We start from the raw sequence: 57671 nt of genomic DNA on the forward strand, positions 1-57671 counted from the left end.
GATATCGCGCGCATCGAGCGGTGAGGCGAGAAGGTGTTGGGCCAGCTGGATGGGATCGGTCACTGCTTGTTCTCCTGATTGCTTTCCTGCTTGTCGTCTTGTGTATCGCTCTGTTGCTGATCGGCTGAATCGGTTTGCTTGTCATCCTCCTGATCGGCTTCTTTGAAGGAGTATGACAGTTCGCTGTACCACGGCAGCTGTTTCGATTGGGTTGAAGACCCCGAGCTGCTCTCCTGCTGTTCCGCTTCCTCGCCAGTGACGGCTTGCGGGTTGAGCACATGCACGGACTGCTCGCCGGGGAACACGAAACCGAGACGGTCGCGGGCCTGCGCTGCCACATAAGACGTATCGTCCCAACGGGAGATGTCGTTCTCCAGCTCCTGTTTCTGGGCGATCAGAGCGGCTTCCTGGCGCTTGAGACTATTGAGATGAGACAAATCGGCCGCATAGACGTTGAGCGTGGAAACAAGCTGAATGACGCCGACTGCAACGATGAACAGGGATACGAAAAACGCGATCGGCCCCGAATTAATGGAACGCTTGGGTGGAGTCTTCTCCTCTCCGCGAGTTGCTTTGCGATCCCGTGTGCTCATGCTCACCAAACTACCCGTCACGTTCGACGGACTCACGCAGCAAAGCAACGTAAAGCAACATAAAGCAAAGGGTGAAGGAACCCCGAAGAGTCCTTCACCCTTATCGTCATGACTGTCACGCGCTTTCAAGCGCGGGATATCACTTGGCCATGTACTTCTTGCAGGCCTTGAACGCGCTGTAGCCGGCATACTGAGCGGTGGAGCCAAGCTCCTCCTCGATCTCCAGCAGGCGGTTGTACTTGGCGACGCGCTCGCCACGAGCCGGGGCACCGGTCTTGATCTGGCCGGTGTTCTTGGCGACGGCCAAGTCGGAGATGGTGGTGTCGGGCGTCTCACCGGAACGGTGGGACACCATGGAGGTGAAGCCGTTCTTGGTGGCCAGCTCGATGGCGTCGAGGGTCTCGGTGACGGTGCCGATCTGGTTGAGCTTGACGAGCAGGGAGTTCGCGGCACCCAGCTCGATGCCCTTGGCCAGACGCTTCGGGTTGGTGACCAGCAGGTCGTCGCCGACGAACTGCAGACGGTCGCCGAGCTTGGCGGTGATGGCCGCCCAGTCGTCCCAGCCTTCTTCCTGGAACGGATCCTCGATGGAGACGATCGGGTATTCGTTGACGAGGTTCTCATAGAAGTCGAGCATGTAGCTGGCGTCGCGGTCGTCGCCCTCGAAGTGATACTTGCCGGTTTCCTTGTTGTAGAACTCGGAGGAGGCCACGTCCAGGGAGATGCCGATCTGCTTGCCCGGCTCGTAGCCGGCGGCGGAGATGGCGTCCATGATGTAGTTCAGGGAGTCCTTGTTGGACTTCATCTTCGGGGCGAAGCCGCCCTCGTCGCCGAGGCCGGTGGCCAGGCCTTCCTTCTTCAGGACGTTCTTCAGGGTGTGGTACACCTCGACGCCGGCACGCAGGGCCTCGGAGTAGGTCTCGAAGCCGTACGGGGAAATCATGTATTCCTGGATGTCGGTGGCGAAATCAGCGTGCGCGCCACCGTTCATGATGTTCATGTTCGGCACCGGCAGGATGTGGCCGTTGGTGCCGCCGATGTAACGATACAGCGGCATTTCGGCGGATTCGGCCGAAGCGTACAGAGCGGCGAGGGACACACCGAGGATGGCGTTGGCGCCCAGACGGCCCTTGTTCGGGGTGCCGTCGAGCTCGATCATCAGATCGTCGAGGGCACGCTGATCAGCGGCGTCCATGCCGATGATCTTCGGGGCGATCTCCTCGTTGACGGCCTTGACGGCATCGAGCACGCCCTTGCCCATGTACACGGACTTGTCGCCGTCGCGACGCTCCCAAGCCTCGGCTTCGCCGGTGGAGGCGCCGGAGGGAACCAAGCCCTTGCCCAGAGCGCCGTCTTCGGTCTGCAGATAGACTTCAACGGTCGGGTTGCCACGGGAATCGAGAATCTGACGCGCGTACACGCTTTCAATTGCTGCCACAACTACTCCTTAAACACGTTAGGTTGTGATGTCATTGCCAAGAATAGTGGTATTGATGGACGGTTGGGTGCTTCGTGTTGTTAGCGCTCACAGCACGTTTTTATCGCTGAGCTGCCGGCTTCCACGCAAGGTCATCAAGCAACTGACTGACCCACAACACCACCTGATCGCCGCTCATGGGCTCGCCGCCAAGCGAGCCGGCGAACGGCGCGGGCACGATCAGCTGATGCGTCACCGGGCGATATTGCGCACCCTTGTAGATTCTCGACATGCGCATTTGCACCGATTCGGGCGGATCGATGCGACCAATGCGCACGCGGTTCGACTGGCACAGAATCTCACTGACACCCACCTTGCGCGCCTTGAACTTCAGCCGCGCCACATCGAACAGCGCCTCGAATTGCTTGGGCGGCTCGCCATAGCGATCCTTCAACTCGTCACGCAACTCGCTTAAATCCTCTTCGCAGCGCGCGGCGGCGAGCTTGCGATAAGCCTCAAGACGCAACTTGTCGGAATCGATGTAATCGACCGGAATACAGGCTTCAATGGGCAAATCCACCGATACGGCCACGGGTTCGGCCGGCTTGCCTGGCTCCTTGTAAGCCTCGACCGCCTCGGACACCATGCGCACATACAGGTCGAAACCAACACCCTCGATATGGCCGGACTGCTCGTCACCCAGCAGGTTGCCGGTGCCGCGCAGCTCCAAGTCCTTCATCGCCACGTCGAAGCCGGAGCCGAGCGCGGTGTTTTGCGCGATGGTGGCGAGCCTGTCGTGCGACTGCTGGGTCATCGGTTTGGATGGGTCGTAGAGGAAATAGGCGTAAGCGCGCTCACGGCCGCGGCCGACGCGCCCACGCAACTGGTGCAGCTGACTCAAGCCGAATCGATCCGCATGGTCGACGATCAGCGTGTTCGCGTTCGAAATATCCAAGCCCGTCTCAATGATGGTGGTGCACACCAGCACATCGATGTCACGATGCCAGAAATCGCGAATGACCTGATCGAGCTGCCTCTCGGCCATCTTGCCGTGCGCGATGCCGACATGTGCTTCGGGAACCAGCGTGTGGATGTTCTCGGCGATACGCGAGATATCCTCGACGCGGTTGTGCACATAGAACACCTGCCCGCCGCGCAACAGCTCGCGGCGCACGGCGGCGGCCACTTGCGCGTCCTCGTAGGCACCCACATACGTGAGCACGGGCAGGCGATCCTCGGGCGGGGTGGCGAGCGTGGACATCTCGCGAATGCCGGTGACCGCCATCTCCAGCGTGCGCGGGATGGGCGTGGCCGACAGGCTCAGCACGTCAACGTTGGTGCGCAGGGCTTTGAGCGTCTCCTTATGCTCGACACCGAAACGCTGCTCCTCGTCGATAATCACCAGCCCCAGATCCTTGAACTTAATCTTCGGATTGAGCAGCTTGTGCGTGCCAATCACAATGTCGACCTCGCCGGAGGCAAGGGAGGCGATGGTTCCTTCGATTTCCTTGGGTTTCTGGAAGCGGCTCATCGCGGCCACATTGACAGGGAAGCCCTCATAGCGCTCGGTGAACGTCTCGAAATGCTGCTGGACGAGCAGCGTGGTGGGCACGAGCACGGCCACCTGTTTGCCGTCCTGCACCGCTTTAAACGCGGCGCGCACGGCGATCTCCGTTTTGCCGAAGCCCACATCGCCGCAGATCAGGCGATCCATCGGGCGCGGCTGTTGCATATCAGCCTTCACCTCGTCGATGGTGGTGAGCTGGTCGGCGGTTTCCTGATATGGGAAGGCGTCCTCAAGCTCCTTCTGCCACGGGGTGTCGGGGCTGAAGGCGAAGCCGGGCGTGCGCTGGCGGGCCGAATACAGTTTGACCAAGTCGTCGGCGATTTCACGCACATGCTTGCGCGCCTTGGCTTTGGTGGCGGCCCAGTCGGAGCCGCCGAGCTTGTTGAGTTTGGGGGCTTCGGTGCCGATGTATTTGCTCACCTGGTCGAGCTGGTCGGTGGGGATGAACAGTTTGTCGGTCGGAGCGCCGCGCTTGGAGGGGGCATATTCGATGACAAGGTATTCGCGCGTGGTTTTGTTCGCTCCGGTACCGATGGCGCGTTGGCGCATTTCGACGAAGCGGCCAATGCCATGCTGCTCATGCACGACGTAATCGCCGGATTTCAGTTCCATCAGATCGATGGCTTTGCGGCGGCGTTTCGGCGTTTTGGCCTGATCTGCGGCACTGGCGCGCCCGGTGATGTCGCGCTCGGTGAGCAATGCGATTTTCGCGGGGGCATCGACGAAGCCATCGAGGCTGCGCGAGCAAATGGCCGTGAAACGCGTGATGCCGGTTTCGTTGATTACGCGCTTCAAGCGGGCGAGCGTGCCTTGCGCGGGTGCGGTGACGGTCAGCTCATAGCCTTCGGCGATAAGGCCTTCGATGCCCGCCGCAGCTTTGGTTTCATCGCCGCGGAACGCAGCCGGGGCCTGTGCCGCGATGCGCACGCGACCGGGGCGGCTGTCGTCCACACCGAAATCGGTAAGCGACATCACCTCACGATGGGAATATCCCAACGCACTCACCGTCTCGTCGAAATCAAAGAAGCTGGCCTGATCGAAACTAATCGGCGCGCCACCGTGGCCTGAGGCCGCGACATGCCAGCTGGCGGCAAGGAACTCGTTCGCCGTTTTCGCCAAATCCGCGGCGGCACGGCGCAGTTTCTCCGGGTCGCACAGCATCACGGTCGCGTTGTCCGGCAACATGCCGGCCACCGGTTCCATATCGCTCACCAGCGCGGGCATCAGCGATTCCATGCCTTCGACGGGGATGGCGTTGGCAATGGATTCGAGCATGTCTTCGGCGTTCGGAATCGAACCGATGAGGCCTTTGGCACGCTCGCGCACCGCGGGTGTCAGTTGCAGTTCACGGCAGGGCGTGGCCCAAATGGTTGCGATGGCGTCGCCGTATGTGCGCTGGTCGGAAGCGTGGAACTCCTTGATGGCGTCTATTTCGTCACCGAAGAACTCGATGCGCACTGGGTGCGGCGCGGTGGGAGGGAACACGTCGAGGATGCCGCCGCGCACCGCGAATTCGCCGCGGTTCATCACCAGTTCGACGCGGGTGTATGCGTGCTCGACCAGACGCGACACCGCCTTGTCGAGCGGCAACTCCTGCCCCGACGTGAACACCAGCGGTTCGACGTCGGCAAGGCCGGCGACGACCGGCTGGATGAGCGAGCGCACCGGCATGACGAGGAGGCGAATGGGGCCGAACATCGGATTGCCGGCGTTGGGGTGCTTGAGTCGGCGGAACACGGCCATACGGCTGGCAACTGTGTCGGCTCGGGGGCTCAAACGCTCGTGCGGCAAGGTCTCCCATGCCTCGAGTTGCGCGATGTCATTTGGATCGCCGTTGTACCACGAACGCAATGCGCCCACGGTTTCCTCGGCTTCGCGGCTCGACGCGACGACCATCACCACCGGTTTGCCGGAGCCTGCAATGGCTGCGGCCAAGGCCGGACGGATGCCGGGCGGAGCGCCGACAACCAGCGAGGCGTTCACATCTTCGGGCGGCGTGACCTCGCCGGCAGCCACCGCATGGAACGCGGGGTCGGCGCGCAGGGATTCGATCAGCCCGGCAAGACTGCCGTCACCGGCACTCGTCACGGCGCGCACGTCAGCGGCCATTGAACTTCTCCTGGGTTTTGGCAAGACCGGCGAACATGATGTCTTCGGTGGCATCGGCACCGTCCGCCAGAAAGTCCGGCAGTTGCTTGCGCTGATCCGGGCCGAACCCGCCCAGCACCCAGTTGATCGTGTTGTCATGGCCGCGTTGGGCGTGCCCCACTCCCATGCGCACGCGAGCGTATTTCGGGGTGTTCAGTGACCTGTCGATGGATTTGATGCCGTTGTGACCGCCGGCCGAGCCACCGGCTTTGACCTTGATGCGGCCGAAATCGAGATCCATGTCGTCATGAATGACGATGACATGATCGGGTTCGATTTGATAATATGCGCAAATCGAGGCGACGGCGTTGCCGGAATCGTTCATATAGGTCAGCGGTTTGGCCAGAAAGAACTTCTGGGTACGCCCCTCAAGGCTCATCATGCCTTTGCCCAACAGGGCAAGGCCTTTGTGGTCGGAAAAATTGACTTGCCATCGTTGCGCCAGCACGTCCGCCGTCATAAAGCCCATATTGTGCCGAGTGCCCTCGTATTTGCTCCCCGGATTGCCCAAGCCGGCGATCAGCCAGAATTCCGATGCCATACCGTTTAACCTCTAATAGCGACGCTGTTCCAACCGGCTTATTGTACAGCAACGCCCGCCGCGCGAGTTTGGTGCGCGGCGGGCGTTGGGACTTGCCGCAGTATTGGCGCGGCAAGTCCACTTGCTGGTTTAATTACCTGTCATGTCGGCGTCGGAGCACTGCCAAGGTGCCCGCGACGGACAGCAGGAGCACCAACGCCGCAGTCGGTGCGGCCACGGCAAGGCCGGTGTCGGCCAGCGGCGCTCTCGCGGCTGGCTTAGTCGGCTTGGCAGGCTTGGTCGGCTCGGTCGGCTTGGCAGGCTTAGTCGGCTTGACATCCATCTTGACCGGCTTCCACTCCGGGCTGATGGTCAGGGGCGACGTAATCCTGTCCTTGACCGGGTCGAACTTGCTGCCGTCCGCCTTCGTCCAACCAATCGGCGCCTGACCGTCCCGAGTGATGGTAATCAACGCCAACACATCCAACAGACCGCCATTTGGCACTTCGAGTGTCATATACACCTTCGAGCCATCGCGCTCCGCAACCGTCACCTTGTGCTTGTCGGGCGCGGCCAGTGTCACCGACGCCATGCCCTTTGCCGACATGTTCGTCCTCGGATCCATCACCGTCACCTCGACCGTGTAGTCACCCGGCTCGCCGGTTCGATGGCTCTTGCCCGTCGCACCCTTGATCGGCTTGCCGCCCTTGAGCCACTGGTATGTGAACACCGCACCGTCCACCTGCGAAGTCGCCTGCGCAGTGAGTGTGGACTTGTCACCCACCGATGTGAGCTTCGTCGGCTCCGCCGTCGCCGTCACCATCGGCGCGATCATCTTGTACTGCGGATACAAAGTCAGATTGCCAAGCACCTCGGCGTCGAACGGCCACTGTGAGCCATCGGTCTTGGTGTATCCGACAACCATATAGCCCTTTTGAGCGGCCCTCATATCCAAATTATTCTTGCTCAGCTTGTCGCCGTTGGTCACCGGGAACTGCTGCTTGAGCGACGAGAACCCGCCTTTGCCTTGCAGCGTGACCGTATGCTGACGAGGCCCGAGCACCTTGACCGACGTTTCCGCCTGAGACGTAAGACCAGTGGCCGGATCCGTGGCCGTGACACGAACCAGATACGTGCCCGGTTCTCTCACCGCCAACACACCATTGGCGCCATCGTTAAGCTGCTCACCATCTTTGCTCCACTGGTACGTGAACGTCGCGTTCGGCACCATATCCACCTGCGATGAAGCGTGCAACATCACAGTCGCATTGGCTCGTTCCAAACGCGGAGATATCGGCAAAACCGACACCACAGGCGGGTAGAGTTCCCAAATCGGCCTCAACACCAAGTCTTTGGTCACGGGTGTGGAGAAGTCCCACTTAGCTCCATCGGTCATCTCATAGCCGACAAGCTTGTAGCCGCCCTTGACCCCGACTCTATTGTCCAACAAGGTCACATCCAATATTCCGCCATACTCCACCTGCAAACGCACCAGCGTCTCGGAAGTCCACCTCTCTTGAAGATCCACGAACCGCTTCGCGTACGCCGTGATTACCACATCTCCGTCCACATTCCCGGCGGGAATTCGCAAGTGGCCGTTCCCGCCATTGAATGTGAATCTCTCCGAGTCTTCACCCCCGCGCTTTAGTGACTTGCCGCCTACTGTCACCTTCAGCGACGCGGCATCGAGTTGACGGCCATCGTTCGGTTTCAGCGTCGTCTCATAAGTCGATCCATGCAACACTCTGGACTGCATATTGGTGCTCGTCACATCAAGCAGATTAAACCGCACGGCCGCGGTTTTGGTTGTTCCCGTGACACGTTTGACGCCGGATCCAAGCTGATCGAACTCAACATAATAGCCTTTGACGTTAAGCTGATGAGCCGTATTCCCCAAAGCGTTCCATGCGCCGGATTCGCTGGTTAATCCATACTGGACATAACATGCCTCAGAAGTGGGCGGCTTATTCCAATTGGTGTACATGCCCGCACCAGAACCGCGAGACCAGAACTTCTTGCCTTGGCTCTCACCAGTCACCCAGTACCAGTCTTCACCACCGCATGTGGGAGCAGTATTGCCATTCGTAGGAGCAGCAGTTCTCATACCGCCAATCCAGCCGCCATCTCCATCAAGCAGTTTATGAACAGCCGTGTCCTCGCTTTGCGACTCAATCGTCATGAGGCGACCATTCACATTATCAAAAGAGACATCCCCTGCCTCCATATAGGCTTTTTCGAAAGTTGCGTCTGGATCACGCTCCGTAATAAAGGTGTAGGCATGTCCATTAACCAGAACCGCCTTTTTTGCGCTCGTGTGTTTTTCCCCATTTGTTTTCATCACGTCCAGTCGCGTGCCCACCGTGCTCACCGACACCGTCTGCGATCCGCCGTTTTCCATATGGAACGTCAAGGCGCGCAGAAAATCTTGAAGAGATTGTGCTGAGATGGAATCGCCCCCATTGGTCGATCCGAACGAAACATAGCGATACCTTTGCCCCGATTCCACCGTAACCGCAAAGTCACCATTCGTGTTCAACGAATTGATTTCTCTCAGGCTCTGCAACCCCGTGGGCAACCCGTTAGATGTGAACCAGCCATTATCCACTTCAACCACCGCATATATGCCTGGACCACCCGTCACCGTCGCATTGCCCAGCTTGTATGAGGTGTCATTGACATCAGTTTTCTGATTAAAGTTCAGATTTACCGTAAGATTAGAGCCGCTCGCCTCCGCCCAAGCATCACTCCCCCATACGCTTGGCACAGCAAGCGCAACCATCACAGCCAACAACGATGCCACGCAACGTGCACCGAGCGTCACCCCAATTCTGTCAATACGCACCATTAAGCCTCATTTCAACTCAAATAGGCAGGCGCTCCATGCCCTGCCGCCGCCGAGGCTATCAAGATTCACCCTCTGCAACCCACCCCCTATAGCGGCATCGGATGCAATGGGCTCAGCCAGTCGTCACCCCGCGACATTGCAGGAAAAACAGACAGCGCAGCCACATATAGAACAAAACAGATGGGGGCATGGATGGGGGCATCATAGCCGGCGCCCACACCCCCTCAATGCCTACAGGTCGAGATACCAGTAAGTCATATCATGCATGGTGCCGGTGGAATCGGTGGCGGCGGCCGGCATAAGGCCGAATTGGGTGAAACCGAAGCGGCGCATCAAGGCGATGGAACCGGCGTTATCGGCGAAGATAACGCCGCACACCTTGCGCATGTGGCGCGTCCGTGCCTCGTCAAGCAGACGTTCCAGCGCGAAAGTGCCCGCTGACCTGCCCTGCCACTCAGGTGCGATGTAATAGGCCAAACTGGCCACGCCGTCGTAGCCTGCGCGATCATAGAACACCGACAGCGCGGCGAAACCAATGATTTCGCGGCTTGGATCCGGCGTTTCAATGATGAATACGCCATAGGGGAATCGGTGCGATTCAACCCACTCGCGGCGCTGATCGAAGGTGCGCGCGGTGAGATCGGCGGACGAACCTCCGGCGATCACCGCGGCATTGTAGATGTCGGTAATCGCCTGGATGTCTTCGTTATTGCCCGGGCTGGCTTCGCGGAAAATGTAATCCAACGCCATTATTCGCCGAGCTCGACGGCCTTGTTCAGGGCTTCCTCAAGGCGCTTCTGCGCTTCGCCATAGGCCGACCAATCGCCGTTCTTCATGGCGGTTTGGCCGTCCTTCATGGCCGTGGATGCGTCGGAAAGCGCCTTCTGCAACTCGGCGCTGCGCGTGGTTGTCTCGGATTTCTCGCCGCTGGTATCGGACGAATCCCCGGACTGACTCGCGTCGGTGCTTGTCGAATCACCCGAAACGCTCTGCTTCGTGTCGGTGCTCGTGGCGTTGCCCGTGGTGCCACCCGAGACATTGTCCGCGTCGCCCGCCTTGGCGCCGGAATCGCCTCCGAACACCTGATCGAGCGCCTCATCCAACGTGTCGGCAAAACCCACCTGATCGCCGAAAGCAACCAGCACTTTCTTCAACAGCGGGAACGACGTGCTGCCCGAGGACTTCACATACACCGGCTGCACATACACCAGCCCGCCGCCCAGCGGCAACGTCAGCAGATTGCCGCGCACCACGTTGGTCGAGCCGGATTGCAGCAGGTTCAGCTCCTTGGACACGTCGGCGTCCGCGTTGAAGTTGTTCTGCGCCTGGCCGGGGCCGGGCACGTTCGAGTCCTTCGGCAGTTCCTGCAATCGGATGGTGCCGTAATTCGGGCCGATCTCACCCTTGGTGGACCCCGCGTCGGAATCCACCGACAGGAAGCCCGTCAGAATCTCGCGCGTGGAATTGCCGGCGGGAATGTATGAGGAAGTCAGCGAGAACACCGGCTGCTTCGTGCCGCCCGTCTGCAAGGTCAGGTAGTAGGGCGGCTGCATAATCTCCTCGGACTGCGCCTGCTGGGATTCGGTGGGGTCGACCGGCGTCTGCCAGAAATCCTCGCCCGAATAATACTGACTGGCGGAAGTCACATGGTATTTCGCCAACAGCTCGCGTTGCACCTTGAACAGGTTCTCCGGATAGCGCATGTGGCTCATCAGATCGCCGGAAATATCGGACAGCTGATGGTATTGCCCCGGGAAAATCTGCTCCCACGCCTTGATCACAGGGTCGGACTTGTCCCACACATACAAATCCACCGAGCCGTCGTAGGCATCCACGGTGGCCTTGACCGAGTTGCGGATGTAATTAGCCTTCTGGCTGCCCAAGCCCTTGACCGTGCTGGACGAGACGGTGGTGGAGTCCTCGGTGGCCTCACCCAAGTCGGTCATCTGCGAGTAGGGATAGGCATCGGAGGTGGTGTAGCCATCCACAATCCACTTGACGCGCCCGTCCACCACAGCCGGGTAGACACGCCCATCCAGCGTGAGATATGGAGCGACTTTGGCCACGCGCTCGCGCGGCGAACGGTCATAGAGAATCTGCGAAGCGGAGGTGACGCGATCGGAGAACAGAATCTGATCGGAACCGAAACGAATCGCATAGAGCAGGCGGGAGAACAGATTGCCCACCGAAGGCCCACCGTTGCCATTAAAGGTGTTGGTCGCGCCTTGCGAGCCGGTCGGATAGTCGAACTCCCACGCTTGGGTGCCTTCGGGAGAGCCGACGATGGAATATTCGCTCATATTGGGCGAGAAATAGATGCGCGGCTCGTAATGTTGGCTGTCCGTGAGCTTGCCCTGCGTGGGGATGCCGGATTCGAAGAAGCGCGGCTGGCCATCGGAGGTGACCTGGCTGCCATAGGCGGCGACGACGCCATAGCCGTGCGTGTACACCGTGTGGTCGTTAACCCAGTTGCGGTTGTCGTTGCCGGCGAGGTTCAGCTCACGGGCTGCAATCACGGTGTCCTGGCTCTCGCCGTCGATGTCGTATTTGTCGACGGCAAGCGTGTCGGCGAAAGTGTAATACTGCTTCGATTGCTGCAGCTGCTTGAACGTGGGCGAAACGACCTGCGGATCAAGCAGACGGATCTGCGCGGTGCTTTCACCTTCCGCGCTCAGTGCGCCCTGTTCGCCCTTGGTGGTGGCTTGGTATTGCTCGGTCTTGAGATTCTCCAAACCATACGCGGCGCGCGTGGCGTCGATATTGCGCTGAATGTAGGTCGACTCCATCTCCTGCGCGTTCGGATTGACGCGGAAGCGTTGCAACAGCGCCGGCCACACCATCGTGAGCACTATCGAGACAACCACCGTCACGGCGATGGCCGTGACCGGCGTGCGCCAAGCCTTGAGCGCCACCGACGCCCGCACACTGATCGGGGCGCTGCCCTCCAGCGCGTGCGAACGCATCAGCCACACGCCCAGCACCACGCCCAATGCGGCGACCAGCGCGGCCATGATGAACGTGACGGGAATGGTGGCGTTGACCGTGGTGTAGGTCGCGCCGGTGATGCTGCGGCTGCCCTGCTCCGTCAGGTGCGAGAACACACTGAGCACCATCTGCGCGGCCAGTCCAAACATATTGAGCATCAGCCAGATGGCCACCTGACGCCGGGCGCGCTTGGTGATGTTGAACAGGCCGCGACCATTCACCGGCATCGTCACGCGAATACCGCTCATCATCACGTGAGTGACGATGGAGAACACCAGCCCCACCGCCAGCAGCGTCGACACCGCGGACATGATGAGCTTCAAACCGGGAAGCACAAAGACATAGAAACCGTTGTCAATGCCGAATTGCGGATCTTTGACGCCGAAAGACTGCGCATTGAACATCAACAGCACTTCGGACCAGTTGGCGTTGAACCTCCAGCCAAACACCACGCCAACCAGCGCGGAAACCGCCACGGCGATGCGGCGCGCCGTCTTGGAGCTGACCCGCTGGCCGATTTCCACCACGTTACCATTCACGCGAACCGTGGAGCCGTCCGCACTATCCGGCCGGGCACGAATCGCCAGCCACGCCGAGACGAACCCGACCACCGCCGTCAACAGCGCATAAGCCACCCACAGCACGACTTTGACGCCGAACTGCGTCCACACCACCGACTGGAAACCGAGCTGGTCATACCACATCAGATCAGTGATGAACCGCGCCAAGCTGAACACCAAGCCGATCAACACCGCGAGTGTGACGGCCACTCCGATCAGAATCTTCGTGCCGCGGCCGGTGCCATGCGATTTGCCGCGCTCCGACGTGATGCGCGCGGAGTTCGGCTGCTCGGGCTGCTTGGGCTGCTTGGGAGGCTTGGGTGGACTGGACGGCCCGCCATTCGAGGCATCATTGCCTTCGTTGGTTTCGATATCGACGATGATCGGCTCGTCGTCATCCGTCTGCTTGCGGTTGGCATTCGCCTTGCGCGGATCGAGATTGGGGTCGAACATGCCGAGAAAATCAAAAAAGGACATGCTTTACAGAGTACAGATAGGTGCGGAATGGCTGCTGCGCCGAAGAGGGGTATTTACGTGAGGGCGTGCGGGTATCGTCAGTAGCGAACGAGAAGGAGCGCCCATGTCCATTACACCCAGCGAGCGGGAACGCCGCACGACGCGAGTTTTGCGCATCGTGGCTTTTATGATGGTGACGGCTCTTGTGGTCACGATGGCTCTGCTGGGCTTGATTTGGCAGCATAATCGGCAACAGTCCGCGCCAATCGACGAGAAGTCTTCTGCCGCGTCTGCCACGCCTGCCGCACCTGTCACGCTGGAAAGAAGCGCCGCTCCACAACCGGACACGTCTCCCGAAGGCAAAGCGCGACGTGCCGTGGCGGCGATGAGCGTTGAAGAGCGCGTGGGACAGCTCGTCATGGCACCGCTGTTCGCGGGGAGTGACCCATCAACCCTGGCTGATTTCATCAGCAGCCGCCACGTCGGCTCGGTGCTCATCATCGGTAATTGGACGGACGGCACAGCGAGTGTGCGCACGGCCACGGACGCCCTGCAATCCTATGCGTCCGAAAATAACAAACTCATCATGGCCACCGATCAGGAAGGCGGTTTGGTGCAGCACCTCACGGGGCCGGGATTCGACACCATGCCCAGTGCCATCGAACAGGGAAGCATGACAACCGACCAATTGCGCCAGTCGGCCGCCGTATGGGGCGGGCAACTGAACCAAGCCGGCATCAACGTCGATTTGGCACCCGTGATGGGCACTGTCACAGTCGATCGTGCGTCGAATGCGCCGATTGGCGCGCTGTCACGCGACTTCGGATTGGATGCGAACGGCACGAGCGAGCACGGCGCGGCGTTCGTGCAGGGCATGCGCGACGCGGGGGTGGGTGCCGCCGTCAAGCACTACCCCGGTCTCGGCGCGGTGACAGGCAACACAGACTTCACCGCCGATGGCATCACGGACACGACCACCACGCTCGACGGCGCGGAAATCGGCGCGTTCCACCGGGTGATCGCCGACGCGCAACCCGCGATGGTGATGATGTCGCTGGCCACCTATCAGGCCATCGATGGCTCGGTTCCCGCCGCGTTCTCTTCGGCGATTATCGATGGCGAATTGCGCGGCAAGCAGGGGTATCAAGGCGTGGTCATCTCGGATTCACTGTCCGCCGCGGCGGTGAGCGGCACGCCTGCGGATCAGTTGGGGGTGCGGCTGGTCGAAGCAGGAGGGGATTTAGCGTGCATCGGCGCAAACGACTACGTCGCGCCCATCCTCGACGGACTCAACGCCAGGGCCGCCGCCGATCCGGCATTCGCCGCCAAAGTCACCCGCTCCGCAACCCGCGTCATGACCCTCAAATACCAGCCGGGCCTCGCTAAATAAGCTTTATGCTTTCTGGAGCTTTTATATTCGTCTTTCCTAGGTTCGTTATCGCATGGGAACTGCCTTTAGTAGGTGCGTTACCAGGTGAGAGCTGTTTTAGTTGGGCGCGTTATCGTGTGGGAGATGCTTTTTAGTAAGTGCGTTGCCGCAGGGGGCTGGCGGCTTGCTATTTCCTACCGCTCCGGGCCGCTCTGGCCAAGTCTTACGTACGTAAACAGCAAGCCGCCAGCCCCCTGCTCACCCGCGTAAACATGTTGCGTTTGGTGCAACTCACCTTGCGTCCAATCCAACGTTTCCCAAGCTGAACCCAACGCATGCTGACGCTGGAAGGGAGTGTGGGGTCGGGATGTTCCATTTTCGTACGTAAGACTTGGCCAGAGCGGCCCGGAGCGTTAGAACATGGAACATCCCGACCCCACACGGCAACGCACCTACTCAAAACCAACCCAATAACACTTAGCGAAACACAGCGAAAACACGAAGAGACGAAAAGACGAGCGCCGATGCAGCGCCAGGGAGGGAAGGGAAAAGGGGTTAGCGGCGATAGAGGCCGTGTTTGGTGATGTATTGCACTACGCCGTCGGGGACGAGGTACCAGACTGGTTCGCTGCGGCGCGCGCGACGGCGCACGTCGGTGGAGCTGATGGCCAAGGCGGGAATCTCCAGGGTGTCGACTTTGCCTTCGGGCAGTTTCACGCCTTCGGGCGACGAATAGCCGGGGCGCGTGACGGCGACGAAGTGAGCAAGTTCCCACATGCGCTCGGCGTCCTTCCACTGCATGATTTCAGCAACGGCGTCGGCGCCGGTGATGAAGAACAGTTCCGCGTCGGGGTGCTGGGCGTGCAGATCCTTCAACGTGTCGATGGTGTAGGTGATGCCGGGGCGGTCGATGTCAACGCGCGAAACCGTGAACTTGGGGTTGGAGGCAGTGGCGATCACCGTCATCAGGTAGCGGTCTTCAGCGTTGGTGACCTCTTTGTCGAGTTTGAAGATGGGGCGGCCGGTGGGCACGAAAACCACTTCGTCAAGGTCGTACACCCAAGCCACTTCCGAAGCGGCCACCAAGTGCCCGTTGTGAATCGGGTCAAAGGTGCCGCCCATAATGCCGATGCGCGGGCGCTCATGCCAGTTGCCGCGAGCTGAACGACGCGCAGCGACGGGGGCATTTTGCTCAACCGATTCACCCGACAAATCGGACATACGGCGCTCGTCAGGTGTGGCTTTCATGCACCCTGCTCCTCAAGCCCCTCACGATCTTCGTTCTCACGCGCCTGCTTGATGTCCTGCGCGGTGGGGCTGTCGTCCTTGGGATCGATTTTGCCCATATCCTCGTCCCATTCGTCCTGCACGACGCGACGGATCTCGGCGAACGTGGGCAACGGAAAGCCGGGCTGATAGAGGCGGCGCACTTCGGCGACGCGCTCGGTGATGCGAATCAGCGTATCCGTCATGGCTTCCACGTCACCTTCGCGCTCAAGCGCGGCGAACTTGGAGATGTAATCCTCCATAAGCCCCATGTGACTGCGCACGGAGTTGAGTTGCTCGGCATCCAAATCAACGACTTCGGGGGAAGTCTCTTCCGGCCAGCCGATCAGCACCGCATCTGCGTATTCAAGCGAGGCGCGCTGCGCAGCGGAAGGAATACCGTCCTCGATTTGCACAAGAAACACGTAGCGCACAATGCTCAGGCGCTCGGCGGCGATTTTCAAGCCGCAGCGCGGATCGGTCAGGTTGAGATCCGTGCGCAACTCGGTGATGTCGACGCTCATGGCGTTGCCGGCACCATTGGTTCCGCTGATTTCGTTGGTTTCGCTCATGCGCGCACCTGCCCGGTTCCGTAGCCAATCCATTTCGTCGTGGTCATTTCGCTCAATCCCATCGGACCGCGCGCGTGCATTTTCTGCGTGGAGATGCCCAGTTCGGCGCCGAACCCGAATACGCCGCCATCGGTGAAGCGGGTGGAGGCGTTGACCATCACCACGGCCGAATCAATGCGCCCGGTAAACTCCTCGATGGCGCTGTAGTCTTCGGTGATGATCGACTCGGTGTGACCGGTGGAGTGCGCGTTGATGTGGTCGATGGCTTCGTCCAGCGAGTCCACGACTTTCACGCCAATGGTCAAGGCGAGGTATTCAGTGTCCCAATCTTCCGGCGTGGCGTGAACGAGTTTGGCTTCTTGAGCGTGCGCGGACTGTTCGATGAGCGCGTAGGCGCGTTCGTCCGCGTGAATCTCGACGCCGGCTTCAAACAGCGCGGCCGCAACCTGAGGCAGAAACTCTCCTGCCACGTCCTTATGCACCAGTAGCTTTTCGGCGGCGTTGCACACGCCCACACGCTGGGTTTTGGCGTTGAGAATAATCGGGATGGCTTTGTTCGCGTCGCCGGAACAGTCCATATAGATATGCACGTTGCCGGCACCCGTTTCGATCACCGGCACTTTCGAGTTGGTCACCACAGCCTGAATCAGCCCTTTGCCGCCGCGTGGCACCAGCAGATCGATGTGGCCGCGCGCCTCCATCATGGCGGTGGCACCGTCGCGACCGAAATCGTCGACGGATTGAACCAGCGTGCTGTCAAACCTTCGCGATTGCAAGGCCTGACCGATGACGGCAAGCGTGGCAGCGTTGGTGCGCTCAGCCGCATGTCCCCCGCGCAACATCGCCGCGTTGCCGGACTTCAGGCACAGGCTGGCCACGTCCACGGTGACATTCGGACGGGCTTCGTAAATCATGCCGATCACACCGATGGGCACGCGCGTTTGCGTGAGTCTCATGCCGTTGGGCAGGGTGTAGCCACGCACGACTTCGCCCACCGGGTCAGGCAGAGAAGCGACGTGACGCACTCCCCCTGCGGCCGCCTTGACGCGCGCCTCATCGAACTTGAGACGGTCGAGTTTGCCGGCATCCATGCCGCTTTCTTTGGCTTCAAGCATATCTGCGGCATTGGCTTTGGCGATATCAGCCGCGTGGCTGTCGAGCGCATCGGCGACGGCGAGCAGCGCGGCGTTTTTTACTTCGGTGGTGGCTCTCGCGAGCGCTGACTGCGCTTGGGCCGCTTCGTCGGCACGGGCGCACACACGCTCGAAAATCTCTCGGAACTCCATAGCGTCCCAGATTACTCCAAACCTTGCCTTATCTCATGAAGGCTTATATGCGTGATTCGGAAGGCTTTCGACACGATAGACGACCAAACAGTGAGCGAATCGCACAAAGAACCACCGTCGATGCCCACGGCTGACGCTAAACTGGCGGCTGTATCCCCTCGACATATACGGATTACATAAGGATTATCGTGACCACGTTCCATTCCACGCGCAGCACCACCGATTCGCTCACCTCCAAGCAAGCCATTCGCAAGGGCATCGCCGACGACGGCGGCTTGTTCGTCTCCGACCAGTTGGGCGAGACGAAGGTTGACATCGCGGACTTGGCGGGCATGTCGTATCAGGCAATGGCTCAGCGCGTGCTCGGCGCGTTGTTGCCTGATTTCACCGAGGAGGAACTGGCCCAGTGTATCGCGGCAGCCTACGGCGACCAGTGGGCGGATGAGCGCATCACGCCGGTCAAGCCATTGGGCGACGACTTTGTGATGGAGCTGTTCAACGGCCCGACTTCGGCGTTCAAGGACGTGGCGTTGCAGATTCTGCCGCGTTTCATGGCACGCACCACGCCTGCGGACGGAGGCGCGAACGAGAAGATTATGATTCTGACGGCCACTTCCGGTGATACCGGCAAGGCGGCGCTGGCTGGTTTTGCCGATGCGCCCGGCACCGCCATCACCGTGTTCTATCCCCAGGGCAAGGTCAGCCAGGTGCAGGAACTGCAGATGACCACGCAGACCGGCTCCAACGTGAACGTGTGCGCGGTCGAGGGCAATTTCGATGACGCGCAGTCCGCAGTCAAGCGCATTTTCGGCGACCGGGAGCTGGCCGCGCGTTTGGCGGGCGATTCACATGTGGTGCTGTCTTCCGCCAATTCGATTAACGTGGGTCGCTTGGTGCCGCAGGTGGTGTATTATTTCTCCGCTTACGCGCAACTGCTGGAACGGCAGATCATCAACGTGGGTGACGAGGTGGAGTTCGTGGTGCCCACAGGCAATTTCGGCGACATTCTCGCCGGCTATTACGCCAAACTGCTCGGCTTGCCCGTCAAGCATCTGGTGGTGGCCTCCGACAAGAACAACGTGCTGTTCGACTTCCTGACCACCGGCACCTACAACCGCAACCGGGAGTTCTTCCAGACCATCTCCCCTTCGATGGATATTCTTATTTCCTCGAATCTGGAGCGCATGCTGTATTATCTGTCCGGCAAGGACACGCGTCTGATTGCCATGCTGATGAACGATCTCAAGCAGTGGGGTGCCTACGAGGTGCCCGACGATCTGCTCGCGCGTATCCGCGCCATTTTCGGTGCCGGCTGGGCCGATGAGAACCAGGTGCGCGATATGATTGCCGACTGCTGGAACGAGCATCATTACGTGATCGACCCGCACACCGCGTGTGGCTATTTCGTCATGAAGCAGATGCCGCGCGACCCGCTGACCCCGCGCGTGTTGCTCGCCACCGCCAGCCCCTATAAGTTCCCGCGCGTGGTCAACGAATCGCTGGGACTGGATGCTTCCGGCACTGATTTCGAGTGCATGGACGCGCTGGCCGCCGCCACCGGCACCGTGGCTCCGTCCGCGTTGCGCGGGCTGGAAACCGCCGCCGTGCGGTTCAAAGACGTCGTGACCATCGACGGCATGGAACATTTCGTCCAATCCGCCGCCGAGTCGCTGTAATCATTCCCCAACGGCTCCCCCTGTAATGGGCATCCTCCCTAGCGATGCCCTCCCCTAACAGCACCCCAAACCAGCCCAGCATACAAAACCACCCTGCCCCGTTACCAATCGGACAGTAAAACGTCCGATTCGTAACGAAAGCTGTCTCATTACGAATCAGTCACTCTACTGTCCAATTCGTCACGAAAGCTGTCTCATTACGAATCAGTCACTCTACTGTCCGATTCGTCACGGAAGTTTCATTACCGATCAGACAGCAAAACGTCCGATTCGTCACGAGAAACCTCCCCATTACCATTTGGACGCCAAAATGTCCGGTTGGTAATGGAACCTACCTCGTGACGAATCAGACAATAGGATGTCCGATTCGTCACGAAGAACCTACCCCGTTACCAATCGGACATAGAAACGTCCGATTCGTAACGGAGAAACCCATTACCAATCAGTCACTCTACTGTCCAATTCGTAACGGAAGCTGCCTCGTTACCGATCAGACACCATACTGTCCGATTCGTAATGGAAGTCTCATTACCAACCAGTCACCCTACTGTCCGATTCGTCACGGAGGCACCTCCAATACCAATCGGACGGTAGAGTGTCCGATTCGTCACGGGAGCTGCCTCGTTACCGATCAGACATTGCACTGTCCGGTTGGTAATGGGAACTGCTGCCTCGTTACAGATCGGACGGTGGGGTGTCCGGTTAGTAATGGGAGCTGTTTCGTTACTGATCAGACACTGCAGTGTCCGATTCGTAATGGGTTGGGGTAAGGGGATTCGTGGGAAACGGAAGGATCCATGGACAGCAGAAGAAGCCGTGAATAACAGAAAAGCCGTAGACAACGAGAGAGTCAGCGGACAGCAGAAGAAGCCGTGGAAAACGGAAGAACCCCTCGGGGGTTCCGAGGGGTTCTTGCTTAAAACGCTAGTTCAAGCGTGTCGATTCTCAGCCGAGAATCTTGGTGACACGACCCGAGCCGACGGTGTGGCCGCCTTCACGCACAGCGAAGGTCAGGCCTTCCTCCATAGCGATGGGCTGAATCAGCTCAACGGTGAAGGTGGCGTGGTCGCCCGGCTGCACCATCTCGACGCCGTCCGGCAGCTCGATGACGCCGGTCACGTCGGTGGTACGGAAGTAGAACTGCGGACGGTAGTTGGAGAAGAACGGCGAGTGACGGCCGCCTTCGTCCTTGGTCAGCACGTAGACTTCGCCCTCGAACTTGGTGTGCGGGGTGACGGAGCCCGGAGCGGCCACGACCTGGCCACGCTCCACGTCGGTACGATTGATGCCGCGCAGCAGCAGACCGGTGTTGTCGCCAGCCTCGCACTCGTCCATCTGCTTGTGGAAGGTCTCGATGGAGGTGACGGTGGTGGTCTGAGTGTCGCGGATGCCGACGATCTCCACGTTGGTGTTGATCGGCAGCTTGCCACGCTCGACGCGACCGGTCACCACGGTGCCACGGCCGGAGATGGTGAACACGTCCTCGATCGGCATCAGGAACGGCTTGTCGAGGTCGTGCATCGGGGTCGGGATGTACTCGTCGACGGCCTTCATGAGTTCCTTGACGGACTCAACCCACTTGTCGTGATCCGCAGCGTCGTCGTGCAGAGCGCCGTAGGCGGAGGTGTGAATCACCGGGCAATCGCGGTCGAAACCGTTCTCGTCCAGAAGGTCACGAACCTCTTCCTCAACGAGCTCGATGAGCTCCTCGTCCTCGACCATATCGCACTTGTTCAGGGCGACCAGGATCTTCGGCACGCCGACCTGACGGGCGAGCAGCACGTGCTCGCGGGTCTGGGCCATCGGGCCGTCGGTGGCGGCGACCACGAGGATGGCGCCATCCATCTGGGCGGCACCGGTGATCATGTTCTTCACGAAGTCGGCGTGGCCCGGGCAGTCGACGTGAGCGTAGTGACGCGCGTCGGTCTGATACTCGATGTGGGCGATGTTGATGGTGATGCCGCGCTGCTGCTCTTCGGGGGCGGCGTCAATCTGGCTGAAATCATATTCCGGGTTGACATCCGGGTACTCTTCGTGCAGCACCTTGGAAATGGCCGCGGTCAGGGTGGTCTTACCGTGATCGACGTGGCCGATGGTGCCGATGTTAACGTGCGGCTTAGTACGCTCGTACTTTTCCTTTGCCATTACTTTGTCCTCCTGGACGTTTCGTAGGTTTACTGGGTTTCTGGGTTTGTGCCACATTGATGAGCCAGAACCCAGTCAGCGGTACACGATAGTACCGCTAACTGGAGACTGACGCCAATTCACGTGTGGCGGCGTGTGTCACTCTCCGCGCTGGGCCTTGATGATCTCATCGGAGACGCTCTTGGGCACCTCCGCGTAGGAATCCATCTGCATGGTGAACATGGCGCGACCCTGGGTCTTGGAGCGCAAGTCGCCGATGTAACCGAACATTTCGGACAGCGGCACCTTGGCGTCGATGACCTTGACGCCGGTGGCATCGGTCATCTGCGTGATGCTGCCGCGGCGCTGGTTCAGATCGCCGATGACGTCGCCCATGTAGTCTTCGGGCGTACGCACTTCGACGGCCATGATCGGCTCGAGGATGACCGGCTTGGCCTTGGGGGCGGCTTCCTTGAAGCACATGGAACCCGCCAGCTTGAAGGCCATTTCGGAGGAATCGACCGGGTGCATCTGACCGTCGGTGACGGTGGCCTTGACGCCCACGACCGGGAAGCCGGCGAGGATGCCGCTTTCCATGGCCTCCTTGACGCCCGCCTCGATGGAGGGAATGAACTCCTGCGAGATGTGGCCGCCGGTGACGGCGTTGTCGAACTCGAAGGTCTGGCCCTCGGTGGTGTCCAGAGGCTCGAAGTTCATCAGCACCTTCGCGAACTGGCCGGAACCGCCAGTCTGCTTCTTGTGCGTGTAGCCCTGATCCATGACGGCCTTGCGGATGGTCTCGCGGTAGGCGACCTGGGGCTTGCCCTGGTTGCATTCCACCTTGAACTCGCGGCGCATGCGGTCGACGATGATGTCGAGCTGCAGCTCGCCCATGCCGGCGATCAGCGTCTGACCGGACTCTTCGTCGGTGCTCACCTGGAAGGTCGGGTCCTCTTCCGAAAGCTTCGCCAGCGCGATGCCCATCTTCTCCTGGTCGGCCTTGGTCTTCGGCTCCACGGCCACTTGGATCACCGGATCCGGGAAGGTCATGGAATCCAAAGAAACCGGAGCGTCCATGGCGCACAGGGTGTCGCCGGTGGTGACGTTCTTCAGGCCAACGAAGGTGTAGATGTTGCCGGCCGAAGCCTCGTCAACCGGGTTCTCCTTGTCGGCGTGCATCTGGAAGATCTTGCCGACGCGCTCCTTCTTGCCACGGGTGGAGTCGAGCACGGAATCGCCCTGCTTGACGGCACCGGAATAGACGCGCACGAACACGAGCTTGCCGTAGAACGGGTGCGTGGAGATCTTGAAGACCAGCGCCGAGAACGGATCGGACTTGACCGGCTTGCGGTCAATTTCAATGGACTCGTCGGAAGGATCGTAACCCTTGATGGCGGGCACGTCCTCCGGGCTGGGCAGATAATCCACCACGCCGTCGAGCATGGGCTGCACGCCCTTGTCCTTGAAGGCGGAACCGCAGAAGACAGGGAAGGCCTCCTTGTTGATGGTGAGCTTGCGCACCGCGGCGCGAACCTCGTCCTTGGAGATCTCCTCGCCACCGAAGAACTTCTCCATCAGCGAGTCGTCGGTTTCGGCGACGGCCTCGATGAGGGCGTTGTGGTATTCCTCGGCCTTGTCTTTCAGGTCGGCCGGGATGTCGGTGGTGTCGTACTTGGCGCCGAGCTCTTCGGTGCCGTTCCACACATAGGCCTTCATCTCAACGAGATCCACCACACCGGTGAAGTCGTTCTCGGAGCCGATCGGCAGCTGCATCACGAGCGGGGTGGCACCCAGCTTGTCCTTGATGGTGTCGACGGAATAGTAGAAGTTCGCGCCGAGCTTGTCCATCTTGTTGATGAAGCAGATACGCGGCACGCCGTACTTGTCGGCCTGACGCCACACCGTCTCGGACTGCGGCTCCACGCCTTCCTTGCCGTCGAAAACGGCCACGGCGCCATCGAGCACGCGCAGGGAGCGCTCCACCTCGGCCGTGAAGTCCACGTGGCCGGGGGTGTCGATGATGTTGATCTGGAACTTGTCGCCGGTGTCGTGCGACTGACGGCTCCAGAAGCAGGTGGTGGCAGCGGACTGGATGGTGATGCCGCGCTCCTGCTCCTGCTCCATGAAGTCCATGGTGGAAGCGCCGTCGTGCGTTTCGCCGATCTTGTAGTTCTTGCCGGTGTAGTACAGAATACGCTCGGTGGTGGTGGTCTTACCGGCATCGATGTGAGCCATGATGCCGATATTGCGGACGTGGTTAAGGTCCGAAAGCACCTCTTCAGCCATGATTTTTCCTTTAACTTTCTGTGATTACCAGCGGTAGTGGGCGAAGGCCTTGTTGGCCTCGGCCATCTTGTGGGTGTCCTCGCGGCGCTTCACGGAAGCACCGAGGCCGTTGGAGGCGTCGAGGATTTCGTTGGCCAGACGCTCGGCCATGGTCTTCTCGCGACGGGCGCGGGAGAAGTCGGTCAGCCAGCGCAGCGACAGCGTGTTCGCACGGGCGGGCTTGACCTCGACCGGCACCTGGTAGGTGGCGCCACCGACGCGGCGGGAACGCACCTCAAGGGACGGGCGGATGTTGTCCAGCGCGCGCTTCAGCACGGCCACCGGCTCCTGCTCGGTCTTCTCCTTGACCATATCGAGCGCGGAATAGACGATGTCCTCGGCGATCGACTTCTTGCCGTCGAGGAGAATCTTGTTGATGAGCTGAGCCACGACGGTCGAACCGTAGATCGGATCGGGCAGCAGCTGATGCTTCTTGGCAGGTCCTTTACGTGACATATCTCTTACTTCGCCTTCTTTGCTCCGTACAGGGAACGACCCTGCTTGCGATCCTTGACGCCCTGGGTATCGAGTGCGCCGCGCACGATGTGATAGCGCACGCCCGGCAGATCCTTGACACGGCCGCCGCGCACGAGCACGATGGAGTGCTCCTGCAGGTTGTGGCCCTCGCCCGGAATGTAGGCGGTGACTTCGATGCCCGAGGAAAGGCGCACACGGGCGACCTTACGCAGAGCCGAGTTCGGCTTCTTCGGGGTGGTGGTATACACACGGGTGCACACGCCGCGACGCAGCGGGCTGCCCTTCAGCGCCAAAGTCTTCGACTTCTTCGGCTTTGCCTGACGTCCCTTGCGGACGAGCTGTTCAATAGTAGGCAACTTGAATTCTCCGATTCAGTGGTTCTTCTTGTCTTCGTGCAGCCGTCACACTGCGCCCGCACTTTACGCAACTGAATCGTAAAGATAGCCACAGTCCACCGGCCCGATGGCCCGCTTGTCTCTCGCCGCCGCATTGCTGCGCGCAATTCAACCGATTCGCGGGATACCCCAACGCGCACGCCTATCACATAAGGCACGCCGTTGGCACACACAAGGAACTATATTTCCAGCCGCCGCGGACAACGCCACGCCAACGGCAAGTGACCCCGGGGAGAAATCTCCGCCCGGGGCCACCGTCATAAAACTTTTGACTATCGCCTCTACCACTATCAATCGTATTGTTTGCAACGCTCCGGCCTCTTTGCCGTATCACCTTCGCTGCTGGTATCAGTATACCAAAAACGGCGTGGAAACGCCAGTTGCGCTCTGAGCGTTATCGCGGGTCTCGCAGGCTTGGTGAACCGCGACACGACACACGGCACGGCATTCCTCCGCACGATTGTGTATAGTGTTCCTCTGTTGTGTGTTTCGGTTCGCCGAACACATGAATATGGTGGCCATAGCTCAGTTGGTAGAGCATCTGATTGTGGTTCAGAAGGTCGCGCGTTCGAGCCGCGTTGGCCACCCCAGCAGCCTCTCCCATGCGGAGAGGCTTTTGTTTTATCAAGGAAGGCAACCGTGACGCGCAAATATCTGACTTCGGAACGCGCCGCTCTGTTTGAACCGAACGCGTATATCTCCATGCTCGTGACGCTGGAAGGCGACTTGGAGCCGGAACGCATCGAGCGCGCCGTCAATGCGGCATACGCGGCCAACGAAAGCACCATGTCGAGAATCGTACTTGAAGCCGACGGCTCCGCCTATTACGACAGGCTTAAGGTCAGCGGATGCCGGGTAAGCGTGGACGAACGCGATATGCAGACGGTTCTGCACGAAAGCGAAAAGAAGCCATTCGCCCTGATGAACGGGGAACTGGTGCGCACGTTCATCCTGCCCGGCAACGACACCACCGCGCTGTTCATCCACGCCCATAATCTGGCTGGCGACGGATTGTCCATGCTCATCCTCATCTCCGACATGCTCGACGCGCTTTCAGGCGCAACGCTGACTTATAAGCCGATGAGGCTTGCAGACCGCTCATTTCTCGAAGGCAAGGCGCAACTGCCGATGTTGACGCGTTTGTATACGAAACGTGTCAACCGACAGTGGGAGAAGACGGGGCGCACGTTCGGTTGGGACGACTATCAGGCCGTGCATGAGAGGTATTGGAAGCATCACGCCACCCACTTTGAGATCACGACCCACAGCGTGCGCGATCTCAAAGCACATTGCGCTCCCGGAACCACAATCACCGACCTGCTCGTCACCGACCTGCTGAAAGACAATCCGCAGTGCCGCAACATCGGCATCCCCATCAGCATTCGCGAAGCGGAGGACTGCGGCATGTCGAATATGGTGTCCGCCATTCCCCTGTCCCACGAGTATGACGCCCGGAAAACCTTCGATGAGAACCTGCGTATGGTTCATCAGGAGATTCGCAAATATCTGGCCATCACGCAGATGAAGTACTTCGTTTTGCTGTTCGTGATGGAGTTGAGCCCTTCGCTGGTCGACTCGGTGCTGTTGCAGACGCACGGCTGTTTCGATGGCAAGGTGTCGGCGCAACTGGCCGAAGCCATAGGATGCACCGATAAGAACATGCGCGACTTGGGCATCACCAATCTGGGGAATATTGACATCGAAACCCAGCGGGGCGATTTTGCGGTGCGCGACATTCTGTTTATTCCACCGAACGTGTCATACACGCGTCAGGTGTTTGGCGCGGCAAGTCTTGGAGACACACTCACCCTCTGCCGCAGCAACGCCTGAAGCTGCGGCAACGCCTGAGGCCACGGCAAAAACAAACTCGCCTCACACTTGCTCAAACATGTTTATGCCTGTTGGAGGGCGTGGAGTTCCTCTTCGAGCTGCTGGATGCGCAGGGCTTGCGCGGCGATGAGGTGATCGCGTGGGTCAGTAGTGCCACAGGTCCCGCGGTTTGGCGTGTGCTTCCACCGGGCGAACGCACGCTCGATGCGATCACAGCCGATGATCTTGAAATTCGAGACGGCTTCACGAATCTGGGCAGTGGGCTTCTCGCCCGCATGGTAACGACGCATGCACTCCATATTAAACCAATCCATGTAATAAAACACGACGACACATCGATTCCGTCCACTGCTGCAATTGACGACAGCTTGGATTGACTGGCTGCCATCGACCGGCATCGCCCGTTAAGGGGGTGAGGGACACAAGGGAGTCGTGCTACTGACGAAAGGCAACAACGGCAATCGATGTTGCCCGCTGAGGGGGGTGACGGACAGCACATCTGAGTCGTACTGTCCGTCAGACAAAATGTGCAACTAATGAGCCACGCCGAAAGGCGGGGCCGATTTCCCGTCCAACTAAAGCCGGATTGCGACAACCCACTGGGCTGTCGCTACGATTTGGCTAATCGTAGATCAGCCAAATCGTGCAACTAATGAATCCCACCAAAAGGCGGGATCAATTTTCTGTCCAGCTGAAGCCGGATTGCGACAACCCACCGGGTTGTCGCTACGTTTCGGCTGATCTACGATCAGCCAAAACGTCCCGATACGTAGCGCTCGGCTTCTTCGTTCTGGGGGTTGTTGAACATGGTGGTGGTATCGGTGAAGTACTCCAGATGGCCGGGCTGGCCGACGGCCTTCAGGTTGAAGAAGGCGGTGTAGTCGGCGATACGCGCGGCCTGCTGCATGTTGTGCGTCACGATGACGATGGTGTAATCGTTCTTCAGCTCGTTGATCAGATCCTCGACGGCCAGGGTGGAAATCGGGTCGAGCGCGGAGCACGGCTCATCCATCAGCAGCACCTGCGGGTGCACGGCCACGGCGCGCGCGATGCACAGCCTCTGCTGCTGGCCGCCCGACAAGCCGATGCCGGGATTGTCCAGACGATCCTTGACCTCGTTCCACAGGTTCGCGCCGCGCAACGCCCACTCGACCAGATCGTCGGCGTCCGACTTGCTGATCTTGCGGTTGTTGAGCTTGACGCCCGCGAGCACGTTCTCGCGGATGGACATGGTGGGGAACGGGTTCGGGCGCTGGAACACCATGCCGACGTCGCGGCGCACGGCCACCGGGTCGACGTCCTTGGCGTACAGGTTCTTGCCTTCGAGCAGCACCTCGCCCTCGCAGTGCGCGCCGGGGATGATCTCGTGCATGCGGTCGAGTGTGCGCAGCACCGTCGACTTGCCGCAACCGGAGGGGCCGATGAAGGCGGTGACCTTGTTGGCTTCAATGTTGATGTTCACATCTTCCACGGCCAGGAAGCTGCCGTAATAGATGTTCAGATGATTGACATCGATGCGTTGTCCCATGAGATGTTCCTTGAATTGATTGAAGTTTACGACGTTTCTTGCTTTGCGTTTGCCTTGCGTGCCGGCTGGCTCACCGCTCGGATTTGACGGCGAACACCTTCGCCACCAGGCGTCCGATGAGGTTCAAGACGAGCACAATGAGGATCAGCACCAGAGCGGCGGCCCAGGCGCGTTCCATCGGAATGGTGGTGACGCACGAGGCGTCCGCACCGGCCGGGCAGGTCGCGTTGAGCTTGGAATATTCCTGATAGACATAGACCGGCAGTGTGGTCATCTGCCCGCCGAACAGGTTGAAGTTCGTGGAGACGATGAAGCCGGCCGTCATCAGCAGCGGGGCGGTTTCGCCGATCACACGCGCGATGGCGAGAATGCAGCCCGAGACGATGCCCGGCAATGCGGTGCGCAACACGATTTTGGTGATGGTGCGCTGTTTGGTGACGCCCAGCGCATAGGAGGCCTCGCGCAAATCGTGCGGCACGATCTTGAGCATTTCCTCGCTGGACTTCACCACGGTCGGCAGCATCAGCAGCGAAAGAGCCACGGAGCCTTCGAAGCCGTTGATGGTGCCGGGGCCGATGAGAATGGCGAACATCGAGAACGCGAACAGACCGGCCACGATGGAGGGAATGCCGCTCATCACGTCCACCAGCAGGGTGATGGCGCGGGCGAGCTTGCCATGGTTGGAATATTCCACCAAGTACACCGCGCACATCAGGCCGATGGGAATCGAAATGACCATCGCGCCAAAGGTGATCTCCAGCGTGCCGATGATGGCGTGCAACACACCGCCGTAGCCGCCGGAAGGGGTGGCGTTACCGCCCACCACACCGGTCATGTTATAGCTCAAAAAGTTCAGGTTCAGACGCTTGGCGCCGTTGACGATGGTGGTCCACAGCACGGAGACGAGCGGAATCAGCGCAATCACGAAGGCCAGCGCGATCAGCACCTTCATGGCGGCGTCCTTGCGTTTGCGCGCGGCCACGAAGGAGCGGGTGGGCTTGAACTTGTCGAAGTCGATGACGGGCGCGCCGTCCATCGGGGATTCTTCTGCCATCATGCACTCGCTTTCTCGGTGATCTTACGGGCGATGAAGTTCACCACGAAGGTGATGAGGAACAGCACCAGGCCGGTGCCGATCAGCACCGAGACGCCCAGGGAGTTCGCTTCCGGGTATTGCGCGGCGATATTGGCCGCGATGGTCTGGTTCTGGGAGGCCTGCAACAGTTTGATCGAATAGTTCAGGCCTGGCGACAGAATCATCAGCACGGCCATCGTCTCGCCCAGCGCGCGGCCCAACCCCAGCATGGAGGCGGACACGATGCCCGACTTGCCGAACGGCAGCACGGCGAGCTTGATCATCTCCCATTTGGTGGCGCCGAGTGCCAGCGCCGCCTCCTCCTGCAGGCGCGGGGTCTGCATGAAGATGTCGCGCGACATGGAGGTGATGATCGGCAGGATCATGACGGCCAACACCACCGCCACGGTGGCGACGGTGCGCGAGGGGTTGGCGGCGGGGCCGGCGAACAGCGGAACCCAGCCGAAGGTTTCCGCCACCCAATTCCAGAACGGGAAAATCGAGGGCACCAGCACCAAGCCACCCCACAAGCCGTAAATCACCGAGGGGATGGCGGCGAGCAGATCCACCACGTAACTTAAAGCGGTGGCGAGCTTCTTGGGGGCGTAATGCGAAATGAACAGCGCAATGCCCACCGAGATGAAGAAGGAAATCACCAGCGCCAGCGCCGACACCAGCACGGTGCCGAACAGCAGCGGGCCGACATACTCCCAGAAATTGGTGGCTTTGCCGCCGGTGAAGTTGACGATGGTCTCGCTGTTGGCCTTCTGGTCGCCGCCGATGAGCGGCCAGGCGCGGAACAGCAGGAACAGCGCCACCGCGGCGAGCACCAGCAGAATGAGGATGCCGCAGCCGTAGGCGATGCCTTTGAACACCTTGTCGGCGGCTTTGCCTGAAGGCCGGCTGACAGCCGTGTTGTCTTGCGAACTCACAGGTTCTCCTTGAAACGAAACGTTGGTCTCCCGCTGGCGTCAGGGGCAAGCGGAGGGTGGTGACGTGCGAGCCGTTGCAACCACCCTCAGTCGAGCTTACGCCCGCCAGCCCCCGTTTTCGTCAGCGGGATTCCAGGTCACTTGGTTTCGATGGCCTCGATGGAGGCGCTGATTTTCTTGGTCAGGCTGCTGGGCAGCGGCGCGGTGCCGGCCGCCTGCTGGGCGGCTTTCTGGCCTTCGTCGCTGGTGACGTAGGTGAGCCATGACTTGGCGAACTGGGCAGTCTTTGCGTCCTTGTAGGCCGGGCAGACGATGTCATAGGAGACCAGCACGATCGGATAGGCGCCGTCCGCTTCGGTGTTGTGGTTGAGCTTGACGACCACGCGGTTGTCGCCATTGGCGGAGGAATCGATTTCGGAATCCTCGACCACCTTGGAGCCAGCTTCGGCGGAAATCTCGGTGTACTTGTTGCCGACCTTGACGGCCACGGTGCCGAGAGTGCCCACCTGGGAGAAGTCGGCGTAACCGATGGTGCCGTCGGCCTGCTTGACGGTGGAAATCACGCCGGAGGTGCCCTTGGCGCCCTGGCCGACCTCGTTCGGCCAGTTCTCGGACAGGTCATACCCCCACGCGTCGGGGGCCACGTCCTTGAAGTAGCTCACGAAGTTCTGCGTAGTGCCGGACTTGTCGGAGCGGTGCACCACGGTGATCGCGGTGTCGGGCAGGTCGAGATTCTGGTTCTGCGACTTGATGGCCTCGTCATTCCACTTGGTGATCTTGCCGTCGAAAATCTTGGCAATGGTTTGCGCGTCCATGTTGATGTGCTTGCCCGCGTCCGAGATGCCCTTCAGGTTGAACACCACGGCGATCGGAGAGACATACACCGGCACGTCGAAGGCGGTGCCGGAGGCGCACACCTCCTTGGACTGCTCGATTTCGTCGTCCGCGAGCGCCTTGTCGGAGCCGGCCCATGCGGTGGCGCCAGTCAGGAAAGTGGACACGCCCGCGCCGGAGCCGGAGGGGTTGTAGGCGATCTTGGCGTCGGGGTTCGAGCCTTGGAAGCCCGCGATCCACGCATCGACGGCGGCCGACTGGGAGGAGGCGCCGGCACCGGCGAAGTCGCCGGAGATCTTGGTGGTGGTTTCGGCGGTGGAGCCGCTGGACGACGTGGTGGCGGTGTTGTCACCGCAAGCGGCCAAGGAGGTCAGCAGCCCCAAGCCACAAACGGCGGCCAGCGAACGAACGAAAACATTCTTGCTCATAATTCTTTTCCTCTGTCAACTTTCGTGGCGGCGCATATTCGCACCGCCGTTCTTCATGACAATTACCAGCCTATGTGCGCCGCGGGCACCGCCAAACCAAACTCGGTGAACGGAAGATGAACAATTGCCCACTTTCACCCCCACCCGCTCCACCACACCCCATGGCGCGGTGTTCCCATGGCGCGGTATTGGCTAAATATCAACGTTTTACGGCGACGCAACGCGGGAAGAACACCGCGCCATGGAAAATTACGGGGTTGGGGCGTCGATTTTGTAGCCTAGGCCGCGCACGGTGGTCAGGTATGTGGGACGCGCCGGGTTTTCCTCGATTTTGGCGCGCACGCGCTTGACGTGCACGTCGAGCGTTTTGGTATCGCCCACGTAATCGGCACCCCACACGCGGTCGATGAGCTGGTGGCGCGTGAGCACGCGACCCTTGTTCTGCATCAGGTATTCGAGCAGCTCGAACTCCTTGAGCGGGAAGAACACCGACGCGCCGCGCACACTGACCTGATGACTGCCGACGTGCATCACGATGTCGCCGCACACCAGCGGCAGGTCGTCGTCCGGCGCACCCGAGCCGGCTTGCTGGGGAGCTTGGTTGCGGCGCATCACCGCGCGGATGCGAGCCAACAGTTCGCGGAAGGAGTACGGTTTGGTGACATAATCGTCTGCACCGATTTCGAGGCCCACCACCTTGTCGATTTCCGCGCTTTTGGCGGTGAGCATGATGATCGGCACGCGGCTTTGCTCGCGAATGCGGCGGCACAGCGCGGTGCCGTCGATGCCGGGGAGCATCAAGTCGAGCAACACCAAGTCGACGCCGCCGTGGGTGAACAGCTCCAGTCCCTCCTCGCCGGTGGCCGCGGCGGAGACCTCGTAGCCTTCGCGGGTGAGCTGGTAGATCAGCGGCTCGCGGTAGGATTCCTCGTCTTCCACAACAAGAATGCGGGTCATGATTGCCTTTCCTCCTCTTGACTGGCGACCTCGGGCAGTTCGATGGTGAACGTGGAGCCTTCGCGCTCGCGCGACCACACCGTGATGGTGCCGCCGCAATCCTCGACGCAATGCTTCGTGATGGCCAGCCCCAAACCGGTGCCGCCTGTTTGCCTCGAGCGCGCCGGGTCAACGCGATAGAAACGCTCGAAAATGCGGTCGATCGAGGCGGCCGGAATGCCGATGCCCTGGTCGATCACGCGAATCGCGACCGTGCCGCCGGGCTGATTCGGCTGGTGTTGCCGGGTTATCGCGATGCGCACGGTGGTGCGTTCCGACGAATAATGAATGGCGTTCTCGATGAGGTTCTTCACCGCCGTGGTGATGGCTGATTCGTCGCAGCGGATGGTGGCGTCCGGTTCGCCTTCGGTTAGCTCGTCGGCCACCGGTTTGCCGTCGAAGGACGGCACGAGTTCGATGTGCCTGTTGTGGGCTTGCACGCGATTCGCTTCGATGGCCGCGCGCACGACGGCCAACACCGACAGACGTTTCGCCTCCAGCGTGCCGCGTGCATCCTGCGCCTTTTGCAAGTCGATAAGCCGTTGCACCAGCTCGGTCAGGCGTTCCGATTCCTTGGCGACGCGACCGGAGAAATACCGCACGGCGTCTGGGTCGTTGGCGGCGTCGGTGATGGTTTCAGCGAGCAATGAAATCGCGCCGGCCGGCGTCTTGAGTTCATGCGATACATTCGTGACGAAATCGCGGCGCATATTGGCGAAACGGCGCTGTTCGCTGATATCGCTGACGAAGATGGCATACTGATCGCCACCAATCTCGCTGACACGCACTTTGAGATACCGTGCGCTGGTGGGAGCGGTGTCACCGGCACGCATGCCGCGGCCTGAATGTTCGCCGCTGGGTTGCGTCGCGTCGAAAGGCAACTGAATCTCGCGCTCACGAGTCCGCCCGTCGCCCGCCACCTGAGCCAGCATGCCGCTGACGTCCTCGTTGCGCAACCGACCGGTGTCGGTGAGACCGAACGGGGCAATATCCTCGCGTTCATATAGCACCGCGCCCTCGCGGCCGACCAGCGCCACCGCTTCAGGCAACGCGCGCACGAACAGCTCCTCGGCCTCGCGCACCGAGGGGTCCTCACCGAACAACGCGGGAGCCGGCGCAACGGTTTCATCCGTATCTTGACGCACCCGCCCGCCATGCTTGAAACCCAAGTAATAGGCGACAAACACCGCCGCGAGCGCCGCAATCACCGCAAGAATCAACCACTGCATGCCGTCGCCTTCGGATATCCCACATACACATTCCGTCTCCCACACTAGCGAATATCAAACGCAACCCGCTCCCCGCACACTAAATTCATCCACTGTTCACTTAACCCACCACCACCCATGGCGCGGTGTTTTTTCCATGGCGCGGTATGCAAAAACGTTGGAATATAAGGAAAACCGCGCCATGGGAACACCGCGCCATGGGAACTGGGGGCGGGTTATAGGCGACGGATGATGTCGAGGGTGAGACGGGCGGCGGTGACGGCGTATTCGCTGATGTCGAAAACCTTGAACGTCTCGTAGTCGGTGTCGGCGTTGTCGGACAGGGCGCGGACGACCAGCGCCGGCACGTCGTTGCGCGCGGCGACCTGCGCCACGGCCGCGCCCTCCATTTCCACCGCGTCGGCACCGGTTTGGGCGATCACCTGTTCGACCTTGACCGGGGTGTCGACGAAATAGTTGCCGGAGGCGATAATCCCGGTGATGTGCGTGATGCCGGCCGCCTGAAGCGCCTGGTCCGCAAGGCTCAACAGCCGCGCGTCGCTGTGGAATTCCTCGACGGGTTGGCTGGCCGTGCCGGGCTTCCACTGACCGACCAAGCGCATGTCGGTGTCGAGATAGCGCAACGTGCCGCCGAGCACCACATCGTTGACGTGCAGATTCTTGTTGAGGTTGCCCGCGATGCCGGAGAAAACCACGGCTTGCGGCTGGTAACGGTCGATGAGATGCTGCGTGGTGGCGGCGGCGGCCACCAAACCCATGCCGCCCACCGTGGCGACGACGTTCACCTGCTCGCCCGCGTTGGTGGTGAGTGCGCCGCGCGCGACGGACAGGCTGGCGGCGGTGGCGCATGTGGTGCCGGTGAGCGCGGCGGCGATGGCGGATATTTCCTCGTCAAGCGCGCCAATGACGGCGATTGTCGTTGCCATGGGTGTTCCTTTCAACTCCATCTGCGCGTTGCCACGGCTTGCGCGAGTTCGCGGAGCAATTGTTCCGTGTCGTCCCAGCTCAGGCAACGGTCGGTGATCGACTTGCCATACACCAGTTGGTCGAGCGGGGCGGCCGGCTGGTTGCCTCCTTCGATGAAACTCTCCATCATCACGCCGGTGATGCCCCGCTCCCCCGCGGCCAAGCGTTCGGCGATATCGCGCACGACCTGGGCCTGTTTTGCCTCGTCTTTGCCGGAGTTGCCGTGCGAGCAGTCAACAATCACCCCATGCGCGGCGGCCGAGTCTGCCGACACGCGCGAACGAATGGCCTCAAGCGCCGTCGCGACATCCTTCGTGCTGTAATTCGGCCCGGAAGTCGAGCCGCGCAACACCACGTGGCAGTCCGGGTTGCCCAAGGTCTTGACCACCGCGGCACGGCCCATGTGGTCGACGCCGAAGAACGTGTGCTGCCCGGCGGAAGCCAGGCATGAATCGGCGGGTGCCGTAATCGAACCATCCGTGGCGTTCTTGAACCCGATGGGCATGGACAGGCCGCTCGCCAACTGGCGGTGCACCTGGCTCTCGGTATTGCGCGCGCCAATCGCCCCCCAGCTGACGGCATCGGAAATGAACTGCGGGCTGGTGGGTTCCAAAAACTCGGTGGCCACCGCAAGCCCTGTGCCCAACACGTCGAGCAGCGTGCGTCGCGCCAACAGCAGACCTTTGCGAATATTGCAACTGCCGTCGATGTCAGGGTCGTTGATCAGCCCCTTCCACCCCACGGTGGTGCGCGGCTTTTCAAAATACACGCGCATGATAATGAGCAACTGCTCACCCAGCTCGTCCTTCAGACGCGCGAGACGACGCGCATAATCAAGCGCGGCCGCCGGGTCATGCACCGAACAGGGGCCGACGATCACCAACAGGCGATCATCCTGGCCATACAGGCACGCGCGAATCTCATCACGCGAATAGGCGACAATCTCCTGGGCCGTTTCGCTCAACGGCAGTTCGGACAACACCTGCGCCGGCGTGGGCAACACCTCGAACTCAAGCACGCGGCGGTTCACAATGCGACTGATGCCAACCTGATCCTCCCAGCGTGGCACATCGGTGGCGACGAGGGGATTCTTGCCCTCATCCATGGCCTGACGAATCGCGCGCATCTCCTCGGGGCGGTTCAGCGGCTGCGACGCCAGCGGGCGGCTGGCATCATGCTGTTGTTGCATCTGCTATTCTCCTTGACGATCCTCCCCCAAGAATAGCTCACGCTTGGTTTCGCACCTGCATTCATGCTTGATTTCGCGCCCAACTCACGCCTGGCCGCTGAGGGTCAGCATGATCAGCAACGCGTTCAAGGCGATAATCGCCACGGCGATAACGATGAACAATATATGTTGCAACAGGCCGTTTGCCCATTTGCCCATAACGCCTTTGTCGTGCGTGTATCGCATCAGCGGCACGATGGCGAAGGGGATGCCGATCGAGAGCACCACCTGGCTGATCACCAGTGCCTCGGTGGGATTGCGCGCGAACCAGAGCACCACCAAACCGGGCACCAGCGTGACCAGACGACAGGCCGGCATCGGCGCTTTGATGCGCAACAGGCCGCGCATGATCTCCGAGCCGGCGTAAGTGCCCACCGACGTGGAGCTCAGGGACGAAGCCAGCAAGCCGACCGAGAAAATCGTGCCGACAACCGGGCCGAGCACGGTCACGATGGCATGTTGCGCGCCTTCGATGGAGTCGGTGCCCGTCATGCCATACAGCGAATTGGCCGCGAGAATCAGCAGACACAGATTCACCGAACCGGCGAACAGCAGCGCCCACACCACGTCGATTTTCGCGCCGTGCAGCAGACGCGCGATGGGCGGTTTACTCTGGCCGGGGGTGTAATGGTCGTTGACGAGCGTGGAATGCAGGTAGATGGCGTGCGGCATGACGGTGGCACCCAGCATGGATGTGGCCATCAGCACCGAATCGCTGGTGGTGAAGCGGGGAATCAGCCCGTGCGCGACATCAAGCAGGTTGGGCGGGTCGAAAAACAGGCCGGCGATGAAGCCGAACGCAATGACCAGCAGCAGCGCGATCACCGTCTTCTCGAATATGCGGTGGGTGCGGCCGCCCTCAAGGCGCAACAGCACCGTGGACACCACGCCGATAATCAGGCCGCCGATGAACAGCGGGACGTCGAACAGGAGGTTGAGCGCGATGGCACCGCCGATCAGTTCGGCCAGGTCGGTGGCGATGGCGATGACTTCGGCCTGCATGAAGAACATGAAGCGGCCGGCGTCGCCCATGCGCTCGCCGAGCAGTTCGGGCAGGGATTTGCCGGTGACCACGCCCAGTTTGGCGGATTGGTATTGGATGAACACGCTCATGATGTTGGCGAGCACGAGCACCCACACCAGCAGGTAGCCGTATCTCGCGCCGGAGGTGATGTTCGCGGCCACGTTGCCCGGGTCCACATAGGCGACGGCGGCGACGAACGCGGGGCCAAGCAGGCCGGCGAGTGTGTGCTCCTTGCCCGGGGCGCGCTCCCCGGCGGGTGTGGCGGGCAGCGCGGCGTGTTCAATCTTCTCGTTGCTCATTTTGCTCGTATTGCTCGTATTGCTCGTATTGCTCATAACGAAGCGACAGTGTAGTGTCGTCGCATTACGGGGTGCACACACCCTTCGGATGCCGTTCGGTCGCGGCTTGAGTCATGGCTTCAGCCGCCATTCCTCGTCTCTCACTCACCCGGCAGGGGTTGGCCGGGGCAGGAGTGGAGCACCGTGAGCATGGCGTCCTTTTCGTTGGACGTGACGCTTAGGGAATATTTCGTTTTCACGCCGATCTGGCGCGCCACGTAATCGCATCGGTAGCTGGCATTGGCGGGCAGCCAGTAGGCGGCCGAGGCGGAACCTTTATCTTGATTGGCCGGGCCGTCCACCGCCAGCAGATTATAGGGGTCGTTGCCGAAACGATACCGCTCGGCTGTGCTCCACTGGTCGGCACCCGATTTCCAAGCGTTTTCGAGGGCGACCACATGGTCGATCTGCACCGCTTGGCTGGTGCGCTGGCCTCGCACGAACTGGATGGTCGTGCCGGTGTAGGGGTCGTCAAGCGTGCCGGAAGCGACCTTGCAGGAGCCGGCGTATTGGTAGGTGACGTTCTTCAAATCGCGCGTCAAAATCTGTTCGCGCACATCGCAACCGTCGCCATCGTCGTCAGTCTTGCGAAAGCCGAACAGGTTGCGGTCATATTCCGCGGCGCTTTGGCTACTCTCCACCGTCAGCTTGTTCAGCGCGTCCGCGGCGGAGCCGGTGGCGGTGTTCTGACCCGTCACCTGCGCCACCGTGAGGCTCAGACGCGGCAACAAGAGTCCCGCACCCACGCCGACGAGCGCCGCGGCCAACAACAGAATGGCCAGCCGTCCCAGCGGGCTGGATGGGTCGAAACGACGGCGCGAGAAGTGCGAGCGGCGGTTCATCTTGTCTCACGCACCTTACGCATAGGTGAACGTCAGCGGATCATGGCCGGCGCGGGTGGGGCCGTCGAGCGCGTCGATGGCGGCATGCTCGTCGGGGTCCAGCGCGAACGAGAACAGGTCGAGATTTTCCCTCTGACGTTCGGCGTGCACGGACTTGGGGATGATGATGGTGCCGTTTTCGATATGCCAGCGCAGAATCACCTGAGCGGCACTGACCTGGTGGGCGGTGGCGATTCGCTCGATCACGCCATTGCCGGCGTTGAGGTCGGCACCGCGGGCCATCGGCGAATATGCCTCCACCGCAATGCCGTGTTCCTCACAGAAAGCGACCACTTCCCGCTGTTGAAACGTGGGGTGCAGCTCGATCTGGTTGACGGCCGGATATTCGCCGGTCTGGGCGTGCAGTTTCTCCAAATGCTCGGGCAGGAAATTGCACACGCCCAAGGTCTTGACGCGGCCCTCTTCGCGAAGCCTGACGAACGCCCGCCAAGTGTCGCCGGAACGCCAGTCGAATGGTGTGGGCCAGTGAATCATGTACATATCCACATAATCGAGTTGCAGCAGGCCGAGCTGCCGGTCGAACGCCTTGAGCGCGGAATCATAGCCCTGCTCGGAATCGCGCAGTTTGGTGGTGACCCACAAGCGCTTGCGATTTTCACCGGTAAGACAGCCGGCTTCAGCCAGCGCGCGCCCCACGCCGCCCTCGTTGTTGTATCCGGCCGCGCCGTCGATGTGGCGGTATCCGGCTTCAAGCGCGCTTTCGACCACGGGTGACACCGCCTCGTCGTCGATGCGCAACACCCCGAGGCCGATCTGCGGGATGCGGTTGCCGTCGGCGAGCGCGATATCGGGCACATTGGTTGGGCCGATTGGATTGGTTGAGGTGGCTGGGGTGGTTGGATTGGTTGGATTGGCGGCCATGCGGGTTCCTTTATTGACTGCTGGGACTTTCTGTAACTTCCAGCATTTTATCCTCGTTTGGCTCCTTTCCGATAACGACCTCACCATTTCATCATCGTGCCAGCGATGCGCATGGCGGATTCGCGGTGGGAGACGAGGATCACCGCCTTGGTTGCGGGTTTCGCGCCCTGGGAGGAAGCGCCGTCTGCTTGCGCCGCCGTCTCGCCGCCGCGCGCGAGTGCGGCGATGGATTTGAGAATGATGGCCTCGTTGAGCGTGTCGAGGCGGCTGGTCGGCTCGTCGAAGAGAATCAGGTCGGCATTGCGCAGAAAAACGCGAGCCAGACCGATGCGCTGACGTTCGCCTTCGGAGAGGCGGTCGCCGAGTTCGCCCACCGGGGTGTCGAATCCACTTGGCAGGGAATCGATGAAATCAAGGACGGAAGCCTTGCGGCAGGCTTGGCGCATGCGGGCGTCAAGCGTCTTCGGCCCCAACGCAAAAGCGACGTGCGGCGGCAAAGCGAGCAGAAGATTGTCGCGGATGGTGCCGTCGAACAGATGCGTTTCCTGACTCATCACAGCCTGCACACGGCGGCGGCGATGCGCGTCGACATCAGGCAACGGCGTACCCGACAGGCTCACCGTGCCGGATTGCGGATCCCAATAGCGCATAAGCAACTTCAGCATGGTGGATTTGCCGCGACCTGACGCCCCCTGCACGCCGAGCACACCTTGGGAGGGCACGTCGAGCGAGAAGCCGGCAAGCACGGGACCGCTTGCGGTATTCGGGTATGAGAACGTGACATCATCACAGCGCATGCCTTGATATTCGGGGGTGGCCTTGCCCCGTTCCACAACAGCGGGTGCCTCGTCCATCAACGCGAACAGGCGGCGAGCCGCGGCAAAGGTTTGGGTGAGGCTGGCGGGCAACGCGGCGAGCGCCAAGGTGGGGCCGAAGGAACTGGCGAACAGCACGAATGCCGTCGTCAAAGCGGCAACCGGGGTGGCGTCGAAAGCGACGATGGCGGCCAAATGCATGCACAGGCGCGCCGCCAGCACCGTCAACAGCAACACCAACACGCCACCGATGGCGGAAAATCGCCCGTTGACACGGCTGAGCTTGTCATGGCTCATTTGCAACCGTCTGCTGTCGCGCGAGATGCGGACGACGCGCTCGCGCCCGCAGCCGAGCCCGATGATTTCGCCAAGGCCGCGCATGTCATCGAGCATGATGTCGTCCAAATCGGACGCTTGGGAACGAATGGCGGGCCCGAGGTGACGCACGCCCATTGCAAAGCATTTCGGCACAATCACGCCAATCACCAGATGCGAGGCGATCAGCAGCAGCGCCATCCATGGGTTGAGCGTGGCCAGCGCGATGGCGCAGACGAGCGTGGTGGTCACGGCGATGACCACCGGGGAGATCGTGTGCGCGAAGAAGATTTCAAGCAGCTCCACGTCCGTGGTAAGCGTGGCGATAAGCTCGCCTTTGCCGTGACCTGCAAGTTTGGCCGGGGCGAGGCGGCGCAACGCGGCAAAGGCCTTGGAACGCAGCAACGCGAGCAGGCGGAAGGCGACGTTGTGATTCAGGTATTGCTCGATGTATCGCATGGCGCCGCGCGTCACGGCACACAGCACCATCAACGCGACGGCGAGCGGCGCACCCATCGACCACACCGGAACGCCCACGAGCGCGAACAGCGCGACGATACCGAACACGGACAGGAATGTGGCGGCCAGATGCCCGAGGGAACCGGCCACGCATGCGGCGATCATCAGTCTTGAAAGCGGGCGCGCTTGGGCAAGCAAACGCCCGATGAGCGCATATGGCGTGCTCGTTGATCGGTGTGCCTGATGACGACGCAGTCGGCGGCGAGAAGGCGGGGTGCGCTTCGCGGCTCGCACGGCGGCTTTCTGCGGTTTGCCGTGGCCGGTTCGGCTCGTCCGGCTCATCTGACTCGTCTGGCTCACATGGCTCACAGTCTGCTGAACCGGCGCAATGGTTTCGATATCTCGTTGCGCCGTGTACAGCCTGGCATACGCGCCGTGCGCCGCCATCAATTCGGCATGTCTGCCGGTTTCGGCGCTCCGGCCATTCGCAAACACCACGATTCGCGCGGCGTGCTCGGCATTGGCCATGCGGTGGGTGATCATGATCACCGTTTTGCCGCGAACTTGCGCCAAATCGTGAATCGCTTCGAGGATCAACGATTCGCTGTCGACGTCCACGCTGCTGGTCGCTTCGTCGAAAACATATATCGCGCTGTCGTGCAACAGCGCACGGGCGACGGCGATGCGCTGACGCTGGCCGCCCGACAGGTTGGCCGCGTCCGGCTCGATGATGAAATCAAGACCGGCCTCTTGAGACCGCACGAAATCGGCGATTCGCGCGCGATCGAGCGCATCCCACAGCGCGTCGTCGCTCGCCTGGGGATTGGCCATCAGCAGGTTCTCGCGCACCGTGCCCGCGAACAGATGACTGCGCGCCCCCACCAGCGTGACGGCATGAGACAGCGCATCACCCGACAATGTCGAGAGTTCCACGCCACCGATGGTGAGCGACCCGCCATAGCCGGCGCGCATGCCGGTCAGCAACGCCGCGGCCGTGGATTTGCCGGAACCGGACACACCCACAATGGCGGTGAGTTCGCCGGGATTCGCGGTGAATGACACGTCTTGCAGCGCCGGTTGCTCGATATCGGGATAGGAGAACGAAACCCGATCGAATACCACTCGCTGCGACTTCACGCTGGCCGGCAGCTCCCGCGCGCCTCGCTCGGGTTCGGGCGCGTCGAGCAGGGCGAAGATGCGTTTGGTGGAGGTCATGCCGTTCATGGCCATATGGAAGTAGGAGCCGAGCTGTCGCAAGGGTATGAAGAAGTCGGCGGACAGCAGCACAATCAGCAACATGCCGCTCAAATCCAGCGGCACCGACGAAACGCCGGGATGAATATACTGCCACAGCGCCACGCCGATGCCCGCCGCGGTGCCGCCATACGCCACCACATCCATCGCGGACAGCGAGCGCAACTGAATCTGCAACACGCGCATCGTCATGACGCGGAAGTTCTCGGCTTTCTCGTCCATCTCAACCGCGGCGCGATCGTCCGCATCGAAAGCCTTGAGCGTCTCCAACCCTTGCAGATTGTCGAGAAATGCCGCGCCCATATCGGTGTAGCGCCCCCAATAGCGCTTGAAGGCGCGGGCGGCGTTCATCGCCACCAGCCCAACAATCAGCACAATCAGCGGAGCGCATGCCAGCAGTGTCAGCGCGGTGGGTATGTTGAGCGGCGCAATCACAGCGAACAGGGTGAGAGGCGCCAGCACCGCATACAGCAACTGCGGCAAAAACAATTCGAAAAAGCTCTGAATCTGCTCGATGCCTTCGCCGGCCGACTGCACGACATCGGAGGTGTTCACCCTGACGGCGTAGGAGGGGCCGAGCGCGAGCATTTTGCGATACAGCTTCACGCGCAGCACAAGTTTGACGCGCCCCGAAGCCTCGGTGCCCAAGCGGGTGGCCATGACGGTGACGACGTAGCGAATCATCATGCACACGACGAGAACGCACACATACAGCGCGCGGTCGGCGCGAGAGACCTCCGGGCCGCCGACGAAGAGCATGCCGCCTATCAGCGTGACCAGTGTCGTCATGAATCCGATGTTGGCCAGCAATCCAATCCACAGGCACACCACTTTGCCCGCGACCAGCCGGCCAAGCCCCGGCGCCAATCGGAACAGTCGTTTGTCAACCATAGCCATGCCACCCGTCGTGCCCTGCGTGTCGTATCCCGCTCAACTGTAGCGAATCGACGCGAACCTGCACAAGACCCAAAGCGCGGCCCCATAGACTTCCACATGAGCCGGCCGCGCGATTAAGGGCGCTACCCGACCTCGAAGAAGCCGCATAGCGCCCTTAACCGCATCGCCAATGGCAAGAATGGATTTGTGTTCTACTAGAAGCAGAACGCCGGAACCACACCCAAGTTCGTGCCTGCATACCTATGGCTGTTCGGATAGCCGTCCGGATCCACGGTCATAAAGGAGAGTTTATCGCCTGGATCCGGAGACCTCTGCCACCAAGATTCAGCATTGCTGCCAGTCGGACTATCGTCAGAACGAGTCCAAGCCATCGTCGGAGGCAGAGTCACATTAATACCGTTCGCATTCTTGAGGTTCTTTGTCCAATACATATACTGCGAGCCTTCGGTAAGTCCACCAAGCTCGTGCCGGTATTTGCTCGTGCCGGTAAGCTCGCGATAGGACGCCAGCCACAGACTGTCGTGCGTCATCAAGACATTGGTGTTCTGATTGCCGAACGTGGTTCTCTTGCGCACTTTCTTGACGCGCTTCTGCATTCCTTCCGACAGCCTGTTCCAGATGTCACCATCGCCCATGCCGGGGTTCATCCTCCTGCGCAGCCAGGAGTCTCTCCAGCCGCCATGGTTCGTATTCGTCGCGTTCATCGGATATGCATTCGGCAAGGAATGTACTGTTTGGAGCGTGGCGTTCGAGCCGTCATTGTCATGGTTGCCGATATGGATGAACCGAGCCTCCAGATAGTCGGTGGCGCTCGCGCCATTGCCGATCTTGGTATAGAGGTGGTACTTGTCGCTGTGCATCAGGTCCGTATATTCGGTCATGACCGAATTGTCGCCGGCTCTGATTCTGTCCATGTCGTTGTCGATCTGGTGCTGGGTCTTATGTGGCGCGTGCTTCAATGGGTCAGGGTTATCGATATTGCCCTCACCAATCCAGTAGGCCATCCACTGCGCGTAATATGTCACGTCGTCTTCAGGCACCTTCTGGCCCGGCTTGACCTCCTCACCAGTGCCGTCTGCCTCCGTATTCCACCCCATGAACACAGTATGAGTCCACGTCGGGGCGGTTTGCGGGCCGTTCGCCATCTCGCCCAACCCAACGGTCTCGTGATGTGTCTCGCTGGCGTCCGGGAACTGACCTCCATTCCCATTCCATGTGACCGTGTAGGATATGCGTTCCCATTGCGCGGTGTGCTTGGTTACTATGCCGTCAAACACGCCTGTCGGAGCGGGATCCCAACCGGTGAATTTGTAATTCTCGCGCCTCAGATTCGTTGGGGCGGTATATCCCGAGCCTTTGGGGCCGGTCAGTTTCTTGGATTTTCTGCCCTCCTCATCTACTCCCTCGGCGTAGTCGAATTCCACCGTCACCGACACGCCTGGCTGATATTGGGCGGTAAACGTGACATCATGATTGGGCATCGTCAGGTCGAGCAGCTCTTCCGGCTTATATGTCTGGCCGTCATCGGAATACTGCCAGCCCATGAATGTGTAGCCATCTCCAGCAGTCACTGTGGGAGCCATGACTCCCGCAGCGCCCAGCTTCTGGCCGGCTTTCACATCGTAGTCAGTCCGGCCAATTATCGACGTGCCGTGGTCTCCGATGTTGAACGCCACGATATACACGTCAGGAACCGGCAACGGCTTGGGGAAAGGACTGGGGTCAGGGCCCGGCGGCACGGGCATGGAATCAGCTTTGTATGAATAATCCACTGTCACTGTAAGCTCCTTATGTTTGGTGGCGCACAGCGTGTCTGCCAGCGCCTTGGGTAAATGGGTTTCTGTCCAACCGGCCGTCGTGGAATCGCCGGCCTTGACAATTCGGCCTACCAAGAGGCTCTGCCATGTCACGTCGTCGGACACCGTCACTCTTTCGATTGTGAGGTCATGGCTGGAACCGTTTCTCAACGTCAGCGCAGGAACCGTCGGCTTACCGCCGGCACCCAACGTTGCTTCAGTCTCCGCCTTCAGGGTCACATTCGGCAGATTCGCCTCAGTGGCATGCGCGTCACCCGTCGCCAACGCGAACGAAGACGCCAGCATGGCCACCGCCAGCACCGTCCCCGCCACACGCAACGACACCGCACGCGCACCACGCCCCGAACGCGCCAGCGCAAAGCCGCCCAGCGCCAACGCAGCCATCACACACAACAGCACACCCACGCCAGCACCGGTGGCAGCCAGCACGCGAGCCTCGACACCGGCAGGGCCGGGCACGACGCAGCCGTCGGGAGCCACCAGTCGCAGCGTCGTGGAGACCGAACCCCTACCCCGCTGAGCCCGAGCCAACGCCGGCGACACGGCAAACCATGCACCCAACGACACAGCCAGACAACACGCCACAGCTACACCCAGCACACGCGCCGCAACCGGCACACGGGAAGACCTGTCCAAAGACATATCCTCTAAACTCCTTAAACTCCTCCAAGGTTCCGCGCCCGCTTAAACATTCGCTCAAGGAGGGACGCAAAACCGTCCAAACTCAGTGGGAAGGTTCCCATCCGCACACCTCACGCGCGCACAAATCTCACGCAAGATGCCACATGCACATCGGTAGCACCGCAAGATGCCCCCACAACAACACCCCACATCTCTCCGTCGTGGCGTTGTATCTTGCGATCTTTGATTTTTCTGCGGTTTTTCGGTTTGTTGAAAACGGCACGGGGCTATTGCCACGCCCTCGCACCAACCTTCTGGAGACAAGCAGAAGACCAAATCGGCCGGATGCAAGAGGATATAAAAGAACTGGGTCCCGATTCTTCAAAAGAATCGGGACCCAGTTCTACAAACGGGCGATCTGATGGAATCAGCTACGCTCGGAAGCCTCTTCGGTGGCGGCCTCGCCTTCGCGCTCCACGCGAATCTTGTGACCTTCGGCCTGAGAGACACCATAGTACGCGGCCACGGCGATGTCCTTCATGTCGTTGATCAGCGGGATGCGCGGGTTGGCGGGCGTGCACTGATCCTCATAGGCGCGCATGCCGGCCTGATCGAGGATGGACCAGAAGTGCTCCTCGTCCACACCGCAGTCCTTGAAGCTCTTGTTCATGCCGAGCTTGTTGTCGCGGTAGTCCTCGACGGCCTTCGCCAAGTTCTCGACGCCTTCGGCCGGGGTCTTGCCCGGGTCAACGCCGAGGTTCTTGGCAATCTCCTGATAGCGTTCGGGCGCAATGTACTTGTTGTACTTCGGCCAGCTGGTCGGCTCCTCGGGAATCTGTCCGTTGTAGCGAATCACATACGGCAACAGGATGGAGTTGGTGCGGCCGTGCGCAATGTGCAGCAGCGCGCCCAGCGTGTGGGCCATGCCGTGGCACATGCCAAGGAACGCCGAGCCAAAGGCCATGCCAGCCATCGTGGCGGCGTTGTGCATCTTCTCCTGCGCCTCGGTCTTGGCCAGGCCGGGTTCGCCGTTGACGGATTCCGCCAGGTTGTCCCAGATGAGCTTGGCCGCGTGCAACGCCATGCCGTCGGTGAAGTCGTTGGCATAGACGGACACATAGGCCTCCATCGAGTGGGTGAGCGCGTCGAAGCCGGCGTCGGAGGCGAGCTTCTTCGGCTGGGTACGCGCCAGCACCGGGTCGACGATGGCGACGGACGGGGTGAGCGCGTAATCGGTGATCGGGTACTTGTAGCCGGTCTTGTGATCGGTGATCACGGCGAACGGCGTCACCTCAGAACCGGTGCCGGAGGAAGTCGGCACGCACACCAGCTTGGCCTTCTTGCCCAGCGGCGGAATCTTGAAGGCGCGCTTGCGGATGTCGAAGAACTTCTCGCGCACGTCGGAGAAGGCGATTTCCGGGTGCTCGTAAAGCAGCCACATGATCTTGGCCGCGTCCATCGGCGAGCCGCCGCCGACCGCGATGATGGTGTCCGGCTCGAACTCCTCGCGCATCATCTCGGCACCCTTCTCGACCGTCTCGACGGAAGGCTCCGGCTCGACGTAATCGATGATGCGGAAAGTGACGCGGTTGGAGCGGGCGCGCAGCTGGTCGATGATCTTGTCGACGATACCGAGCTGCTCCATCACCTTGTCGCACACGATGACGGCCTTCTCGATGCCATACATGTCGCGCAGATACTTGATGGCGTTCGGCTCGAAGTAGGTCTTTGCCGGGATCTTGAACCACTGCATGTTGTTGTTCCTCCGAGCGATGCGCTTGATGTTGATGAGGTTGACGGCTTGCACGTTGCCGGACACGGAGTTGCCGCCGTAGGAACCGCAGCCCAGGGTGAGCGAGGGGGCGATGGCGTTGTAGATGTCGCCGATGCCGCCCAGCGAGCTCGGCTGGTTCCAGATGATGCGGCATGCGTGCATGCGCTGGCCGTATTCGCGCACCAAGTCCTGATTGTTGGTGTGGATGGCGGCGGTATGGCCGGCGCCGAGCTTCAGCATCTGCTCGGCCATCTCGAAAGCCTGCTCCTTGTTATCGGCCTTGAGCACGGCCTGAACCGGGGCGAGCTTCTCGTGGGTGAGCGGCTCGTTGTCGGAGACTTCCTTGCATTCGGCGGCGAGAATCGTCGCGTCGGCGGGAATCTCGAAGCCGGCGGCCCTGGCGATATATTGCGGGGACTTGCCCGGCACCACGGAGTTGAGCACCGGCTTTTCGCCACTGCCCGCCACGCAGCCGAACATGTATTGCTCCAGTTTGGCCTTTTCTTCCTTGTTGACGAAGTAGGCCTTGCGAACTTTCAGTTCCTTGACGAGGTCCTTATAGACATCCTTGTGGGCGATGATGGCCTGTTCGGTGGCGCAGATCATGCCGTAATCGAAGTGCTTGGAGAGCACCAGATCGTTGGCGGCGCGCACGATGTCCACATCGGAGTCGACGTAGGCCGGGGCGTTGCCCGCGCCCACGCCCAAAGCGGGCTTGCCGGAGGAATACGCGGCCTTGACCATGCCGGGGCCGCCTGTGGCGAGGATGGTGGCGATGCCGTCGTGCTTCATCAGCGCGCCGGTGGCCTCGATGGAGGGGTGCTCGATCCACTGGATGCAGTTGGCCGGCGCACCAGCCTCGATGGCCGCATCACGCACGATCTTGGCCGCCTCGACGGAGCACTTCTGCGCGCCCGGATGGAAGCCGAAGACGATCGGGCAACGGGTTTTGAGCGCAATCAGCGACTTGAAAATGGCGGTGGAGGTCGGGTTGGTGACCGGGGTGACGCCCGCGACCACACCAACCGGCTCGGCGACTTCGTCAATGCCCAGCACGTCGTCTTCGCGGATGATGCCCACCGTCTTCTGCCCCGCCAAGTGATTGGTAATGTGCTCACAGGCAAAGATGTTCTTGGTGGCCTTGTCTTCCACAAGCCCTCGGCCCGTCTCGTCCACGGCCATCTTGGCGAGCACGAGATGCTTGTTCAGCGCCGCCACGGAAGCCTTGGCGACAATACGATCGACTTGCTCCTGATCGAGCTTTTCGAATTCGTCGAGGGCCTTCAGACCCTTCTTCACCAGAGCGTCAACTTCAGCTTCGGCTGCGGCCTGCTTGGCCTCGGGGGTCGGCTTTTTGGTTTCTGCCACTTTCGATCCTCCTCAATCGAGATTGGAATGTGGTGCACGTTCAATTGCTGATTGCGGCAGCGGGCTTTGCGGGCCGGCCACCGAATCGTTTGTGACCTGCATCACAATATACAAGGACACCCCCACCTTTCCCGTTCTTACGCGGGTTGTGCGTTTGGTCTCATATTGTGTGCGATTGATGGTAGAAATCGATATTTTTTGCACGCAATACCGTTCATCGAAGCTTGGAGGGGGTGTTTCGCTCAGGCCTCGCCTACGCACAGCCCACTGGGCTGTGCGCTTTACGGCTCGGCGGATAGGGCGAGATTCGAACTCGCGGAGGCTTGCGCCTCAACGGTTTTCAAGACCGTCTCCTTAGACCGCTCGGACACCTATCCCTATGTGCGGCGTTAAACGCGCACAAGTGTGTATTATATCAGGCTTCCCACTTGGTGGGTTCGATGACTTCCCTGCCACCCATGTAGGCGCGCATGGCCTTGGGGATTTCAATGGAGCCATCGGCCTGCTGGTGGTTTTCCATGATGGCGACGAGCCAACGGGTGGTGGCCAGCGTGCCGTTCAGAGTGGAGACCGGGCGGGTCGAGCCATCTTCGGCGCGCTCACGGATGTTCAGACGGCGGGTCTGATATTCGGTGCAGTTCGAGGTGGATGTCAGCTCGCGGTATTTGCCCTGCGTCGGCACCCATGCCTCGCAGTCGAACTTACGCGCGGCGGAGGAACCGAGATCGCCGGCGGCTGTGTCGATGATGCGATACGGCACCTCCACCTTGGCGAGCATCTCCTGCTCCATGGCCAGCAAATGCTCGTGCTCCTTGTAGGAGTCCTCCTGCTTGGCGTAGACGAACATCTCCACCTTGTCGAACTGATGCACGCGGATGATGCCCGCAGTGTCCTTGCCGGCGGCACCGGCCTCGCGGCGGTAGCAGGAACTCCACCCGCAATAGCGCAGAGGGCCATTGCCCAAATCGAGAATCTCGTCCTCGTGCATGCCGGCGAGCGCCACCTCGGAAGTGCCGACCAAATACTGCTCGTCCGGTTCGCGCAGACGGTAGATTTCGTCGGAATGCGAATTGAGGAAGCCGGTGCCGCGCATCACCTCGGGGCGCACCAACGTGGGGGTGATGGCCAGCGTGAAGCCGTGTTCCTCGGCCTGATCGACGGCCATGGTGAGCATGGCGATCTGCATACGCGCCACCGCGCCGCGCAGGAAGTAGAAGCGCGAGCCGCCCACCTTGACGCCACGGCGCATATCGATGCCGGCCACACCCTCGCCCAGCGCGAGATGATCTTTCGGCTCGAAGCCCTCGGCAGCGAAGTCGCGAATCTGACCGACCTTCTTGACGACGACGTAATCGTCCTCGCCGCCTTCCGGCGCCTCGGGTTCGACGATGTTCGACAGCTTCCACATGGCCGTGGTGTATTCTTCGCTCGCCGCGTCGGCGGTGGCCTTGTATTGCGCAACCTTCTCGCTCAGCTCCTTGGTTTCGGCGATCAGCTTGGCTTTCTCGTCCGCGGGGGCGGCGGCCACTTTCTTGCCGATTTCCTTCTGTTGGGCGCGGGCCGTCTCATATTCCCTCAGCGCGGTGCGGCGCGTTTCGTCGGAGGTGAGCACTTCGTCGACGAGTTCGACCGACTCGCCGCGCTTGCGCTGGGATTCCTTGACGATGTCGGCATGTTCACGAATAAATTGAATATCAAGCATGAATCCTAAGCCTAGTGCCGTGTGGCGACGCTGTCCGCGCGGTTCGTGCAGGATTGGCGGGGATTCATCACAGAAGCGTTCCGTTGGGATTGGTTCTCGGCAAGAATGGGAACCATGCCCCGACCAGTGTTCATCATCATCGTGATTATCGCCGCCGTAGCAGCCGTGGCCGCTCTTGCGCTTATCGGCGTGCGCGCGCGACGACGCCGCAAACTGGCTACTGTGCTGGTCAAACGCAATAACGACAAGGTGAAATACATCTTCATTATCAACCCCTCGAAACCGCAGGCGGCCGAGCAACGGGTGTACATTAAACAATTCTGCGAACAGCATGGATTCAAGGACATCGAGTTCATCGAAACCCGGCTTGACAAGGATGGGCGCGCGTGCGCGTTGGAAGCGCTGGAACGCGGCGCGGACGTGGTGGTGGCAGTCGGCGGCGACGGCACTGTGCGCACGGCGGCCAGCGCGCTGTCGGGCACCGGGCATGCGCTCGGTATCGTGCCGATTGGCACCGGTAACCTGTTCGCCCGCAATATGGGCATTCCCGTGGACGACATCGATGCGGCGCTCACCGTGGCCACCTCGCATGGATCGCGCAATGTGGATATGGGGCGTCTGAGAATACTCGACCGCCCCGAGGAAGATCACGGGCACGCCTTCCTCATCATCGCAGGAGTGGGGTTCGACGCGGCAATGGTCGACGACACCAACCCCGAACTGAAGAAGAACATCAGCTGGATGGCCTATTTCGTGGGGGCCGTGAAGAACCTGTTCACCCCCAAATACCGCGGCACGATGACCATCACCAGCGCCGATGGCAGCACGCATTCCACAAAAGACCTGACGTTCCGCACCTTCATGGCCGGCAACTGCGGGCAGATTCCCGTGTTTTCGCTGATGCCGCTGGCCTCTTGGGACGACGGCATCCTTGATTTCGAGGTGATTGACACGTCGGGAGGCATCATCGGCTGGGCGAACCTGTTCGGCGATGTGGTGCACCAAACCATCACCGGCAAAGCGGAGCAGAACCCGCTGTCCACCAACTCCACCGTCGATCAGATCCAAGGTGTCAGCGCCGAACTGACATTGGAGAAACCGGCTCTGGTGCAAGTGGACGGAGACACGCTCGGCGAGACGAAACATATCCGCTTCGACGTGGAAAAGCGCGCCTTGTGCGTGCGCGTGCCCGAACAGAGCTAGACCGACTCTCCATCCGAAGGCAACGTAACCGACTGTGGCGTACAATCGGCGATATGGTTGCAAATAATGCGGGACAGCCCGCCACCCCAGCAGATCTGATCAATGTCGACGAGGTCATCGGTAAGTATTATGACGTCGTTCCCGACCCTGAAGTTCCCGAGCAGCGCGTTTCGTTCGGCACGTCCGGCCACCGCGGCTCGTCGCTGAAAACCTCGTTCAACGAGGCGCATATCGTCGCCATCACCCAAGCCATCGCGGAATACCGCAAGAAAGCGGGCGTGAACGGCCCGTTGTATATCGGCCGTGACACCCACGCCCTGAGCGAGCCGGCGTTCAAGACCGCCGTCGAGGTGCTGGTCGCCAATGGCGTGACGGTGCGCATCGACGCGCGCGACGACTTCACCCCCACGCCGGTCGTCTCCCAGGCGATTCTGACCCACAATCGCGCGGCGGACGGCACCCAGCGCTTCAGCGGCGAGGGGCTGGCCGACGGCATCGTGGTCACCCCCTCGCATAACCCCCCCACCGACGGCGGTTTCAAATACGACCCCGTCACCGGCGGCCCCGCCCCGGCCGACGTGACCAACGCGATCGCCGACCGGGCGAACGAACTGCTCGGCGACTTCAAGAACGTCAAACGCGTGCCGTTCGAGGAAGCCGTCAAGTCCGATTTGGTGGAGCGTTTCGACTATCGCGACCATTATGTGCGCGATTTGGAGAATGTCATCGACTTCGATGTAATTCGCTCCTCGGGCGTGCGCCTGGGCATCGACCCGCTGGGCGGCGCATCGGTGAATTACTGGCCGCTGATGAACGAGGTCTATGGGCTTTCCATCGACGTGGTGCGCCCTGAAGTCGACCCGACTTGGCGCTTCATGACCATCGATCACGACGGCAAGATTCGCATGGACCCTTCGTCGCCGTACGCCATGAAGGGTTTGGTTGATTCGCTCAACGCCGGCGCGTGGGACAAGTACGACCTGGTGGGCGGCACCGACCCGGACGCCGACCGCCACGGCATCGTCTGCCCGAACTGGGGGGTCATGAACCCGAACCATTACATCGCCGTGTGCGTGGAATACCTCTTCGGCGGCAATCGCCCCGACTGGCCGGCCGGCGCGGGCATCGGCAAAACCTTGGTGAGTTCCTCGCTCATCGACCGCGTGGCCGCTTCCATCAACGCCAAGCTGGTCGAGGTGCCGGTGGGCTTCAAGTGGTTCGTCGACCCGCTGTTCAAAGGCGAAGTCGCGTTCGGCGGAGAGGAAAGCTCCGGCATGAGCTTCCTGCGCCGTGACGGGCGCGTGTGGACCACCGACAAGGACGGCCTGATTCCCGATCTGCTCGCGGCGGAAATCACCGCCAAGACAGGCAAGAACCCGGCCGAACTGCACCAATCCCAAGTGGAGCGTTTCGGCGAAAGCTGGTACAAGCGCGTCGATACGCCGACCACGCTGGAGCAGAAGCAGAAGTTCGCGGCGTTGAGTGGCGACGACGTGACGGCCACCCAGCTGGCCGGAGAAGACATCACCGCCAAGCTCACCGAGGCGCCGGGCAACCACGCCAAGATCGGCGGTCTGAAGGTGACCACGGCCGACAACTGGTTCGCCGCCCGCCCCTCCGGCACCGAGAACATCTACAAGGTCTACGCCGAGTCTTTCACCTCCCCCGAGGCGCTGGACAAGGTGTTGGATGAGGCCACCGAAGTCGTCAACAAAGCCTTGAGTTGATTGATGGAGTGTCTTCTTCGTTGCCGCTGAAGTCGACATACCTTCGTATGCCTTCCTTCAGCGCGCCTCGAAGCCACACACATCAATCAACTCAAGAAAACGGAGAATGTCTTCTTCGTCGTTGAACCGCGAATAAGCCGCTGGAATGCTGGGTTCCGGCGGCTTTTCCATATTCTCCGAATGGTTATGGTTCATGGTTGTGAAGAGGATGTGATGAACGCGGAGGGCTTCGACCACATACCCCGAAATCCCCTCGCCGCTTCAGCGATTTCCCGTAGTCTGCTATCACACAACGTTGTGTTATACGGTTTGACTTCTACAAGGGAAAGGGTATAATAATGGAGCAATGGAGAGTGGATACTGCTCTTATAGAGAACTGGATGGATCAGCAAAGCGCGGCTGATATAGCGCTGCTTCAGGGAGCGTTGCATCAGCTTCGAGAACATGGGCCCGCGCTGCGCAGACCTCTTGTCGGCGAAGTTAGGCGTTCACGATTCAAGAACATGAAGGAGTTGCGCCCACCTTCCACGGGAAGGAGTGAAATTAGAATCCTATTCGCATTCGACCCTGAACGAAGCGCGATTCTTCTTCTTGCAGGAGACAAGGCTAATGAATCAGGAGTGCGTGGAGCGTTGAAGTGGAACCAATGGTATCGCTCAGCGATTCCACAAGCGGACAAACTATATGAAGAGCACCTCAACAACCTCAAAAGGAGGAAAGCATGAGCAACGAGAAACCATTCCTTGATATCGATGACTATGTTAAGCAGCGCGGTGACATCACGCCGGAGATGATGGAGTGGGCGCGTCAACGAACGGAAGAATACATCCGCGACTACGAGCTCAAACAGGCTCGCCAGCAGTGCAAACTCACACAGGTCGCGCTGGCGGCGAAAATGAAGATCAGCCAGAAGCGGGTGAGCGAAATCGAAAACGGCAAAATCGAGCGGCTCAAGGTGAGCACGTTGCAACGCTACGCCGAGGCGCTCGGCGGCAAGCTCAAAATCAGCTTCGAGCTGCCCGACAAGACCATCTCCATGCTGGGATAAACGAAACCGGAGCGACCCGTCTGTTTCGTCAGATTTCGCGGATGGCCCATTCGCCGGTGCGATTGGAGGCGACGACCATCTGATTGTTGCCCAACTCGCGCCACCCGTCGGCTTCGGGCTGGTCGAAACCGGACGAAGCGACCACGACCCCGGCTGCCGCGCCCTGCTCGTTCACCAGCGCACGATAGCGCATCACGCGGTAATCGGCGGCTTTCGCGCCCTCGCCGTATTCCTCGTAGATTTCGACGATGCGCGACGACGTGCGTTCGCGCCCGGCGGCGTTCAACGCGATAAATTGATCCTGCGACTGGATCATGCAGTTGTAGCTCGCCTTCGGATAAGCCCGCCGCAACTCGCGCACCGCCTGTGCCACGGCCTCGTCCAGCTCATAGCCGAAAGCGACATATTCAAGAATGATGGAGAAGAAAATCGCGGAATCCGAGCGCCCTCCGGTGGACAGGAACGTGCTGTGATTGAACGGATATTGCTTGTTCTCGACGATGTTGCGCCCGTGCGAATCGGAGATGTCGCCGTTGTGGATGAAACTCAGCCCGTTGGCGAAGAACGGCTGCTGGTTTTCCATGATCAGCGGCAGTCCGGAGGAGGCGAGCCGCAGATGCCACAGAGCGCCGCGCACCGGCTCGCTCGCCAGCTCGTCGAACAGTGGGTCATACAGCGCGGCCACAGTGGTTTTGTACAGTTTGGTGCCGGTTTCCGGCGAAGGCGCGCCGCCATCGTCGACGCCCGGCGTTTCGGGCGGGTCGTACAGCGCCGCGCAGCCCCAGCCGTCGTTGTGGATGCGGCTCATGTCGCGGAATGCGCGCGACGCCCGCTCCCCCAGGATAGTGTCAAGGCTCAGGTTGAACCCCGCCGTGGCATATCCCAGTAATCTGCACATGGTACGACACGCTACCGCACGACCGAAACGACGCGCGGAGGGCGTTATAACCACTGCCTATATCCCACTATTCATCTCACGTCTCACTCAGCCGTGCGCTTGAGCTTCGGCGAGCGGCGAGTGGGCACGAACAGCGGCTGAACCTCGACCAAAGGGTTGTATGGCGCAAGACCAAACCACTTGACCGCCGAGCCGGCCACGTGGCGAATCGCGTATTTGACCGACAGCGACAACTCGCCGCGCCGCGACACCTTCGATTCGGGCATCAGCGCCTTGTGCACCAGCACGTAGCGGATCGTGCCGATGCTTGGGTCGGCGTCCACCTTGGGATACACGGACTTCTGCTGCGGCAGCTCGCCGGTCTCCTCCAAATCGTGCATGATCTGGTGCAGGTAGGTGGGAATCGACTGCGACACCTTGAACCCCAGCCGAATCTTGACGCGGAACAGATAGGTGGTGCCGAAGTTCTCCACCGCGTATTCGCGCGTGAACGGCTGGTCGGTGGTCTCCACGCTCACGGCCCACCAGGCGCGGGCTCGCTTGGGATTGTCGGCGAAAATCGAGAAGAAGATGTTGGTGTCGAGCCGCTTCATCTCGGTATCGGAGGTGAGGTAGATGATGTTGTCCGCGAAATAGGGAATGCGAAAATCGCCGTGCAGCTTGTCCAGTGTGGGAAGGAAGTCCTTCGGTTTCATATGGCGGCGTTGGGCGCGTTCGATCTTCGTGCCGTCGCGCCATGTGATCATCACGAACAGAATCGCCAGCGTGAGCAGGCAGGTGAACCAGCCGCCATGCAGGAACTTGGCCATCGAAGCCACGAAGAACAGCGTCTGAATGGCAAGAAATACCACCAGAAACACCATGCTCCAGAACTTGGATTTGCGGTGCCAGATGTAGACGGCCAGCAGAATGGTGGTGGTGATCATCGTGACGGTGAGCGCCAAGCCATACGCGGCGGAGATATGCTCCGAATCGCGGAAGATGGCGAGCACGAGCAGTGTGGAGACGCACAGCACGATATTGACCACCGGAATGTACAGTTGCCCGCGAGTGCGGGCCGGATAGCGCACCTGCAAGTGCGGCATCCAATCGAGGCGCGTGGCTTCCGAAACCATTGTGAACGCGCCGGTGATCAGCGCCTGCGAGGCGATGATGCCCGCGGTAACCGACAGCACCACCGCAAGATAGCGCACCGAGGGGGTCATCATTTCAAAGAAGGGGTTCAGGCCGTGCATGCGGTTATAGGCGGAGTCGTCCCAGTGGTTGAGCATCCACGCGCCTTGGCCGAAATAGCACAGCACCAGCGCCACCTTGATGAACGGCCAGGTGAAATAGATGTTGCCCCGGCCCACATGCCCCATGTCGGAATACAGCGCCTCGGCGCCGGTGGTCGACAGGAACACGGTGCCCATCACTGCCAGCCCCGCGGCGTTGTGTGGGCTGAAGAGGAACTTGACGCCATAGACGGGGTTGAGCGCGGCAAACACGCTCCAATCGTTGCTTAAGTTCACCAAGCCCACGACGGCCAGGAATGTGAACCACACCATCACCACGGAGCCGAACACCTTGCCGATGCGCTCGGTGCCGCGCGACTGCACGCAGAACAGCAGCACGATGATCACCACGGTGATCATCAGCGTCAGGTCTTTGTTCTGCGTGAACAGCGATTCCAACGCGGGCAGGGTTTCCAAACCCTCGACGGCGGAACTGATCGACACGGCCGGGGTGAGCACCGAGTCGGCCAGGAAAGCCGCACCGCCGAGCATGGCGGGAATCGCCAGCCACGCGCCGTATTTGCGAATCAGCGAGTAGAGCGCGAAGATGCCTCCCTCGCCGTTGTTGTCGATGCGCATGGCGATCAGCACGTATTTGACGGTGGTGATCAGCGTGATCGACCAGAACACCAGCGACAGCACGCCGAGCACGGCTTCGCGGTTGGCGTGCGCCAGGCCGCCCTGACCGCTCAGGAAGGTCTGCATGGTGTACAGCGGCGAGGTGCCGATGTCGCCGTAGACCACGCCCAGCGCCACGAGGGACATGGCGAGCGTGATCTTGTTCGGGCCGGATTGCAGACGCGCCCACCAACGGCCGATTGGGCCGCGTTCGTGCGCGCTGGCGAGCTTTTGGGCTTGCTTGGTCTCGGCTTCGGCTTGCTTGGCCAGTTCGGCGCGCTCCTCTTTGGTCAGGGAGCGGCGGGACACCTTGGGCGCGTTGGTGAAAGTGTCGGCGCGCAGGAGCGTTTCGTCTGGCTTGTCACCCGAGCCATTGCTGCCGTTGCGACCGGTCCGGCGATTCTGATTACTCTGCTTATTGCCGCTTTGCGAGCCGGGTTGCCCCTGCTGTTGCCTACGCTTCGCCTGACGTTTCGATTCCGCCATATTGCAAGACCTCCATGGGCGCAAGGCCTATCCTCGCGCAATCAACATCAGAGACATGCTAGTCCGTTCCTTTCGCAAGTCAAACGGACACGGGAGCGTTGTGCTTTGCTCAATTGGGTAATGACGTCAGCCATATTCTCCGTTATGCGGGCGCATGTGGCATGCCCCCACCTTGCGGCAAGCATGTGGCTCAGATGCCGTAGACCTCATGGGTCGTGCGGCGGGTGGCGCGGGCCACTTCGGCTACGGGCAGGTCGAGTGCGTCGGCCATGGCGTGCAGGGTGTAGGGAATCATATAGGGCGCGTTGGTACGGCCGCGATAGGGCATGGGTGTCAGGTATGGCGCGTCGGTTTCGACCATTGCATGATCGAGACCGACGATGCGCAGCGATTCGCGGATGCCGTCGTTGCCTTTATAGCTGCACGTGCCGGAGAAACTTAAGTACCAGCCATGCTCGCGGGCGATTTCGGCCATCTCGGCATCGCCGGAGTAGCTGTGGAACACCGTGCGCTCCGGCGCGCCGTCGGCGAGCAGCGTTTCGATGACTTGGCTGTGGGCGTCGCGGTCGTGAATCTGCATCGGCAGGTTCAGCTCCTTGGCAAGCGCGATATGCGCGCGGAACGCCTCGCGTTGCAGTTCCAT

At 60.7% G+C, this 57671-nt stretch carries 41 protein-coding genes and 2 tRNA genes (2 of these 43 running past the window's edge); 8 read left to right on the forward strand and 35 right to left on the reverse strand.

Annotated features, from left to right (window positions below; genetic code table 11):
- The 8 genes from G1C94_RS00840 to G1C94_RS00875 all read right to left on the reverse strand — a co-directional run.
- On the reverse strand, positions 1-63 hold the beginning of the coding sequence (locus tag G1C94_RS00840; protein ID WP_417852135.1) for a DUF501 domain-containing protein. 534 nt of this gene lie to the left of the window's left edge; 63 of the gene's 597 nt are visible here — the first part of the coding sequence; its start codon is at positions 61-63; its stop codon lies beyond the left edge, outside the window.
- Positions 60-593 (reverse strand): FtsB family cell division protein, encoded by a 534-nt coding sequence (locus G1C94_RS00845; protein ID WP_172143787.1) that lies wholly within the window; start codon positions 591-593, stop codon positions 60-62. The genes G1C94_RS00840 and G1C94_RS00845 overlap by 4 nt, the downstream gene beginning before the upstream one ends.
- Positions 594-732: 139 nt before the next feature.
- A complete protein-coding gene (eno, locus tag G1C94_RS00850) occupies positions 733-2031 on the reverse strand; it encodes a phosphopyruvate hydratase (RefSeq protein WP_172143789.1) in 1299 nt (432 codons plus the stop codon).
- Positions 2032-2131: 100 nt separating this feature from the next.
- Complete coding sequence (gene mfd / locus G1C94_RS00855) at positions 2132-5686, reverse strand: transcription-repair coupling factor (protein WP_172143791.1); 3555 nt, start codon at positions 5684-5686, stop codon at positions 2132-2134.
- Positions 5676-6266, reverse strand: coding sequence for an aminoacyl-tRNA hydrolase (pth, locus tag G1C94_RS00860; protein ID WP_172143793.1), 591 nt, complete (start codon positions 6264-6266; stop codon positions 5676-5678). The genes mfd and pth overlap by 11 nt, the downstream gene beginning before the upstream one ends.
- 133 nt (positions 6267-6399) lie before the next feature.
- Positions 6400-9090 carry a hypothetical protein gene (locus G1C94_RS00865; protein WP_172143795.1) on the reverse strand — a complete coding sequence of 897 codons (2691 nt, stop codon included), beginning with the start codon at positions 9088-9090 and terminating at the stop codon, positions 6400-6402.
- 231 nt (positions 9091-9321) lie between these two features.
- Positions 9322-9840 carry a GNAT family N-acetyltransferase gene (locus G1C94_RS00870; RefSeq protein WP_172143797.1) on the reverse strand — a complete coding sequence of 173 codons (519 nt, stop codon included), beginning with the start codon at positions 9838-9840 and terminating at the stop codon, positions 9322-9324.
- The gene (locus G1C94_RS00875; RefSeq protein WP_172143799.1) at positions 9840-13112 is read right to left on the reverse strand and encodes a UPF0182 family membrane protein; all 3273 of its coding nucleotides are present in this window, start codon (positions 13110-13112) and stop codon (positions 9840-9842) included. The genes G1C94_RS00870 and G1C94_RS00875 overlap by 1 nt, the downstream gene beginning before the upstream one ends.
- A 103-nt stretch (positions 13113-13215) precedes the next feature.
- On the opposite strand from G1C94_RS00875, the gene G1C94_RS00880 reads away from it, so the two are divergent.
- Positions 13216-14481, forward strand: a complete 1266-nt coding sequence (locus G1C94_RS00880) for a glycoside hydrolase family 3 N-terminal domain-containing protein (protein WP_417852136.1) — start codon at positions 13216-13218, stop codon at positions 14479-14481.
- Positions 14482-15015: 534 nt separating this feature from the next.
- On the opposite strand, the gene nadD is transcribed toward G1C94_RS00880, so the two are convergent.
- Genes nadD through G1C94_RS00895 form a run of 3 tightly spaced genes read right to left on the reverse strand, consistent with a single transcriptional unit; the run spans position 15016 to position 17584 of the window.
- Complete coding sequence (gene nadD / locus G1C94_RS00885) at positions 15016-15708, reverse strand: nicotinate-nucleotide adenylyltransferase (RefSeq protein WP_172143801.1); 693 nt, start codon at positions 15706-15708, stop codon at positions 15016-15018.
- Positions 15705-16298, reverse strand: a complete 594-nt coding sequence (locus tag G1C94_RS00890; RefSeq protein WP_417852137.1) for a phosphoribosylglycinamide synthetase — start codon at positions 16296-16298, stop codon at positions 15705-15707. The genes nadD and G1C94_RS00890 overlap by 4 nt, the downstream gene beginning before the upstream one ends.
- Complete coding sequence (locus G1C94_RS00895) at positions 16295-17584, reverse strand: glutamate-5-semialdehyde dehydrogenase (RefSeq protein WP_172143803.1); 1290 nt, start codon at positions 17582-17584, stop codon at positions 16295-16297. Before G1C94_RS00895 ends, G1C94_RS00890 begins: the two co-directional genes overlap by 4 nt.
- A 185-nt stretch (positions 17585-17769) precedes the next feature.
- Here G1C94_RS00895 and thrC point away from each other — a divergent pair, with 185 nt between their 5' ends.
- On the forward strand, positions 17770-19260 hold the full coding sequence (thrC, locus tag G1C94_RS00900; RefSeq protein WP_172143927.1) for a threonine synthase: 1491 nt from the start codon (positions 17770-17772) through the stop codon (positions 19258-19260).
- Positions 19261-20205: 945 nt separating this feature from the next.
- On the opposite strand, the gene tuf is transcribed toward thrC, so the two are convergent.
- The 4 genes from tuf to rpsL all read right to left on the reverse strand — a co-directional run bounded on the left by tuf (position 20206) and on the right by rpsL (position 24542).
- The gene (tuf, locus tag G1C94_RS00905) at positions 20206-21405 is read right to left on the reverse strand and encodes an elongation factor Tu (RefSeq protein ID WP_172143804.1); all 1200 of its coding nucleotides are present in this window, start codon (positions 21403-21405) and stop codon (positions 20206-20208) included.
- 138 nt (positions 21406-21543) lie between these two features.
- Positions 21544-23670 carry an elongation factor G gene (gene fusA / locus G1C94_RS00910; RefSeq protein WP_172143805.1) on the reverse strand — a complete coding sequence of 709 codons (2127 nt, stop codon included), beginning with the start codon at positions 23668-23670 and terminating at the stop codon, positions 21544-21546.
- A gap of 24 nt (positions 23671-23694) precedes the next feature.
- Positions 23695-24165: a 30S ribosomal protein S7 gene (gene rpsG / locus G1C94_RS00915; RefSeq protein ID WP_172143806.1), complete on the reverse strand. Its 471-nt coding sequence runs from the start codon at positions 24163-24165 to the stop codon at positions 23695-23697.
- Between the two features lie 5 nt (positions 24166-24170).
- Positions 24171-24542: a 30S ribosomal protein S12 gene (gene rpsL / locus G1C94_RS00920; protein ID WP_003813881.1), complete on the reverse strand. Its 372-nt coding sequence runs from the start codon at positions 24540-24542 to the stop codon at positions 24171-24173.
- Between the two features lie 553 nt (positions 24543-25095).
- Here rpsL and G1C94_RS00925 point away from each other — a divergent pair.
- Both G1C94_RS00925 and G1C94_RS00930 read left to right on the forward strand, forming a co-directional pair.
- Positions 25096-25171: transfer RNA gene (locus G1C94_RS00925), tRNA-His, on the forward strand.
- Positions 25172-25220: 49 nt separating this feature from the next.
- The gene (locus G1C94_RS00930) at positions 25221-26411 is read left to right on the forward strand and encodes a hypothetical protein (RefSeq protein WP_172143807.1); all 1191 of its coding nucleotides are present in this window, start codon (positions 25221-25223) and stop codon (positions 26409-26411) included.
- A 62-nt stretch (positions 26412-26473) separates the two neighbouring features.
- Here G1C94_RS00930 and G1C94_RS00935 read toward each other — a convergent pair whose 3' ends face one another.
- From G1C94_RS00935 to serS, 17 genes are all read right to left on the reverse strand, one after another.
- A complete protein-coding gene (locus tag G1C94_RS00935) occupies positions 26474-26701 on the reverse strand; it encodes a hypothetical protein (protein WP_172143808.1) in 228 nt (75 codons plus the stop codon).
- 458 nt (positions 26702-27159) lie between these two features.
- Positions 27160-27939: a phosphate ABC transporter ATP-binding protein PstB gene (pstB, locus tag G1C94_RS00940; protein ID WP_172143809.1), complete on the reverse strand. Its 780-nt coding sequence runs from the start codon at positions 27937-27939 to the stop codon at positions 27160-27162.
- A 70-nt stretch (positions 27940-28009) separates the two neighbouring features.
- Complete coding sequence (pstA, locus tag G1C94_RS00945) at positions 28010-28996, reverse strand: phosphate ABC transporter permease PstA (RefSeq protein ID WP_172143810.1); 987 nt, start codon at positions 28994-28996, stop codon at positions 28010-28012.
- On the reverse strand, positions 28993-29946 hold the full coding sequence (gene pstC, locus G1C94_RS00950) for a phosphate ABC transporter permease subunit PstC (RefSeq protein ID WP_172143811.1): 954 nt from the start codon (positions 29944-29946) through the stop codon (positions 28993-28995). Before pstC ends, pstA begins: the two co-directional genes overlap by 4 nt.
- Positions 29947-30083: 137 nt before the next feature.
- Positions 30084-31208 carry a phosphate ABC transporter substrate-binding protein PstS gene (pstS, locus tag G1C94_RS00955; protein ID WP_172143812.1) on the reverse strand — a complete coding sequence of 375 codons (1125 nt, stop codon included), beginning with the start codon at positions 31206-31208 and terminating at the stop codon, positions 30084-30086.
- A gap of 249 nt (positions 31209-31457) precedes the next feature.
- On the reverse strand, positions 31458-32165 hold the full coding sequence (locus tag G1C94_RS00960) for a response regulator transcription factor (RefSeq protein WP_172143813.1): 708 nt from the start codon (positions 32163-32165) through the stop codon (positions 31458-31460).
- Positions 32162-33433: a sensor histidine kinase gene (locus G1C94_RS00965; RefSeq protein WP_172143815.1), complete on the reverse strand. Its 1272-nt coding sequence runs from the start codon at positions 33431-33433 to the stop codon at positions 32162-32164. The genes G1C94_RS00960 and G1C94_RS00965 overlap by 4 nt, the downstream gene beginning before the upstream one ends.
- Before the next feature lie 215 nt (positions 33434-33648).
- Entirely contained in the window at positions 33649-34359 is a 711-nt protein-coding gene (mtnN, locus tag G1C94_RS00970) for a 5'-methylthioadenosine/S-adenosylhomocysteine nucleosidase (RefSeq protein ID WP_172143817.1), read from the reverse strand.
- Positions 34360-34370: 11 nt separating this feature from the next.
- A complete protein-coding gene (locus G1C94_RS00975; RefSeq protein WP_172143819.1) occupies positions 34371-35588 on the reverse strand; it encodes a 3-deoxy-7-phosphoheptulonate synthase in 1218 nt (405 codons plus the stop codon).
- Between the two features lie 84 nt (positions 35589-35672).
- A complete protein-coding gene (locus tag G1C94_RS00980) occupies positions 35673-36950 on the reverse strand; it encodes an Nramp family divalent metal transporter (protein ID WP_172143821.1) in 1278 nt (425 codons plus the stop codon).
- 140 nt (positions 36951-37090) lie between these two features.
- Complete coding sequence (locus tag G1C94_RS00985; protein ID WP_172143823.1) at positions 37091-37831, reverse strand: HNH endonuclease family protein; 741 nt, start codon at positions 37829-37831, stop codon at positions 37091-37093.
- A 15-nt stretch (positions 37832-37846) separates the two neighbouring features.
- Complete coding sequence (locus tag G1C94_RS00990; RefSeq protein WP_172143825.1) at positions 37847-38752, reverse strand: aldo/keto reductase; 906 nt, start codon at positions 38750-38752, stop codon at positions 37847-37849.
- Positions 38753-38832: 80 nt separating this feature from the next.
- Complete coding sequence (locus G1C94_RS00995; RefSeq protein ID WP_172143929.1) at positions 38833-42486, reverse strand: thiol reductant ABC exporter subunit CydD/CydC; 3654 nt, start codon at positions 42484-42486, stop codon at positions 38833-38835.
- A gap of 200 nt (positions 42487-42686) precedes the next feature.
- Positions 42687-44951: an InlB B-repeat-containing protein gene (locus G1C94_RS01000; protein ID WP_172143827.1), complete on the reverse strand. Its 2265-nt coding sequence runs from the start codon at positions 44949-44951 to the stop codon at positions 42687-42689.
- Positions 44952-45357: 406 nt separating this feature from the next.
- Entirely contained in the window at positions 45358-48072 is a 2715-nt protein-coding gene (gene adhE, locus G1C94_RS01005; protein ID WP_172143829.1) for a bifunctional acetaldehyde-CoA/alcohol dehydrogenase, read from the reverse strand.
- Positions 48073-48364: 292 nt separating this feature from the next.
- Positions 48365-48449 (reverse strand) — tRNA-Ser (locus G1C94_RS01010).
- Between the two features lie 38 nt (positions 48450-48487).
- Positions 48488-49774, reverse strand: coding sequence for a serine--tRNA ligase (serS, locus tag G1C94_RS01015; protein ID WP_172143831.1), 1287 nt, complete (start codon positions 49772-49774; stop codon positions 48488-48490).
- Between the two features lie 114 nt (positions 49775-49888).
- On the opposite strand from serS, the gene G1C94_RS01020 reads away from it, so the two are divergent.
- The 4 genes from G1C94_RS01020 to G1C94_RS01035 all read left to right on the forward strand — a co-directional run bounded on the left by G1C94_RS01020 (position 49889) and on the right by G1C94_RS01035 (position 53752).
- Positions 49889-50977 carry a diacylglycerol/lipid kinase family protein gene (locus G1C94_RS01020; RefSeq protein WP_172143833.1) on the forward strand — a complete coding sequence of 363 codons (1089 nt, stop codon included), beginning with the start codon at positions 49889-49891 and terminating at the stop codon, positions 50975-50977.
- A 53-nt stretch (positions 50978-51030) separates the two neighbouring features.
- Complete coding sequence (pgm, locus tag G1C94_RS01025; protein WP_172143835.1) at positions 51031-52704, forward strand: phosphoglucomutase (alpha-D-glucose-1,6-bisphosphate-dependent); 1674 nt, start codon at positions 51031-51033, stop codon at positions 52702-52704.
- Positions 52705-53057: 353 nt separating this feature from the next.
- Positions 53058-53429, forward strand: a complete 372-nt coding sequence (locus G1C94_RS01030; RefSeq protein ID WP_335341192.1) for a type II toxin-antitoxin system RelE/ParE family toxin — start codon at positions 53058-53060, stop codon at positions 53427-53429.
- Entirely contained in the window at positions 53426-53752 is a 327-nt protein-coding gene (locus G1C94_RS01035; protein ID WP_172143839.1) for a helix-turn-helix domain-containing protein, read from the forward strand. The genes G1C94_RS01030 and G1C94_RS01035 overlap by 4 nt, the downstream gene beginning before the upstream one ends.
- Positions 53753-53780: 28 nt before the next feature.
- Here the strand turns inward: G1C94_RS01035 and G1C94_RS01040 are convergent, their stop codons facing one another.
- From G1C94_RS01040 to G1C94_RS01050, 3 genes are all read right to left on the reverse strand, one after another.
- Positions 53781-54650, reverse strand: a complete 870-nt coding sequence (locus G1C94_RS01040; protein ID WP_172143841.1) for a class II glutamine amidotransferase — start codon at positions 54648-54650, stop codon at positions 53781-53783.
- An 83-nt stretch (positions 54651-54733) separates the two neighbouring features.
- Positions 54734-57028 (reverse strand): KUP/HAK/KT family potassium transporter, encoded by a 2295-nt coding sequence (locus G1C94_RS01045; protein ID WP_172143843.1) that lies wholly within the window; start codon positions 57026-57028, stop codon positions 54734-54736.
- Between the two features lie 190 nt (positions 57029-57218).
- A protein-coding gene (locus G1C94_RS01050; protein ID WP_172143845.1) for a TatD family hydrolase crosses the window boundary here: on the reverse strand, positions 57219-57671 show its 3' portion. It continues 501 nt past the right edge of the window; 453 of the gene's 954 nt are visible here — the last part of the coding sequence; its start codon lies beyond the right edge, outside the window — the gene reads right to left on this strand; the stop codon is at positions 57219-57221.

The sequence above is a fragment of the Bifidobacterium panos genome (genome assembly GCF_012932445.1).
In the GTDB taxonomy this organism is placed as follows: Bacteria; Actinomycetota; Actinomycetes; order Actinomycetales; family Bifidobacteriaceae; genus Bifidobacterium; species Bifidobacterium panos.

Bases quoted from the DNA above. Each gene is read 5' to 3' on its own strand.
- G1C94_RS01020 (WP_172143833.1), top strand. From the start codon at position 49,889: ATGCCCCGACCAGTGTTCATCATCATCGTGATTATCGCCGCCGTAGCA.
- G1C94_RS00975 (WP_172143819.1), bottom strand. From the start codon at position 35,588: ATGCAACAACAGCATGATGCCAGCCGCCCGCTGGCGTCGCAGCCGCTG.
- serS (WP_172143831.1), bottom strand. From the start codon at position 49,774: ATGCTTGATATTCAATTTATTCGTGAACATGCCGACATCGTCAAGGAA.
- G1C94_RS00935 (WP_172143808.1), bottom strand. From the start codon at position 26,701: ATGCGTCGTTACCATGCGGGCGAGAAGCCCACTGCCCAGATTCGTGAA.
- G1C94_RS01040 (WP_172143841.1), bottom strand. From the start codon at position 54,650: ATGTGCAGATTACTGGGATATGCCACGGCGGGGTTCAACCTGAGCCTT.
- G1C94_RS00890 (WP_417852137.1), bottom strand. From the start codon at position 16,298: ATGAGCGAAACCAACGAAATCAGCGGAACCAATGGTGCCGGCAACGCC.
- pgm (WP_172143835.1), top strand. From the start codon at position 51,031: ATGGTTGCAAATAATGCGGGACAGCCCGCCACCCCAGCAGATCTGATC.
- pstS (WP_172143812.1), bottom strand. From the start codon at position 31,208: ATGAGCAAGAATGTTTTCGTTCGTTCGCTGGCCGCCGTTTGTGGCTTG.
- G1C94_RS00960 (WP_172143813.1), bottom strand. From the start codon at position 32,165: ATGACCCGCATTCTTGTTGTGGAAGACGAGGAATCCTACCGCGAGCCG.
- G1C94_RS00895 (WP_172143803.1), bottom strand. From the start codon at position 17,584: ATGGAGTTCCGAGAGATTTTCGAGCGTGTGTGCGCCCGTGCCGACGAA.
- G1C94_RS01035 (WP_172143839.1), top strand. From the start codon at position 53,426: ATGAGCAACGAGAAACCATTCCTTGATATCGATGACTATGTTAAGCAG.
- pstB (WP_172143809.1), bottom strand. From the start codon at position 27,939: ATGGGACAACGCATCGATGTCAATCATCTGAACATCTATTACGGCAGC.
- nadD (WP_172143801.1), bottom strand. From the start codon at position 15,708: ATGAAAGCCACACCTGACGAGCGCCGTATGTCCGATTTGTCGGGTGAA.
- G1C94_RS00995 (WP_172143929.1), bottom strand. From the start codon at position 42,486: ATGGTTGACAAACGACTGTTCCGATTGGCGCCGGGGCTTGGCCGGCTG.
- rpsG (WP_172143806.1), bottom strand. From the start codon at position 24,165: ATGTCACGTAAAGGACCTGCCAAGAAGCATCAGCTGCTGCCCGATCCG.
- mtnN (WP_172143817.1), bottom strand. From the start codon at position 34,359: ATGGCAACGACAATCGCCGTCATTGGCGCGCTTGACGAGGAAATATCC.
- pth (WP_172143793.1), bottom strand. From the start codon at position 6,266: ATGGCATCGGAATTCTGGCTGATCGCCGGCTTGGGCAATCCGGGGAGC.
- fusA (WP_172143805.1), bottom strand. From the start codon at position 23,670: ATGGCTGAAGAGGTGCTTTCGGACCTTAACCACGTCCGCAATATCGGC.
- G1C94_RS00865 (WP_172143795.1), bottom strand. From the start codon at position 9,090: ATGGTGCGTATTGACAGAATTGGGGTGACGCTCGGTGCACGTTGCGTG.
- pstA (WP_172143810.1), bottom strand. From the start codon at position 28,996: ATGATGGCAGAAGAATCCCCGATGGACGGCGCGCCCGTCATCGACTTC.
- G1C94_RS00980 (WP_172143821.1), bottom strand. From the start codon at position 36,950: ATGAGCAACGAGAAGATTGAACACGCCGCGCTGCCCGCCACACCCGCC.
- G1C94_RS00965 (WP_172143815.1), bottom strand. From the start codon at position 33,433: ATGCAGTGGTTGATTCTTGCGGTGATTGCGGCGCTCGCGGCGGTGTTT.
- G1C94_RS00870 (WP_172143797.1), bottom strand. From the start codon at position 9,840: ATGGCGTTGGATTACATTTTCCGCGAAGCCAGCCCGGGCAATAACGAA.
- G1C94_RS00990 (WP_172143825.1), bottom strand. From the start codon at position 38,752: ATGGCCGCCAATCCAACCAATCCAACCACCCCAGCCACCTCAACCAAT.
- G1C94_RS00845 (WP_172143787.1), bottom strand. From the start codon at position 593: ATGAGCACACGGGATCGCAAAGCAACTCGCGGAGAGGAGAAGACTCCA.
- G1C94_RS00985 (WP_172143823.1), bottom strand. From the start codon at position 37,831: ATGAACCGCCGCTCGCACTTCTCGCGCCGTCGTTTCGACCCATCCAGC.
- tuf (WP_172143804.1), bottom strand. From the start codon at position 21,405: ATGGCAAAGGAAAAGTACGAGCGTACTAAGCCGCACGTTAACATCGGC.
- G1C94_RS01045 (WP_172143843.1), bottom strand. From the start codon at position 57,028: ATGGCGGAATCGAAACGTCAGGCGAAGCGTAGGCAACAGCAGGGGCAA.
- G1C94_RS00880 (WP_417852136.1), top strand. From the start codon at position 13,216: ATGTCCATTACACCCAGCGAGCGGGAACGCCGCACGACGCGAGTTTTG.
- mfd (WP_172143791.1), bottom strand. From the start codon at position 5,686: ATGGCCGCTGACGTGCGCGCCGTGACGAGTGCCGGTGACGGCAGTCTT.
- G1C94_RS00875 (WP_172143799.1), bottom strand. From the start codon at position 13,112: ATGTCCTTTTTTGATTTTCTCGGCATGTTCGACCCCAATCTCGATCCG.
- G1C94_RS01000 (WP_172143827.1), bottom strand. From the start codon at position 44,951: ATGTCTTTGGACAGGTCTTCCCGTGTGCCGGTTGCGGCGCGTGTGCTG.